The organism is Stenotrophomonas sp. (assembly GCF_032056425.1).
Taxonomy (GTDB): Bacteria; Pseudomonadota; Gammaproteobacteria; order Xanthomonadales; family Xanthomonadaceae; genus Stenotrophomonas.
On record NZ_DAMBCN010000011.1, the window covers coordinates 37,743 to 94,387 of the forward strand.

Sequence of the window (56,645 nt, forward strand, 5' to 3'; positions counted from 1 at the left end):
ATCCGGTAGGTGCCAACCTTGGTTGGCACGTTGGGAACGTCCACCAAGGTGGACGGCTACCGCGACTTGCCGCGCCGCGAACCGGTAGGTCCCAGTCTTGCTTGGCACGCCGCCATGATCCGGTAGGTGCCAACCTTGGTTGGCACGTTGGGAACGTCCACCAAGGTGGACGACTACCGGTGCAATGCCCGCCGGTTGAGGATGTGGGCGGTGGCCAGCAGCGCGCCGCCGCAAGCGGTCGCCACGCCGTGCCAGACAAGCGATTCCTTCAACGGCATGTACAGCGACGACGCCAGCAGCGCGACCGCACCGCAGGCCGCCAGCCGCAGCGGCCGCCACTGCTGGTGGCGCCGCCAGCCTGACGCTGTGCTGGCCATGGCTACGGTCGAAGCCACCACGGCGAACACCCATTCCCAGCGCGACATCACCAGCAGCGCGGTCATCGCGCCGTGGGCCGGGTGCTGGAACGACCGCAGGGCCATCATCGCCGCCGGCACGAAGGCCAGCAGCAGGGGCAGGGTGATGCAGTGCGCGGCGCAGGCCAGGGACAGCCAGGCGCCGGCGAGGTCGAGACGGGGGTGCCAGCGTGCCGAAGCTGGCGGGTGGGGCAGTGCCCTTGCGGGCGGCGTGGGGATGTGGTCCATAATGTTACATAGTAACAATTATGGAGTCCCCCATGAAGCGTTCCGTTTTGCTGTTCCTGTTGTTTGCCGCTCCCGCCGTGCACGCACACGACCTGCGCCAGCTCGGCGCCCACGTGCACGGCCAGGCCACGGTCGACCTGGCCGTGGACCAGGGCACCCTTGAACTGGCCCTGCAGGCGCCGGGTATCGGCATCATCGATTTCGAACGGCCGCCAGCCAATGCCACCGAACAGGCGGCGCTGGACGCGGCACTGGCCACGCTCAAGCGCGGCGACTGGTTGACCCTGCCCACCGCAGCGCAGTGCACACCCCTGAAACGTGACGCGCGCGCCGAGGGCTTCGCTGCCGCCGCGTCGGCGAGTGCGAGCACACCGGCCAAACATACGCATGCCGGCCTCAACGCCGAGCTGCGCTACCAGTGCGCCAACCCGGCCGCGCTGCGCGTGCTGGTGCTTGCCCTGCCGAAGGCCTTCCCGAACCTGCACGAGGTCATCGTCAACAGCGCGACGGCGGGCGGCCAGAGCCGCACCGTGCTGACCGCGGACAACCTGCGCGTGGTGCTGGCTCCATGAGCACCGCCGCGGTGATCGCGCTGGAGCAGGTGCGTTTCAGCTATGGCGGGCGCACCGTGCTGGACATTCCGCAGCTTCGCATCGCCGCAGGCAGCAGCGTGCTGCTGCGCGGCACCAGCGGGTCGGGCAAGAGCACCCTGCTGGGCCTGCTGGCGGGCGTGCTGCGGCCCGAACAGGGCGAGGTGGTGGTGGCCGGCACGGCCGTGCACGCGTTGAAGCCTACCGCGCGCGATCGCTTCCGCGCCGATCATCTCGGCGTGATCTTCCAGCAGTTCAACCTGCTGCCCTTCCTCAGTGTGCGCGACAACATTGCGCTGGGCCTGCGCTTCGCGCCCGCGCGCAGCGCACGGGTCGGGCGGGTCGGGCGGGCGCTGGAGGATGAAATCCTCCGCCTGCTGCAGGCCCTGCACCTGGACCCGGACCTGCTGCAGCGCCGGGCCGGCACCCTCAGCGTCGGCCAGCAGCAGCGCGTAGCGGCAGCGCGCGCGTTGATCGGTGGCCCCGCCGTGCTGCTCGCCGATGAGCCAACCTCGGCACTGGATCGCGAAGCGGTTACCGCCTTCCTGCAGCTGATGGCTGCGCAATGTGCCGCGGCCGGTACCACCGTGGTGGTGGTCAGCCATGACGACAGCCTGCAACCGCTCTTCGACCGCGTCGTGCAGCTGCAGGACATCAACCACGCTGGAGCCGCCCATGTTTGAACTTGCCTGGGCCAGCCTGCGCAGCCGTGCGCTGAGCGTGTCCCTGACCGTCCTGGTCATCACCCTCAGCGTGACCCTGCTGCTGGGCGTGGAGCGCGTGCGCGTGCAGGCCCACGAGGGTTTCGCCAGCACCGTTTCGGGCACCGACCTGATCGTCGGCGCGCGCTCGGGGCCGGTGAACCTGCTGCTGTACTCGGTGTTCCATATCGGCGACCCGACCAACAACGTGTCCTGGCAGTCCTACCAGGAGCTGTCGACGCTGCCGCAGGTGAAGTGGGCGGTGCCGCTGTCGCTGGGTGATTCCTGGCGCGGTTACCGGGTGATCGGCACCACCGGCGGCTACTTCGAACACTACCGCTACGGTGCCGGGCACACGTTGGCCTTCGCCGAGGGCACGCCCTTCGATGATCTGTACGACGCGGTGGTCGGTGCCGACGTGGCCCGCGCGCAGGGCGTGCAGGTGGGCGATGAAATGGTGCTCGCCCATGGCACTGCCGCGGTGACCCTGGCCACGCATGCCGACAAACCCTTCCGCATCAGCGGCGTGCTGCAGCGGACCGGCACGCCGGTGGATTCGTCGGTGCTGGTGTCGTTGCCGGCGATCGAGGCCATCCACGTGGACTGGCGCTCGGGCGTGCAGCTGCGCGGGCACAAGGTCGGCGCCGAACAGGCGCGGCACCTGGACCTGACCCCGACCAGCATCACCGCCTTCATGCTCGGCCTGAACTCGCGCATCGCCACGTTCTCGGTGCAGCGCACCATCAATGACTACCCCGACGAGGCACTGCTGGCGATCCTGCCCGGCGTGACCCTGCAGCAGCTGTGGCAGTCGCTGGGCTCGGCCGAGCGGGCGCTGCAGCTGATCAGTGCGATGGTGGTGCTGCTGGGCCTGGTCTCGCTGGTGGCGCTGCTGGTGTCGACCCTGCAGGAGCGCCGTCGCGAGATGGCAGTGCTGCGCGCCACGGGTGCGCGGCCGCGCTACATCGCCAGCCTGCTGGTGCTGGAAGCGGTTGCGACCAGCGGCATGGCCTGCGTGCTGGCGCTGGTGATACTGGTGGTCGCCAGCCTGGCCGGGCGTGGCTGGGCGCTGGCGAATTTCGGTCTGTCGATCACCCATGTCTGGCCGGATCTGCGCGAGCTGGCGTGGGTGGGCGGGGTGCTGGTGCTGAGTGCCGTGGCTGGTCTGGTGCCGGCCTTGCTGGCCTATCGGCGCACCCTGGCCGATGGCCTGTCGGCGGGAGCCTGAGCGATGGGCGCGTGGCTTTCCCTTGCCGTGATCCTGCTGCTGGCCGGCTGCGAACGTCCGGTGAATACCGGTGTGCAGGCCCTGCCGCCGACGCCTGTGCAGGACGGCGCGACAACCCAAGCGGCTGCCGAGCTAGAACTGGACTGGCTGCAGATGATGCCCGCCGACGAACTGGCCGCCCTGGAGCGGGGTGACGGGCCGGAAGTGAAGCACAACGGCAACCGGCGCATGGCCCAGTTCGGCACCTTCCGCACGGTGGATACGGTACTGGACCGCGCCGTGCGCCTGCCCGGTTTCGTGGTGCCGCTGGCCAATGCCAGCGATGGCCGCCTGACCGAGTTCCTGTTCGTGCCGTACTACGGCGCCTGCATCCACGTGCCGCCGCCACCCCCGAACCAGATCGTGCACGTGCGGCTGTCGCGGCCGATCGACATGCCGGACATGTACTCGCCGTTCTTGCTCGCCGGCACGCTGCGCGCCGAGCGCGTGGACGACGATCTGGCCGGTTCGGCCTACACCATGGCAGACCCCGAGTTGAGGCCCTATGAACCGTAACGTCTGTATCCTGGTGCTGATGGTGTTGGCCGGTTGCAGCCGGCCCGGCGGTGATGTGCCCGACGTGGCGGCCGAACCAGCTGCCGCCGCGGCCACGTCCGATGCGGTGAGCATGCCGGACAAGGCCGCGCTGGCCGAGGGCGCGATCACCGCCTGGAACGCGTTGATGCCGGAGGAGGACGCCTTCCTGCGCCCGCCGCCGCAGATCGGCATCGACCGCAGCGGCGGCATGGGTGCGATGTCCGGTGTCGGTGGGCTGATCGATGACACGGGTTCGGGCACGCCGCCAGGCGCGGCCATCGATCACTCCAGACCCGACCGCGCGCAGCAGTTCGGCTCAGCCGCCGTGGTCGACGACGTGGACGGTCGCGAGGTCGAGCTGGACGGCTACGTGGTGCCGTTGGGCATGGATGATGCCGGTGCGGTGAACGAACTGCTGTTCGTGCCGTTCTACGGCGCCTGCATCCACGTGCCACCGCCGCCACCGAACCAGATCATCCATGTGACCTTGGCCAAGCCGATTGCACTGGGCAATCTGTGGGATGCCTATCGGCTGTCGGGCCATCTGCGGATCAGGCGCTTCGAGGCCGACATCGCCAGCGCGTCCTACGATGCGGATGCGGCCACGCTGACGGCGATCGGCAGCTGATGCGGCGCGCGCACTGGCTGGGGGTCGGCGCGGTGGCGCTGCTGGGCGGTGCCGCGCTGCTGGCGTGGCAGCGCTGGGCACCGCAGGTGCGTCCGCCGTCCGTCGCGCTCCCCGCACCGGTGCCCGCGCTGCAGGCCGACATCGAGCGGCACCTGCACGAGGATCGTGCGTTCCGTGATGACGTGGTTTTCCTGCTGGCGGCCACCGTGCGTGGATCGCTGCGTCCCCGCCGAGGCTGGTGTGCTGGCACGGATGGCCAACCGCGCCGCGTTGCCGGTGCTGGGTGGGGTCAGTGCGGTGACCGCGCAGGATCGTCGGCTTGATCGGCCGATCTACCAGTTCGTCCAGCACCGTGCCGACAGCACGGAATGCGGTGCACCGCTGCAGTTGCCCGCCTCGGGGACAGAGCCGCTGCAGGTGAACGTCGAGCAGTACGCGCGCAGCTTCCCCGACAGCTCACGATCCTGCGCACAGCAACGTGCCGCGCGACTTCGGCGGTCGCAGCTTGGTCGAGCGCGCAGGCGATGCCTGCAACAGCGAGGTCTATTCGGTGCTGCCGCTGGGCCCGGGGGACTGGCGCTGCAGCGTGCTGCGGGCCAACGCGCGCGGCCGCGTGCGCGGTGCCTGCGAGAGTGAGCTGCAACGCCAGCGCGGCAGTACCGGCGGCGAGCTGGACATGGCTGTAGGGCAGGGGATGCAGGGGGCGGTCGTCGAGGCCATCGCCGCCTTGCCGGAAGGCTGCCGGTAACCGCTGTCTGCCTTTTGTAGAGTCGAGCCATGCTCGACTGTTGTTTCCAGAGACAGTTGAGCATGGCTCGACGCTGCATAAGCGAAAGTCGAGCAAGCTCGACTCTACCGGGTCAGAGCTGCGTCGAGTTTCCGCTCTGCTGCATCCGCATACTCACCGCAGGTCTTTGCCTTGGCGCCGGCCGCTGCACCCGCCGCGTAGTCCCAGCCACTGCCATCAGGGTGCGGGGTCAGCAGCACGTCGCAGGGCAGCGCGCGCACGGTGGCGAAACTGCGGCGGTAGTCCTCAACCAGGTGTGGGTAGCGCGGGTTGTCCTTCAGGGTGTAGCCCGGTGCGCTGAGGCTGTCGGCGTAGGCAATCTGCACCGGCTTGCCGTCGCGGGTGTCGGTCCAGGTCCAGGCCGTGCTGCCCGGGGTGTGGCCCGGCACGAAATGCGCGGTAAATCGCATGACACCCACGTCGACGGTTTCGCCATCCATGATGATGCGATCAACGTGGGCCGGCGGGAAGGCGAAACGATCGCCGAAGTGCAGGTCATCACTGCCACCGCGGGCCAGCAGCACCGCCGTTTCGGCATTGGCCAGTATGCGCGCGCCAGTGCGGCGCTTGAGTTCGGCTACCGACCCGGCGTGGTCGGCATGGGCGTGGCTGAGCAGGATCACGCGCAGGTCGGCCGGGGCCACGCCGCGCAGCTGCAGGTTGTGCAGCAGGTGATCGGCCATCTGTGGCATGCCGCCATCCAGCAGCACCGCGCCCTGCGGGGTCTGCACCAGCAGCGAGGTGAGGTTGGCGGTACCGATCTGCCATGTGTGGTCGGCAATCTGCAGCGGGGCGATCGGCTGCAGCCAGGAAGGATCAACGGTATAGGCCTTCAGCTGCGGCAGCACCGGTTCGCCGGCAAGGGCGGCCAGCGGCAGGCAGGTGGCAAAGGCGAGGGCAGGAGGCAGCAGGCGCATGCGGAAAGGTCGCGGGTGAAGGTGCAACGACGCTACCACGGCCACTTCTTTTCCCGTTTCGCGTATTGCTCATGGCTTCGATAAGCAAAACCAGTCGAGCACGGCTCGACTCTACAGAAGGCAAGAGCAGTCGAGTATTGCGCGGTAGATGCTCGTGTCATGGCGCAGCGGCCTGCAGGCGGTCGTACATGCGCACCAGGTCGACCAGGGTGCGCGCCTCCATCTTGCGCATCACCTGCGCGCGCCGGACCTTCACCGTGATCTCGCTGACGCCGAGGTCGGCGGCGATCTGCTTGTTCAGGCGGCCGCGCACCACGCCGTCGACCACCTCGCGTTCGCCAGCGCTGAGGGTGTGCCAGCGTGCCTGCAGCTCGCCCAGCGCCTCGCCTTCGCGGCGGCGCTCGCGGTCCAGCGTGATGCCCTTGTGGATGGCGTCGAGCAGCTCCTGGTCGCGGAAGGGTTTGGTCAGGAACTCGATGGCGCCGGCCTTGATCGCGTTGACGCCCATGGCGATGTCGCCGTGGCCGGTGATGAACACCACCGGCAGCTGCAGGCCCAGGTCCGCCATGCTGCGGTGGAAGTCCAGGCCGCTCTGCCCGGGCATGCGCACGTCCAGCACCAGGCAGGCCGGGGCATCGTCGCGCGGGTGGTCGAGGAAGGCCTGGGTAGATGCGAAGGCGCGCACCTGCAACCCCATCGAGGCCAGCAGGTCCTCCAGCGCCGCGCGCACGGACGCGTCGTCGTCGACGACATAGACGATGGGGGCCAGCTCTGTCGGCGGTGTCAGTGGCTTACGCATGGTCATCCTTGCCGGCGGCCGGCAGCTCGAACACGAAACAGGCGCCGCCGCCGGCCGGACGCTCCGCGCGGATCTGGCCACCATTGGCCTCGATCATCGAACGGCTCAGGCTGAGGCCCAGGCCGAGGCCATGGTCCTTGGTGGTCCAGAATGCATCGAAGACGCGGTCCGGCTGCTCGCTGGGCAGGCCGACGCCACGGTCGCGCACGCTCAGGCTGACCTGGCCGCGGCCATCGCGCGCCGTCGCCAGCGCAACACGGCGCTCGGCAGGCGGCAACTGGGCCATCGCATCGACCGCGTTCAACAGCAGGTTGCCGATCACCTGCTGCACCTGTACGGGATCGGCGAAGACCGGCGGCAGGTCGGCATCAAGCAGCAGCGCCACATCCACCTGGTGCTGGTCCAGTTCATTGCGTGACAGGGCCAGCATGTCCTGCACGGCAAGGTTCAAATCGAAGGCGCGGCGTTCGGGCGCGGCGCCCTGGGTCAGGCCGCGGATCCGGGCAATCACGTCACTTGCGCGGTGCGCATCGGACAGGATGCGGGCGATGGCCTGCAGCGCCTTGTCGACATTGGGGGGCGATTGCGCCAACCAGCGCTGGCTGGCCTCGGCGCTGCTGGCGATGGCGGCCAGTGGCTGGTTCACTTCATGGGCGATCGAGGTGGTCAGTTCGCCCACCGTGGAGGCGCGGGCCACCCGCAGCAGGCGCGCCTGGGCCTCCTGCACGGCCGCCTTGGCCGCTTCCATCTTCAGCACCAGCCAGGTGGTGATGCCGATGACCAGCATGCCAATGGTCGAGTTGACCAGGCCGATACGGTAGGTGCCGAAACGGGTGAGAAAGAAGCTCAGGCCGGTGAGTGCGATGCAGGCGGCCGCCAGGATGAGCAGGCCGCGCGGCGCCATCAGGCGCGAGGCGGCGAGGATGACCGCCGCGTAGAAGCAGGCAGCGGCCACGGCATAGTCGGTGACGGTGTCGAGCAGGAAGATCGCCGCCATCACCACGATCAGGGCGAGCAGCGCCAGCGGGCGGCGGGGCGACAGCGACGGCATCGGGGACAGCTCCCTGGCGGGTGGTTGGGGGATGATAAGCGGCGGTGCGGGGAGATGCCCACCGTGGTGGAGCAGGTGGCGGCGCTGAGCGCTCGCCGGGCATGGCCCGGCGCTACCGGGGTGGGTCATTCCTCGAGGCTGGCATTCCAGAACCCCTGCAACACGCCCGGGGTGCCGGCCAGGTTCTCCAGCACCGCATCCAGTTCTGTGGCGTCGACCGAGGTGGCATACAGCACCGCCTCGATCTCCACGTCACGTTCGCCGAACGGCCGCTGGTCCACCGCACGTACCGGGTACTGCGCCTGCTCGAGCAGCAACAGCAGCCGGTCCAGCACCTCGGCCTGCTGCTCGCGCTGGCAGACCACGTTGATCGCGTACGTCGCCTCGCTGAAACCCTGCGCCAGCGGCTGCCGCTGGATGCGGTTGACCACCGGCCGCAGCAGGGTGTTGGCGGCCAGCACTAACACCGCCGCCATCACCGCTTCCGGCAGCAGCTTGACGCCGGCACAGGCGCCGACCGCCGCCGAGCCCCACAGCGTGGCCGCGGTGTTCAGGCCCGAGACCTGCGCACCGTCCTTCATGATCGCGCCGGCGCCGAGGAAGCCGACGCCGGAGATCACGTAGGCGACCACGTGCAGCGGCGAGGGCGGGCCGCCGTACAGATCGTGGAAGCGCACCGCCAGATCGACGAACACCGCCGCGCCGACCGCCACCAGCGTATTGGTGCGCAGTCCGGCGGTGCGCTGGCGCAGCTGCCGTTCCAGCCCGATCGCTGCGCCGAGTACGAAGGCCACGGTCAGGCTCAGCAGCGAGCCGAGCGTGGCACCGGCGTCGAACGGCGGCAGGTTCACCTGCAGGCCCAGCATCACTGCCACCCGTAGCGGCGGATGTAGAGCCGCTTCATCGCCGTGGTCAGCACCGCGTAGCCGAACAGGATCGCCACCAGGAACGGCCAGTAACCCAGCGGCAGGGCCTGCAGCTTGAAGTAGCCGGCAAGCGGGCTCATCGGCAGCAGTACGCCGATGACCATGATCGCCGCAGTCATCAGCAGCAGCGCCGGCGCGGCGATGCTCTGCAGGAACGGCACCTTGGGCGTGCGGATCATGTGCACGATCAGGGTCTGGGTGAGCAGGCCGACCACGAACCAGCCGGACTGGAACAGGCTCTGGTCGGCTGCCGTGCGTGCGTCGAACACATGCCACATCAGCGCGAAACAGCAGAGGTCGAAGATCGAGCTGATCGGCCCGAAGAACACCATGAAGCGCCCGATGTCGGCCGGGTTCCACTTCAACGGCTGGCGTACCAGTTCCTCGTCCACGTTGTCGAACGGGATGGCGATCTGCGAGATGTCATACAACAGGTTCTGCACCAGCAGCTGCAGCGGCAGCATCGGCAGGAAGGGCAGGAACGCCGAAGCGACCAGCACCGAGAACACGTTGCCGAAGTTGGAGCTGGCGGTCATGCGGATGTACTTGAGCATGTTGCAGAACGTGCGCCGGCCCTGGATGACGCCGTCCTCCAGCACCATCAGGCTCTTTTCCAGCAGGATGATGTCGGCTGCTTCCTTGGCGATGTCCACCGCGCTGTCCACGCTGATGCCGATGTCGGCCGCGCGCAGGGCGGGGGCATCGTTGATGCCGTCGCCGAGGAAGCCGACCACCTTGCCCTGCGCACGCAGGTTGCGCACCAGGCGTTCCTTGTGCAGCGGCGTCAGGCGGGCGAACACGCGGTGCTGCTGCAGGGCATGCGCCAGCGAGGCATCGTCCATGCGTTCGATCTGCGGCCCGGTCACGATGGCAGCGACCTCCAGCCCGACCTGGGCGCAGACACGCGCGGTGACCAGTTCGTTGTCACCGGTGAAGACCTTGACCTCTACGCCATGCGCGGCCAGTGCCTGCAGTGCCTGTGCGGTCGACTCCTTGGGTGGGTCGAGGAAGGCTACGTAGCCGACCAGGGTCAGGCCGCACTCGTCGGCCTGCGAATACACCGACTGGCTGGCGGCGGTTTCCTTCATCGCCACGGCCACCACGCGCAGGCCCTGTTCGTTCAGTTCCTCGGTGGTCTGCCGCACCCGCGCCAGCCGCGCAGCGTCCAAGGGCTGGTCGATGTCGCCCTCGCGCACGGTGCTGCACACCGCCAGCATCTCCTCCACTGCGCCCTTGCAGATCAGTTCGTGGTGGTCCTCGCGCTCGGCCACCACCACCGACATGCGGCGGCGCTGGAAGTCGAACGGAATCTCGTCGACCTTGCGGTAGTCCTGCGACAGGCGCAGCGAGCTCTGCAGCTCCACGTGCTCGAGCACGGCACGGTCGAGCAGGTTGATCAGCCCGGTCTGGAAGTGGCTGTTGAGGTAGGCGAACTTCAGCACGTCCTCCGAGTCCTGGCCGAACACATCGGTGTGGCGCTCCAGCGCGATGCGGTCCTGGGTGAGGGTGCCGGTCTTGTCGGTGCACAGCACCTCCATCGCACCGAAGTTCTGGATCGCATCCAGGCGCTTGACGATCACCCGCTGCCGCGACAGCAGCACCGCGCCCTTGGCCAGCGTAGAGGTGACGATCATCGGCAGCATCTCAGGGGTCAGACCGACCGCCACCGACAGCGCGAACAGGAAGGCTTCGGTCCAGTCGCCCTTGCTCCAGCCGTTGATGAGCAGCACGAACGGCACCATCACCAGGGCGAAGCGGATCAGCAGCCAGCTGACACTGTTGACGCCGGCCTGGAACGCGGTCGGCGCACGCTCGGTGGCGGTGCTGCGCTGGGCCAGCGTGCCGAAGTAGGTGTGGTTGCCGGTGGCCAGCACGATCGCCGTGGCCGTGCCGGACACCACGTTCGTGCCCATGAACAGAAGGTTGGCCTGTTCCATCAGGCCGGCCTCGGCGTCACCCGGGCTGGCGAATTTCTCCACCGGCAGCGACTCGCCGGTCATCGCAGCCTGGGCGACGAACAGGTCCTTGGCACTCAGCACGCGGCAGTCGGTCGGGATCATGTCGCCGGCAGAGAGCACGACGTGGTCGCCCGGTACCAGCGAACGGATCGGCAGGTCGAGCAGGCGCGAGGGACGACGGCTGTGCAGCTGCGCGCCGAAGTACTGGTCGGCCAGCTCCGCAGCCTCGGTGCCCGCGCTGCGGCGCAGGACCCGCGAGGTGTTGCCGACCAGCGCCTTCAGCCGTTCGGCGGCACGGTTGGATCGACCTTCCTGCACGAAACGGATGAGCGTGGAGAGCACCACCATCGCCGCGATCACCACCGTGGCTTTGGCGTCCTCGGTCAACCAGGACACCGCCGCCAGCACGCTCAGCAGCAGGTTGAACGGATTGCGGTAGCACTGCCACAGGTGGCGCCACCACGGCAGCGGCTTCTCGTGATCGACTTCATTGGGGCCGAGGCGGGCCAGGCGCTCAGCGGCTTCCTGCGGGCTGAGGCCATCGTTGTGAGAATCCAGTGCGGCCAGCAGGCGGGCATCGTCGAGCCGGGCCAGGGCCAGCAGGCCATCGGTGAGCGCGGAGGGCGCGGCATCTGCCGCACCACGGCCAAAGCCGGCCTCGGGCAGGGCGCGGCGGCGGAAAAGGCTGCCCGCGCGGCGGCTGCGCAGGAAGGCGTTGAACCAGGCGTTGAGCAGGCTCATGGGGTCATCCTCGGAAGTGCCGACCCGGGCGTGCCGGATCGCGGAGTGGCATGGGTCAGGCGCGACGCAGGGCCAGCAGGCACGGCGACCACGGCTGCAGGTGCAGGCGCTGGCTGCCGCCGATGCACAGCGGCTTCATGGCGTCGCGCAGGGGGTGGGGGAGGTGGCGCAGCACGGTGATGCGCTCGCTGATCGGCAGCAGCGACAGCGCGTCGGCGACGACCCGCGGCGAACCGAGCGCCAGCGCATGGGCGAACAGCACCGGGCCGTGCTGCAGCAGGCGGCTGCGCAGGCCGGCGACATCGCGCTCACCGATCAGGCGGCGCAGGCTGATGTAGAGGATCTTGTAGGACATGGGGATGCTCCGGGCAGGCGACGCCCGGGGCCCCCATCACGCGTGCGGACAGGGACCGGCGATGGGCGCCAGCAGAAAACAGGCGGCGGTAGTCGGGGGCGCGGTGCGCCCGGCAGGGTCGGGGTCCATCAGCGTCTCCATCGGTGGGGCCCGTGTGGGCCAGTGGTGCTATTGTCCGCGCGTGGCCGCGCCGGGCCTAGATGCCCGTGGGTAAGCGCGGATATACGTTGGTATAGGGGCGCGCGCGACGTGCGGCCAACGGCATCCACGCGTGGCGTGGATCTACAAACCATCCGCGAACGTATCGGTCGCGCGGATCAGGGCATCGGTGGTGGCCGCTTCGGTTGCGCTGTGGCCGGACAGCACCATCTCCAGGCGCGCTTCCGGCCACGCCTGGGCGAGATCCCAGGCACTGCGGGCAGGGCAGATGATGTCGTAGCGCCCCTGCACGATCACCCCAGGCAGATGGCGAATTCGATCGACGTGGTGCAGCAGCTGCCCGTGTTCCAGGAACGCGTTGTGTCTGAAGTAGTGCGCCTCGATGCGGGCCTTGGCCAGGGTCCGCTGCGGGTCTTCAGCGGAGACGGCCTCGACATCGTGCAGCAGGGTGGCCGCATTGTCCTCCCAGCCCAGCCACGCCTGCGCCGCAGCGATGCGGATCTCCGGGTCGGGGCTGTCCAGCCGCTTCCAGTAGGCGCCGATCATGTCGCCGCGCTCGTTTTCCGGAATGAAGGCTTGGTAGCGGGCCCAGCGTTCCGGGAAGATCCAGCGCGCCCCGCCGTCGGCCTCGGCGAACCAGCGGTTCTCTTCGGCGCGGCCCAGGTAGACGCCGCGCACAATGACCCCGGTGGCCCGTTGCGGATGTGCCTGCGCATAGGCCAGCGCCAGCGTGGACCCCCACGAGCCGCCGAACACCAGCCAGCGCTCGATGCCCAGGTGTACGCGCACCTGCTCGATGTCAGACACCAGATGCGCGGTGGTGTTGTCGCGCAGTTCGCCGAAGGGCGTGGAGCGGCCACACCCTCTCTGGTCGATCAGCACGATGCGGTAGCGGGCGGGATCGAAGAAGCGACGGTGCACCGGTGATACCCCGGCACCGGGTCCGCCGTGCAGGAACACCACCGGCTGCCCCTGCGGGTTGCCGCATTCCTCGATATGCAGGGTATGCAGGGCATCCACCGCAAGCCTGTGCTCGTGGTAGGGTTCGATGGGCGGATAGAGAGTGCGCATGGCGGTACCTCACGTGCAGGACGCACAAGGATAGCCAGCCGTGGCACTATTTTGCGGCGCAACCCGGACCCACGTGCCGATGCAGGACGCTGCAGCTTCCCCGACCACGGTTCCCTACGCGTTGCCCAGCGGCACGCGCGAGGCGTTGAAGTGGCTGGCGCTGCTGTTCATGACCGGCGACCACGTAGCCAAGGTCGTCCATGGTGGCTACGTGCCGGTCGTGACCGAGCTGGGGCGAATTGCCTTTCCGCTGTTTGCACTGGTGATGGCGTGCAACCTGGCCCAGCCCGGCGCTGACCTGCGCAAGTCGATGCGCCGGTTGATCCTGTGGGGAGTGCTGGCGCAACCGCTGCACGCCTGGGCGGTCGGCGCCTGGCTGCCGGTGAACATCCTGCTGACGTTCGCCCTGGCGGCCGTTGCCATCCAGGCGCTGGCGCAGGACCGACCGTGGTGGCTGCTGCTGGCGGCCGGGGTTCTGCCGTTCTTCGTCGATTACCGCTGGGCCGGGGTGGGGCTGATAGTGCTGTGCTGGATCGCGTTCCGCCATCGGGTGTGGTGGTTGCCGCTGCCGGGCCTGGCAGCGGTATGCGCAATCAACGGCAACGGCTGGGCGCTGCTGGCGGTGCCGCTGGCAGGCGTGATGGCGCGCTGGCCCGTGCCGATTCCGCGTGCGCGGTGGTGGTTCTATGTGTACTACCTGGGGCATCTGGGGGTGCTTGCGGCATACGCGCAGCTGTTGCGTTGACCCGCTAACGTGCGTGGCTGTCCGGCAGATCGCTGCTGTACTGCAGCACCTTGTCCTGCTGCTGCAGCGGCAGCAGCGCCACCGGAAGGCCACCCAGCACGAGGGTCAGCCGCTGGATTGCCTCGTCGGCGTGCTGCAGCTCGGCCGGTGGCAGCGACAACTGCACAGCACCATCGCTTTGCTGGTGCACGACAAATCGAGACAGCGGCAAGGGTGCCAAGGCATGGGTCAGGTCGATGTTGTTGATCCAGCCGCCGAGCGCGGTGCGGAAGCGCACGGGGCGGCGGCCCTGCAGCTCGACGATCATCGGGGTGTCGCCGGCCATGGCCAGGGCGCCGCGGTCACCGGTGCGGTAGCGCAGCAGCGGCAGGCAGAAGTTGAAACCGCCGGTGAGCGTGATCTCACCCTCCTGCCCGGGCGGCAGGGGCCTGCCGTCGGCATCCAGGATCTCCACGAACATGCCCGGCTGCAGCAGTACGTGGCCGCCGGCATCGGCATCGAACACGGCCAGCGGGCCGGCTTCGTTCATGGAATACAGATCCAGCACCGGGCAGCGGAAGTGTTCGCCCAGCTGCTGGCGCAGCCCGCTGGACAGGGCCATGGACACCGACAGCAGGGCGCGTGGGCGGTGCTGCAATGGCAACTGCAGCAGCGCCGCGAATGAGATGGGATCGCCGGCGATCACCTCCGGCTGCATCTGGTCGATATAGCGGGTGCGATCGTCGGGATGGCGCCAGTCGTCAGGGTGCAGGTTGATCTTGGCCAGACCGGATTCGCCCATGGTCGGCGTGACCGACACGTAGGTGAAGCAGCGTTGCTGCATGCCCAGCAGCATTACCCCCATCTGCCCGGCGCCGTGCTGCAGGGTGATGCCGAAGCGGTGCAGTGCGCGCTTGTGGTAGGCCAGGTAGCGCGCGGCCACCACCGGGTGCGAGGGCAGCACCAGCGGATGTCCGGTGGTTCCGGTGGTGCGGAAGTTGATCATCCGCTGCAGCGGCACCGGATCGGGGACGAACTGGGCCACATCGGCGGCAAGATCGCCGCGGTGTACGCTGGCGATGGCATCGAAACGGGCAGGCCTGGACTGAGCCCGGTAGTGCGGCACCTGAGCGAAGGTGTTGGCCACGAATGCGTCGAGCCACGGTGGCTGCACGCCGGGCTGCCATTCGAAACGGGCCTGGCCGATGTCGCGTTCGTAGTCGTGCAGGGCAGCCACTTCCGCAGCCTGCAGGCGATTGCCGCTGGCGTTGCGGAACAGCGGCGCGGCGGGGTGCTCGCGCATGTGGCGCAGCATCGCCCGCCCACGGTCACTCAGGGTCGGGTAGCGGTCGGCGTCGCTGGGTTCGGCGCTCATGGCAACGGGCTCATTCCCGTGTCCACTTGTCGGCCGATTCTTCGGCGGCCTTGCGCGCCAGCGCTTCACGGATCGCCCGCGCGCGTGCTTCGCTGGCGCGGCTGGCATCGAGCAGGCGCTGCCGTTCCACGCCGCTGACTCGGGCCAGACGGTCGGCGGCCTGGGCGGCGGTTTCTCCGTCCGGCAGCAGACCCAGGCGGGCGATCGCGGTGCGGGCCAGCTCTTCGCGGCGCTCGGGTTCGAACACGAACTGCTCTGCCGCGGCGCTGGCGGCCAGCCCCGGCAACGCCTCGGCAAACAGGCCGGGCCAGTGCTCAGCCTGCAGCGGCACCTGCTGCCAGTGCGGATCGGCCAGCAGCCAGGCGGCCACGGCCGCCACGCTGAGCTGGTTGGCACTCACCCCCGGCAGCTCGCCGGACAGCGTCGCGCGCAGCGCAGGGGGCAGCGGCAGGCCACGCGCGGCGAAGACATCGCCGACCACGGCGGCGACGTGCACGCTGCCACTGCCTGCGCGCCGTGGTGGCGCAAGGAAATCCGGCGGGGTTTCCAGCAGGCGCCGCAGCAGCGTGTCCAGGGTGGGGCCAGCAGTCATGGTCATGTTCCGAATTTTGCAAACACCTGGGTGGAAGGACAATCGCTGCAGACCGTGGCCGGTCGCTCTCGTCGCTGCTGGCGCAGCCGCTCGCGCAGCGTACCGATGTCTTCGACCTGGCGCAGGTCGCTGCTGGCAATGGCATGGGTGTCCACGGTGAAGCTGCAGGCGCCGATGCGGCCCTGTTCGTCGATGAACAGGGTGGGTCGGCGTGCCTCGCATTCGGCCATTGGCAGTGCAATGCCCTGCGCGCTGGCCTGGAAGCGGTGCAGGTAGGCGTCGTGCGCATGCAGGCGCACGCCACGTCCGGCCAACCGCGGTACCAGCGCGGGCAGCTGCAGGCGCAGCTGCGCCACATCGGCAACGGTCAACGCTTGCTGGCGGTGGAACAGGGGCCGGTCGCGGCCGCCCAGCTGGTTGAAGGTGATCTCATCCACGCCCCACTTGGCCAGCTGCAGGCACAGCGCGGGAAAATGTTCGACCGTGGCATGCATCAGCACGACGTTGGCACGCAGGCGGGGGGCGGCCCGCGCACCACGCTGGCGGGCCAGGGCGCGGATGGCGCGCTCCAGCTTCAGCGCGCCGCCGGGCCAGCCACGCAGCGCGTCGTGCAACGCGCCGGGGGCGTCGATGCTGAAGGTGATCTCGTCGAAGGCATCGGCCAGCGCCGGCGCGGCCCCGTCCTGCCACGCACGGGTGCCGTTGCTGGTCATGCTGATGCGCAGGCCCTGTTGCCGAAGACGCTGTGACAGCGGCAGCAGGCCGGGCCAGAGCAGGGGCTCGCCACCCAGCCAACTGAGCAGCACCGGGTAACCGGTGCGCTGGTGATAGTCAGCGAACAGCCCGGCAACACGCTGCACTTCGTCGGCGGGCATGTGCACACGGGGTTGCGGGACCGTGCGGTCATAGGCGCAGAACCCACAGGCCAGGTTGCACAGTGTGGTCAGCCGCCAGAGGATGATCACCGCGGCGCACCCATGGCGCCAGGCGCATAGTGGCGCTGGGCGAAGGTGCGCGCGAACTGCAGCAGGTCGGCCATGTCGCGCACCACGTGGATATCCCAGCCTTCGCGCTGCGCGCGCAGCAGGTCCGCGGTCCAACCGGTGGCGGCGGCGGCCAGCTGCGCTGGCAGCGGGCTGTACAGATTCAGCGCCATGGTGCCGCCGCCGCGTGCGGCCTGCAGCGCATGGCGGGCGATGTCCCAGCCGCTGCCACCGCGTTCGTCCTGGCCGAACATCGTGGTGATGCCGTCGTCGGAGATATGCAGGATGTGCACGGCCCGATCGCGCGGCGTGCGCGCCGCGTAGGTATCGCGCAGGCGATGGATGGGAAAGGCGGTGCCACCGCCGAAGTAGCCGGTCAGCACGTGCAGGATGGCGTCTTCGCTGCGCACGAAGCCGTCGGTATGCAGGTGCTGGCGGGTGCCACTCCACAGGGTGGCCTGCACGCGCGCGCCGGCGCGCAGTGCCGACAGGGCGATGATGGCACCGGCCAGGGTCAGGAACGAGGTGTGCTGTTGCGGGTTGGGCATGGACCCGGAACTGTCCACGTACAGATCCAGGTCGACCGGTTCGTAGCTTGGCTCACGGCCGGGGGCCGGACCGTGCACGCGTTGCACCGTGGTGACGCCGGGAATGACGTGCGGCGATTGCAGTACCGATTGCAGCCAGTCCACCGCATCCAGTGCGTCGCCAGGCTCCCACGGTTCCAGGCCTTCGGGCAGCGCTTCCAGTGCCTGCGGCTGTGCTGCACTGGGGTAACGGATCAGATGGGGCAGGGCGCGCTCACGGTAGTAACGCACCGCAATCTGCTGGTCATCCAGGTCCAGGCCGGCCGCGCGCAGGATCTGCCCGTACTCGAACGGTTCCCGCATCTGCCCGCCCGTTGTGCCTGCGGCGGCGTCCTGCGGCCCTGCGGCAGTGCCGGAGTCGGCAGGTTCTTGGCTACCGCCGGTGATGCGCGGGTCATGCGCCGGGTGCAGGATCGGCGCCCGTTCGTCGTCCTCCAGGTGGCCCAGCCCAGCGGGCTGGCTGCCCTTGCCGGCATGTTGGGTGTCCATCAGCGCGTCCAGGCGTGCATCGGTCTGCGCCTGCAGCAGCCACGGCAGCAGCAGCGTGGCGAAGCGTGACGCACCGGCCATCCAGTCGCTGGCGTAGACGCGCACCACCCGCGCGCCCAGCCACGCGTCGGCATGTACCGCCGCATCGTCGGTCGAGCCGCCCAGTGCGCCGCGCGGCTGCTGCCACAGTTCCTCGTAGATGCCCATGTACAACTGCCAGACGGTGCTGGCCGGCGTCGTGGCGGCCTGCGCCAGACGGCGATAGATCGCATCCATGCGCAGCCCGTTCTGGCGCTGCAGGCGGTCGTTGATCAGCAGATCGGTGTAGAGGTTGGCCACCATCGGCGCGTGCGCTTCCAGCGTGGGCAGCGCGCGGCGGATGCGCGCCAGCAGGCGTGCGTGATCGCTGGCGGTGGCCGGGGCCAGTACGTGGTGGCCGATTTCGTGTGCCAGGATTTCCAGCGCGTAGGGGTGCAGGCCCAGCTGCTGCACCTGCTCAAGATCAATCACGATGCGTTGGTCGGCCAGGCGGATGGCGGCGAAGCTGCCGGTCAGCCCCTCTGCCGCTGCCTGCACGCGTGAATCGCACAGGCGTGGGTCCTGCAGCCGGGTGAAACGACTCCACGTGGCCAGCGCCTGCGGCCAGGCGTCCTGCCACACCTGCAGCGCATCAGGTAGCGGCGGCGGGTTCATTGCGGGGGCAGCACGTGCAGGCCGTGCGACCAGGCCGAGAACAGCACGATGCCTGCCTCACCGGCGCTGGCCTGCATTTCGTGGCGCACCGCTGTGACCGGCAGATGCCGTTGGGCCAGGGTTGCCGCGCTTGCCGCCGGCAGCGCCTGCGCCCGCGCAGCAGCGAACTCGTCTGCATGGGCCGGTAGCAGGGCCGCGCCGAACGCATCGGCCAGCAGCAGGAAATGCTGCTCGCCGCTGCGCACGACGAAGCCCTGCGCCGTGGCCCGCACCTGCGGCGGCGTGGGGAACGGACCGCCAAAACCACTGAACGCGCCCAGGCTGTGGCCGGCCGGGGTGCCGGGCTGTGGGTGGTACCAGCGGTCGGCGCGCAGTCGTTCGGGCAGCGCGTCTGCGCTGTCGGCCGCCGCTCCCAGCACGCCTGCGGCCAGCGCGGCCGGCAGGGCGTCGAGTGCGTGCAGGGCGGGCTCGCGCATCTGCGCCATGCCGGCGCGCCAGGCCGCCACCACGCCAAGCGTGCGCAGCTGCTGCACGCTGGCGCAGTGGGCGCCGTGGCGGGCCAGATTGTCGATCCATGCCTGCAGGTCCACGCCGGGTTGTTCTGCCATGCGCAGTACGGCATTGGCCACGGTGCCCAGCACGGCCTGCGGTTCGCGCCGCAACAGCGGGGCCAGGGTCGGCGCCAGGGTGCGCCAGGCGGTGTCCACCCACGGTTGGCGGGCGCGCGGCCCGGCCTGGCCGTGCGCCACCAGCTGCAGGCCCAGCTCGAAGGCGACCTCGCAGACGGCGCCGGTCGCGGCCGGGTCGTCGCCATCCACGGCCAGGCACAGCGGATCCAGTGTGTCGCGCACGAACTGGCTGAACGCACCCATGTCCAGGCTCGGCCAGCGGTGGCGTGCATCGGCCACCGATTGGTTGAACAACGCGCGCCGCGATGCCAGCAGTGAGGCCAGGGTCGGCGACACCATCTCAGCGTGCCCGCAGCCAGTGCAGGTAATTGGTGTAGCGCTGGTGCAGGTACTTCAGCTTCAACAGGTCGTCGTACAGGTGCCCGTACAGCTTGCGGCCCTTCACCCGTTCTTCCACCAGCCGTTCGATGCGGGTCAGGCGCTTGCGGGTTTCCCCTTCACTCAGACCGTCCAGCCCCTGCTCGAACTGGACAGACAGATCACCGACCGGGTCATCACGGTCCAGATCCAGCCGGTCGTATTCGGCGGTGGCGGCATCGAACAGCCAGCGCAGCCAGCTGAGGTGGTCAGCGCGGTAGGCCGCATTTTCCGGCAGGGCAAAGAACGGGGCGTCCGGGTCCGGCTGCAGCTTGTCGTTCAGCACGAACGGCAGTACCTGGCGCACGTCATCCAGTGTCACCGCGGTGTTGCCGCGGAAGTAGGCCATCGCCTTGGCGTACATCATCAGGGTCATCAGGTTGCGCACCGACAGGCCGTTGCGGGTCTGGCAGCCCAGGTCCTTCATGCGGTCACGCCCGCTGTCGGCGGCGGTCAACTGTGCCCAGTCCGCGCCGGCCAGCCGGGCGGTGTCCTTGGTCATGTATTCGAACTGTGCACCCGCGGTTTCCATCAGCTCGAACTGGCTGCAGAAGAACTCGATGCGGCGGCGGACATCCTGCGGGACCTCCACCGCGCGGATGTCCTGCAGCAGCTGGTCGCCCTCGGCTTCGGTGAAGATGATGTCGCGCGGCACGACCTCTTCCGGACGGATGTCCTGTTCGATGCGCAGCAGCATCTCTTCCAGGAAGCGCGGATTGAAGGCCAGCGCCTGCACCACCACGTCGATGCGGTCGCGCAGGGCTTCGATCACCTGGTACGTGCCGCCGCCGCGGTCGTCGTTGGCGGTCAGGTACCAGGCCGATTCCGGGCACTCGTACACGTGGTTGAGGATCTCGGCGTAGTTGTCGCCCATCACCGTCAGCAGCGCGCTCTGGGTGCGGGTGGGAATGCGGTTGTATTCGTCGATGATCTTCACCCGCATGCTCAGCCAACTGCGCCAGGCAATGCGGATCTGGCTCATGTCCTGGGCGGCCACCAGATCGGCCGGCAGGGGATTGCCGAGCAGATCGGCGATGGTCATCTGCGGGTGCCCATGCTGCATGGCGCGGCGCACTTCGCGCACCGGGTAGCCGGCCAGTACGCCCATCAGGATGGCGCTGGCGGTCTTGCCGCGGCCGGGCCCGCCCACGAACAGGCACTTGCGCCGTGTGGCAAAGGTCAGCAATGGCAGCAGCACGTAACTGGAATAGCTCTGCGCCGACGGCAGCGTGAGTGCACGGCGGCTGTCGCCCACCGCGAAGCGGGCCGACGGCCCGTCGTGGTATTCGATGTCGTAGTGCGGGCTGATGATCGCGTTGTTCACGATCCAGAAGTAGGCCTGGCGCAGTTTCTCATCCAGCGCCAGCGGCGCGGCGTCGGCGTCGCCGGGAAGTGCCACCGGGCCGGCGTACAGGTCGGCCACATCGAAACTGCGTGGTGCCGGTTCGGCGCGCGGATTGGTCGGCGCCTGCGACAGGCGCTGGAACAGATTGAACGGGGGCACGCAGATCCTTGGGTGACGGCCTGCCCGGATTGTAGAACGGCTGCGCGGCACACCACCACGCCGCGTGGCTGCGGCTCTAGAATGTGGCATGGCTCTGTCGCCCACGCTGGAACAGCTGCGCCGCTATGCGGTGGCGCGCACCCTCTTCACGCCTACCACCTTGATGGGGGCGATCCGGCGGCTGGGCTTCGTGCAGGCCGATCCGATCCGGGCGCCGGCGCGGGCGCAGGACCTGACCCTGCGGCACCGGGTAAAGGACTACCGCGCCGGCGATCTGGAGCGGCGCTACGCGCGCTTGCCCGTCGAGGAGGATTGCCTGGTGAACTACGGCTTCCTGCCGCGCGAGCATCTGGCCCTGATGCACCCGCGCGTGCCCAGGCGCGCCTGGGATCCGGCCACGCGGCGCCGCGCCGAACAGGTGCTGGCGTTCGTGCACGAACACGGCACGGTGCACCCGCGGCAGGTGGACCAGGCGTTCGCGCACGGCCGGGTCACCAATTACTGGGGCGGCACCAGCAATGCCAGCACGCAGCTGCTGGATGGCATGCATTACCGGGGTCTGCTGCGGGTGCAGCGGCGTGACAGCGGCACGCGGATCTACGCGCCGGCGGTGCACGCGCTGTCGGAAGCCGATGGCCCGACCGCGCAGCAGCGTGCCGAGGCATTGCTTGCCCTGGTCGTGCGCAAGTACGCGCCGCTGCCCGCGGCCAGCCTGACCTATCTGGTGCGGCTGCTGGGCTATGGCGCGCCGCACCTCGCTGCGCCGCTGAAGCAGGCCCTGCGCGATGCGCGTTCGCAACTGGGCAGCTGCACGCTGGACGGCACGGTCTGGTACTGGCCGGCCGACGAGAACCCGCGCGCGCGGCGGCATGCGGTGGATGAGGCCGTGCGGCTGCTGGCGCCGTTCGATCCGGTGGTGTGGGACCGGCGCCGGTTCGAGCAGCTGTGGGGGTGGGTCTACCGGTTCGAGGCCTACACGCCTGCGCCCAGACGGCGCTTCGGCTATTACGCCCTGCCCGTGTTGTGGCACGAGCAGGTGATCGGCTGGGCCAATGTCAGCGTGGCCGACGGCCAGCTGCTGCCACAGTTCGGCTACGTCAGCGGCGCCGCGCCGCGCGGGGCGGCCTTCGCCAATGCGCTGGACGACGAGCTGCAGCTCATGACCCGTTTCCTGCTGGATTAGCGCGGGCCGTCGCCATCGCGAGGGGCGCGTCGTACCCGTGCGCGCGCACGGTACAGGTGGTCGTCGGCACGATGGATGGTATCGGCCACGCTTTCACCCGGCACGTGCTGGGCCGCGCCCATCGAGAATGCGCACGGGGAATCGCTGGCATGGTCGCTGTAAAAGCGCTCCAGTTCCTGCAGTCGTGCCGGATCTGCGTTGGCGGAGACCACCAGGAATTCATCGCCACCCAGCCGCACCACGGCTTCTTCCTTGCCCAGCGGGGTGCGCAGGAAGGTGGCGAAGCCCACCAGGATTGCATCGCCGCGGCGGTGGCCTTCGCTGTCGTTGATCTGCTTGAAGTGGTCCAGGTCGAACACCAGGCAGGCCCACGCTTGGCCGGTCTGTGCTTCCAGGGTGTGCAGGAAGCGCCGGTTGTTGCACTGGGTGAGCGGGTCCTTGAAGGACAGGTCGCGCAGCTGCTGTTCCTGGGTGCGCAGGGCGGTGACGTCCTGCGCGTGGCCCAGCACGTACGGCGGCTGCGCTTCCGAATCGAGCACGTTGTGGTAGGCCCAGTAACGCCGGGTGCCATCGGCGGCGATCAGTTCGATCACGCCCGAATCGGTGTGGTTGGCGGTGATGCGGCGCAGATAGGCGGCGAAGTGGTCCTGCTTGTCCCCGGGCATGAACTCGCCCAGGCTGCGGCCGACCACGTGCGCTTCGTCGTAGCCCAGCGACTGCATGGCCGCTGGGTTCACCGAGGTCAGCGTGCCATCCAGGGTGTGGGTGCAGATCAGCCCCAGGCTGTAGTGGAACAGGCGGCGGTAGCGCACCTCGCTGGCTTCCAGCGCGTCGCGGGTGCCGCGTTCTTCGGTGATGTCCTGGATGGCACCGACCAGGCGCTGGTGGCCTTCGACAATCTGCCGGTTGCCGACTACCCGCACCCAGATGTCGCGGCCATCGGCAGTGGTCATGGGCAGCTGCAGTTCGTAGGGCGTGCCTTCGTCCACGCAGCGCTTCACCGCAGTCTGGATGATGCCGCGTGTGTCGGGCCGGTAGAACGACAATGCGGTCTCCAGCGTGGGCTCGTGGCTGGATCGCACGCCATGGATCTGTTTGGTTTCGCGTGTCCAGCGCACCTCGCCGGTGCCCAGCTCCAGCTCCCAGCCGCCCACCCGCGCGGCGGTATTGGTGCGCTCCAGGAAGTCTTCGCTGCGTTTCAGTTCCCGGTGCAGCACGCGGGCCTGTTCCACCTGTGCCAGCAGCGCGCTGCGCTGTTCCAGCACCTGGGTGGTGACGCGGCCCAGGTGCACCATCAGCTCGCGCTGCGAGGGCGAGAGCACGCCGGGCAGGGTGTCGAGCAGGCACAGCGTGCCGATCTGCGCGCCCTGCGCGGTTTGCAGCGGAATGCCGGCATAGTGACGGATGCGCGGGCCGCCCAGCACCAGCGGGTTCTGCTGGAAGCGCGGGTCCTGGCGTGCATCGGGCACTTCCATCAAGCCCTGCTGTTCGACGGCGTGGGTGCAGAAGGAGATGTTGCGCGGGGTTTCGCAGGTGCCTTCCAGACCGATGTTGGCCTTGAACCACTGTCGGTCCCGCGCTACCAGCGAGATCAGGCCGGTTGGCATGCCGGTGGCGGCGCGCGCGGCGGCCACGATGGCATCAAATACGGGTTCCGGGGCGGTATCGAGCACACCCAGGCGATTGAGCTCTTCAAGTCGGGCGACTTCATCCATGGCAAGCGCGTGCTGTGAAGGAAAGTGTGGTACTGCGACCTGCGGTCCGATCCTGACGATGGGCGGGTTATGCTGGTGCGTAAAACCGTGAAGCGTGCGTCAATGCCTGCATACGGCGCATTGACGCAGTTCACGAAGCGCGGCAGCCGCACGCGCTCGGTTGCGTTGCGGTTTTCAACGGCTCGACGGTGCAGTGGCGATGCATGCCGCGCATGACGCCCTGAGGGCTGTCGTAGGCAGCGCGCGGCGCGTGGCATCAGCGCGATCGCTGGGGGTTGAGGTAGAGGCGACCATCATCGGCCAACCGGCGGCCTGACCAACGGCCGCTGCCACTCTGACGGAAGCGCGCGATCACCGTGTTGTTGGTGTCGGTCAGCAGCAGATCGTTGCCAGAAAGCAGCCAGCGGTTCACCGAGAACACGCCATCGGGGCAACCCGCCGGCACCCAGGCACGGTAGCCCCCGAACCAGGTGCTGTCCTTCAGTACGATGGTGCAGCTGTTGCCGCCTTCCTGGCCCAGCGTCCACTGCCCGAACAGATCGCGTTCGTCCACATCGTCGCGCCGATGGCGTGCGGCATGCCCCCAGTCATCACCGCGGTTGTCAGCCCAGCCGTCGTCACCGGCGGCGTCGATGCCGATGTCCAGCTCGCTGCTGGTCGTGCGTGACTGCCTGGTTTCGCTGGAGGTGGTCGTGGTCGTGCGGGTCTGTTCGCCCTGCGCGGGCGGGGCCTGCTGCGCGGCGACGGCCAATGGGCCGGCCAGGGCCAGGATGGACGACATCAGCAGCAGCATGGGACGGGTGCGGATCACCATGTTCGGTGCCTTGTTGGGAGCGGCGGAAGGGCGCACGCGCCCAGCGTGGTCCCGGCCCTGCATCGGTGGTGTGAACTAGCCGGTCTGCGCCAGCGCAACCCGTACACGGGTGGCCAGTTCATCGATGGTGAAGGGCTTGCCGATCAGCTGCACCCGCGCGTCCAGCACGCCGTCGTCCACCAGCGCATTGCGGCTGTTGCCAGTGGCATACAGCACCTTCAGCTGCGGGTGCCGGGCCAGCGCCTGCTCGGCCAACTGGCGACCGTTGACCTCCGGCATCACCACGTCGGTGAACAGCAAGGCGATGGACGGATGGGCATCGAGCAGGGGCAGGGCACTGGCAGCGCCGTCGGCCGATAACACCTCGTAGCCCAGTTCGGTGAGCGCATCGACCGAGAAGCGGCGCACCGCCTCATCGTCGTCCACCACCAGGATGCGTTCGGCCGCGCCGCTGGGGGGCGCGGCCTGGCTGCGCGCGGGCGGGCGCACCGACGGTGTCGCCTCGCCCAGCAGGCGCGGCAGGTAGACGCGCACGCAGGTGCCGTTGCCGGGGCTGGAATCGAGCGCCACGTGGCCCGCCGACTGCTGGACGAAACCATACACCTGTGACAGCCCCAGCCCGGTGCCCTGGCCCACGTCCTTGGTGGTGAAGAACGGATCGAAGGCGCGCGCCTGCACGTCCGGCGCCATGCCGGTGCCGGTGTCGCTGACCGCGATCAGCACGTAATCGCCGGCCGGAATGCCGGGATGGGAGGCCGCATTGCCGATGTCGATGCGGCAGTTGCCGGTCTCGACCTTCAGGCGGCCACCGCCAGGCATGGCGTCGCGGGCATTCACGGCCAGGTTGAGGATCACGTTTTCCAGCTGGTTGGCGTCGGCATGGGTCCACCACAGATCGCGGCCCAGTACCGTTTCCAGGCGGATGCTGCTGCCCAGCGAATGCACCAGCAGGTCGCTCATGCCGGCCAGCAGGTGGTTGCTGTCGAGCGCCACCGGCTGCAGCGGCTGCTGCCGCGAGAACGCCAGCAGGCGCTGGGTCAGCTGCGCGGCGCGCTGCGCGCCATCCAGTGCCATGTCGATGTAGCGGTGGGCGCGGCTGTCGCCGCGGTCGATGCGCAGTGCCAGCAGGTCCAGCGGGCCGATGACGGTGGCCAGCATGTTGTTGAAGTCATGGGCAATGCCCCCGCTGAGCTGGCCGACCGCTTCCATCTTGCGGCTCTGGCGCAGGGCATCTTCCACCCGCAGGCGTTCGGCCACTTCGGCGTGCACGCGCGCTTCCAGCTGTTCGTTCAGTTCCTGCAGACGCGCGTCGGCGGCTTTGCGGCGGGTGATGTCGATGGCCACGCCCAGTATGCGCACGCACTGCCCGTGCTCGAACATGCCGCGGCCCTTGGCCGCCACCCAGCGCACGATGCCGTCTTCCTTGCCGACGGTGCGGTACTCCACATCGTAGCTGGCACGGCGGGCCGGATCGGCGGCGGCCGCCAGCGCGGCCAGGGTGGCGTCGCGGTCGTCGGGGTGCAGGCCGGCGCGGAAGTCGTCCATCGTTACGTGTGCGCCGGCGGAGATGCCGAACATGGCCTTGGTACGGGCCGGCCAGATCAGCAGGTCGCGCACCAGGTCCACATCCCAGAAGCCTTGTTCACTGGCCTCGGTGGCCAGGCGCAGGCGCTCTTCGCTGTCGGCCAGCGCCGCTTCGGCGGCCTTGCGCGCGGACAGGTCCAGCATGGCGCCGATCATGCGCAGGGGCTGGCCCTGTGCATCGCGCAGCACGGCGCCGCGGTCCAGGACGTCGGCGTAGCTGCCATCAGCGCGGCGGAAGCGGTACTCGTCCGTCCAGGCGCTGCCTTCTCCTTCGATCACGGCGTGGATGCTGGCATCCACCCGCGCGCGGTCGTCAGGATGGATATGGTCCAGCCACCATTGCGCGGTGGAGGACTTCACCGCGTGGCCGAACAAGGTGCTGACCGCTTCGTTCCAGATCACATGGCCATCGACGATGCGCCAGTCCCAGATGGCATCGTTGGTGGCCTGCGCGGCCAGCCGGTAGCGTTCCTCGATATCCAGGCGCTCGGCCTCGGCCGCCTTGCGGTCGGTGATGTCCAGCGAGGTGCCGACCAGCCCGATGACGGTGCCATCGGCATCGCGCAGCGGCGCCTTGGTGGACAGCCACCAGGCTTGCCGGCCATCGGCGAAACTGATCTTTTCTTCCAGCTGTTCTGTGCGGCCACTGGCCATGATGCGTTCGTCGGTGGCCATCACCGCCGCGGCCTGCGCGGGGTCGCCCAGCAGTTCGGCGTCGGTGCGGCCCACGTACTGCTGCGGGGGCAGGCCGATCAGTTCGGTGGCGCCGTGGTTGCCCATCAGCAGCCGGCCCTGGCGGTCTTTGGCGTACATCACACCGGGCGCGGCTTCCATGAACGAGCGCAGCAGCGCCTGTGCCTGGTCGCGCTCGGCCTGCACGCGCAGGCGCTCGTCAATGTCGATCAGCACGCCAGGGAAACCGGTCGCGCGACCGCTGGCATCGCGCTCGATCCGGCCGATGCCTTCCAGCCAGTGGTACTGCCCATCTTCACCACGCGCCCGGTAGGGGTGGGCGAAGCGGTCGCCATGGCGCACGGCGGCGTCGATGGCGGCGGTCAGCCCGGGCAGGTCGTCGGGGTGGATGGCGCCCAGCACGTCGTGCAGCTGCAGCTTCTGCCCGGCCAGTGCCGGGTCCAGGCCAAAAGCGCGGGCCAGGTAGGCGTCCACGGTCAGCTGGTCGTTGGTTACGTCCCAGAACCAGGTGCCGACGATGGCGCCGGCAGCCAATGCCATGTTCACGCTGGCAGCGGCGCGTGCCGCAGGGGAATCATTCAGGGGCGCAGCGTTCAAGGGTGTCTCGGCGGAAACGAAAGGGCCCCGGCCAGGCGTGGCCGGGGCGCCAGTCTAGAGCAGCGCGGTGTCGTCAGGGCGTGGTGCCCGGTGGCCCGTTGCGCTCGGGATCGGGCGCGACCCGTGCCACCCGTTTGCGGTACTCGTGCACGTTGTCACCGCGCACGCGCCGCTCCTGGGTGCCGGTGATGCTGTCCACCCGCCGGTCCGAGCCGGTAACCGGCTTGGCGTCGATCTCGGTTTCGTGCTCGAACCCGTGCGACTTGTCGGTGTTGCGGTAGTAGCGGTACAGCGCCCAGTACAGCGCCGTGGCGCCTGCCGGGCCTGCAGCCAGCAACCAGAGACCAGCGTCATCACTCATGTCGTTGCCACCAGGAAGGCGATTGCGAGGGCTTCGATGATCGTGCCGGTGGTGAGCGCGGCCAGCAGCAGTTTCCACTGCTGCACCGGCACGCTGCCCATGGTTTCACCGGTGCGGCCGTTCACCGCGATGTAGTGCAGCATGCCGCCGTTGCGGCCGGGCTGGTGGTACGAATACAGCCAGACCGGCAGGTACATCGCCACCCAGCGGGTGCCATGCACCTGCAGCTGTTCCTGTTCCCAGCGCACGCCACGGTCATAGCGGTTCACGCTGCGCTCCACCTGCGCGCGGGCGATCGACAACAGCTGGTCTTCCAGCCGCGGCCGCAGCTTTTCCACGTCCAGGTCGCGCTTTTCCGAGGTGAAGCCGGCCAGGTAGGAGGCGTTCCACTTCACCGCGTTCTTGGTATCGAACGGCAGGATGGTGTTGATGATGTTGTTGGTGTTGGCGCGGGTGTCCAGGTTGCCGCGGTCGGCCGAGGATTCCAGCGGCAGATCATCCACGGTGAAATCCACCTGGCGTTCCACCTGATAGATGTCGGCGTCGTAGTAGGTCTGTTTGTTCTTTTCCGTGCCGCGGGTGTATTCGCGGGTCTTGATCTCACCCTTGCCGGCCACTGCCGCGCTCACATTGCCGTCCACGATCATGTAGGGCAGGTACACGCCCACCACGTTTTCCGGGGTGAACTGGTCCTTGAACGCCTTCAGCGCGAACATGCGCCGCTTGTCCACGAACTGGCGGATACGGGCGACGGCGTCGTCCTTGCTGATATGGAACGGCAGCACGGCGTCAGGCACCGCGCCGTTGGCAACCTGCTCGTTTACCCCGAACACGTGCCGGCACCAGTGGCAGCGGGCGGTCATGGTGCTTTCGGTATTGACCGTCACTTCGGCGCCGCAGCCGGTGCACTTGAAGGTCATCAGTGCCGACAGGTCGGCATCGATGTCGCGCGCGCCGCTGGCGATCACCGTGCCGCGAAGCTCGCCGATGGCCTCGCCCAGGCCGAAGGCTTCCTCCACGCGGGCGCCGTGCCATTCGTGACGGCAGAACTGGCAGACCAGGATGTCGGTGCCCAGCCGTGGCCGGATGTCGGTGGCGCCACACTTGGGGCAGCGGTTCAGGCCGTCCTTCAGTTCGCTGGCCGAGGTGTCGATGGCCAGCGGGTCGGGCGCCTCGATCTCATCGCGGATCGCCTGCGGAAGCTTCGAGGTGTCCAGCGGGAAGCTGCTGGGTGGCGGCGGGACATTCTGCGGCGAGCCGGGGCCATCCAGCGGCGCCCCTGGCAGGGGCGGCGGCGTGGGTGCGGCGGGCGGCACGGGGGGCAGGGGCGGCGGGGGCGGCGGGCTGTTGCGTGGATCGGACATGGTGATGGTCGGTCCTGCCGCTTACAGCCCCAGCGCCTTGGCCTTCAACGCGTCGTAGTCGCTCTGCGTGATCAGGCCCAGGTCCAGCATTTCCTTGGCCTTCTTCAGCTTGGCCACCGGGTCTTCCGCCGCTGGTGCGGTGGGCTGCTGCAGGTTGCCGGCACCGAACATGCCCGAGGCCATGCCCACGCCCACCAGCCCGGCCGCACCGCCGTTCTCGCCGGCCGACTGGATGCCCTGGGCCACGCTGGCCTGCAGGTTGGAATTGCCGCGCGCACCGGACAGCGCATCAGCGCGCTGCACGGTCTTCAGCAGTTCGCGGGTGTTGGCGTCGTACTCGATGGAGACGATGGCCGTCTTGACGATGGCCAGGCCGCGATCGCTCTGCCACTGGTAGGCCTGTTCCACCGCGGCCGACAGGCTCTGCGCGAAGCCGATCGAATCCTGCTGCAGCCTGGTGATGCGGTTGCCCTTGGCCGGGTCGTTGCTGTACAGGCTGAAGGCCGGCGCCAGCGAACCCACCACTTCATTGAACAGCTGGGTGGCGGCGGCATTGTCCATGTCGGTGAAGTCGAACACCTGGCCCGGCTGCAGGTAGCTGGCCGGCACGAAGTTCTTTACGAACAGGATCGGGTCGACGATCTTCAGCGTGTACGAGCCACGGGTGACCGCACCGACCTGGGTATTGAGGAAGGCATCGTCCCAGTAGATCTCCGACTGGGTGCCGAAACGGTTGTCCGGCAGTTCCTTCAGTGAAACGAAGAACGCCGCCTGCTGCGAACCGGGCTGGCCGCCGAACTTGAAGCGTTCCCAGCTCTGCTTGATGAAGGTGCTGACCAGCCCATCGCCGGCGAAGATCGACTGCGAGTTCAGGTCGTCCGAGCGCCATTCATAGCCACCGGGTTCGGCGACGAACGCGGTGATGGCACCGTCCTGGAACAGCAGCAGGCCGTAGCCTTCGGGCACGACGATCTTCGAGCCGTTGCTGATGATGTTGGACGAACCGCTGGTGTTGGATCCGCGCCCGGCATTGGTGCCACGCGGTACGGCCGCGAACAGCGCCGCCGTGGACGGCAGGCCCGTCGGCACGGTGTAGAAATCCTTCCACTGGTCGGCCAGAACACCGCCTACCGCACCCTTCACCGCCTGTACCAGACCCATGACCTGCTCCGTGTGGTTGTCTGGGCAGACTATATATCAGCGCGGGCAGGCCGCGTTGGGGGTGGAAACCACCCCCGGTACGGCGGTTACATCAGGGCCCGGTTGATCAGGCCCCAGCCGATCAGCACCACCAGCAGGGCCGGCAGGGTCACGAACGAGGCGATCATCCAGCGCAGGGCCTTGCGCGAGGTGACGGCGGCCGGACCCATCTGCCCGGTGGCCTTCAGCGACGAGGTCTTGTTCGCGTAGATGGTAGCTACGATGCCGAAGGGCCAGAAGCCGCAGAAGATGCTCAGGATGGCGGCGAACAGGTAGTCCTTGGGCGGATTGGCGGGTGCTGCATTCTCCATGAAAACGTTTCCTCCATTTTGGAGGCGCGATTATGGTGCAGCCCATTGGCCTTGGGAACGGCACTTCGCGTTCCTAGCGCACGGATTGAGGCACCCGTCGCAACTTGCTGATGTCATAGCCCATTGCCTGTATGCGGGCGACCGCCTGCTGGTACTGGGCCTCGCTGACCTGCGGGGTGCGGGCCATGTACCACACGTAGTCACGCTTGCTGCGGCCAACGATGGTCTGCCGGTAGTCTCCATCCACCCAGGCGATGATGTATTCGGCCTGGATCGGCCACACGAACTGCATGCCCCAGACCGCGCCGGCACCTTCTTTCTCCACCCGGCCGATCGGGTGCATGGTCTTCTGCGGCGCCTGGAAACTGCCTTTGCGGTAGGTGAAAGTGGTCTGGATGCGGCCATCGGGGCGCGGTGCGTAGCTTTCCACGGCATCGAATGCCTCGCGCTCGGGCCACGAGGGAATGTGAGCGATCACATACCAGTCACCCATGAAACGCGGTACATCCACCGACGCCGGGCGCGGCAGGGGGCGGGTGTCCTGGCTGCTGCAGCCGGTACCGAACAGGGCCACGGCCAACAGCGAAAACAGCGGGGGCATGCGCATGGTGGGCCTCGCTCAGCGGGGGCGGAACAGATAGTGGGCGACCAGCCACTGCTGGCCATCGTCGTAGCCGAACAGCTCGGCACATGCCATCCAGAACATGCGCCAGCGCTGCCACCACACGCGCGCGGCGGCGTCACTGCCATAGGTCTGGGCCAGCAACGGCAGCAGTTGCTCGCGCGCTGCGTCCTGGTTGGCCAGCCAATGGTTGGCGGTGCGCTGGTAGTGGGTGCCGTCCAGCAGCCAACGCTGCTGCAGCTGCAGGTGCTGCTGGAAATGCAGCAGGGTGTCGGCCGCCGGCATCAGGCCGCCGGTGAAGAAATGCCGGCCCATCCAGTTGTCATCGCCTTCGGTCTCGAACGGGTACATCAGCGTACGGTGCGCGAAGATGTGCACGAACAGCGCGCCGTCCGGGCGCAGCCAGCCTGCGATGCGGCCCAGCAGCTGCGCGTAGTTGCGCACGTGCTCGAACATTTCCACCGACACGCAGCGGTCGAAGGCCTGCGCGGGCAGCTCCAGCAGGTTCACGTCACGGGTCAGCACCTGCACATTGCGCAGCCCGCGCGCTTCGCACTGGGCCAGGATGTGCGCGCGCTGGCTGTGCGAATTGGAAACGGCCGTGATGCGCGCAGCGGGGAAACGCTCGGCCATCCACAGGGTCAGCGAGCCCCAGCCGCAGCCCAGTTCCAGGATGTCCTGGCCGTCGGCCAGGCCTGCGCGTTCGCCGTACAGCGCCAGCATTGCATCCTCGGCCTGGTCCAGGGTTTCGTGACCGGTGCGGTAATAGCAGCTGCTGTACTTCAGGCGGTGGCCCAGGCACGCCTGGAAGAACGCGGCCGGCACTTCGTAGTGCTGGCGGTTGGCCGCATCCACGTGCAATGCCAGCGGGCTGCTGGACAATTCCTGCAGGCGCCGCTGGAAGCGCTGTGATTGCGCGTGCAGGCCGCCGTCCTGTTCTTCGGCAAGCCGCTGCGCACACAGGCGGCGGATGCCCAGGCGCAGCACGGCATCGGGCAGCAAGCCGCGTTCGGCCCAGCCGGTCAGGCCGGTTTCAACCAAGGTGGGTGGGGTGAGCGAGGTGACCGCATTCATGGCGAGGGATCCTTGGGCGAGCGGGGGAACCACGGGAAGAACATCGGGGTGCTGCGCTGGTACTGGCGGTAGTCTTCGCCGCGGCTGCGCAGCGCCTGCTTTTCAGTGAACGGAACACCGCTCAGGTAGCGAAGGAACAGGTACATCAGCACGGGGCCGGAGCAGGCCAGCCACCACAGCGGTGAACCCACCGCCAGCAGCACGTAGGCAAACCAGTGCAGCCATTCGAAGAAGTAGTTGGGATGCCGCGAGTAGCGCCAGAGGCCATCGCGGCAGGTGCGGCCCTTGTTGGCAGGGTTGCTGCGGAAGCGGGCCAGCTGTCGGTCGGCCAGGCTTTCACCGCCCACGCTGAGCAGCCAGACCGCCACCGCCGCGATGATCCAGCCACCCATGTGCGTGCTCGGATTGGCGGCCACCGCAACGAAGGGCAGGGCGAACAGCACCACCAGCAGAGCCTGCGCCATGAAGAAGCCGAAGATCTTGCCCTGGTGGCCGTGCCAGTGCTGCCGCAGGTAGCGGTAGCGGCCATCCTCGTCTTCGTGGCGCACGCGCCGCCACAGATGCAGGGCCAGACGCGCGCCCCATGCACCGCCCAGTGCGGCCAGGGCGATACGCGGTGCCGCAGCGCCATCGCCCAGCCATGCCAGCAGCACGGCGCCAGCGGCCACGCTCTTGGCCCACAGCACATCGACCACGCCGATGTTGTCATTGCGGCGCTGCCAGGCCCAGCCCCAGCTCATCACCAGCGCGGCATACAGCAGCACCCACAGCAGCGCGGTCATGGCCGCGCCCTCTGCAGCAACGGCGGGCATTGCACGCGGGCACCGTGGCGGGCGACCCCGACCAGTACCGGCAGTGCCACCGCCCAGCCCAGGCCCAGCATCATCACGCCCTGCCAGAGCGGTTCCGTGAACGCGACCGCATGGAAGCCGCGCGCGGCCGACAGGTAGGCCAGCGGTGCCAGCAGCAGGCCGAACAGGATCGGCAGCAGCCAATGCCGCTGCAGGAAGGCCATCGATGCAGTCAGGGTCATGGCGAACGCGGCCCACAGCGCACAGATCCACGGCGGCGGCGCCCAGCCGAACGGTGCGGCGGCATAGCGCACGCTGCCGGTGGCAGCCACCACGCCGTCCACCAGCCACGCGCAGGCCAGGGAAAGTGCCAGCAGTTTCAGGTCCAGCCGTGGCTGCGGCGCGGTCATCAGCTGGCTGCCGATGTAGAGCGTGGCGGCCAACAGGGCCGGCCACTGCCAGCCCCGCGCGGCACCGGCGACCGAGCACAACCAGACCGCCTGGTTGCCGAGCAGATTGATCCAGGTGCGGCGCATCTCACGCCGCCTGGCCGGCATTGCCGGCGGGACGGTAGCCGGGGCGCGCCAGCAGCAGGTGCGAGACACCGATCGAGCGCTCCAGGAAGCCGCCCTCGCAGTAGGCCAGGTAGAACTCCCACAGGCGGCAGAAGCGTTCGTCGAACCCTTGCGCCTGCACGGCGGCGCGCTGGGCCAGGAAACGTTGCCGCCAGGCGCGCAGGGTCAGCGCGTAGGAATGGCCGAAATCATGCTGGGCCACCAGCTGCAGGTCGCTGCTGCGGGTCTTGGCCGCAAGGATGGCATTGAGGGACGGGATGAAACTGCCGGGAAACACGAAGCGCTTGATGTAATCCACGCTGCGCCGTGCCTGCTCGTAGCGGTGGTCCTCAATGGTGATCGCCTGCAGCAGGGCCACGCCATCGGGCTTCAGCAGGCGTTGCAGCGTGGACAGGTACGTGTCCAGGTACTCGGCGCCGACCGCTTCGATCATCTCGATCGACACCAGCTTGTCGAAGGGGCCCTGCAGGTCGCGGTAGTCCTGGGTGAGCAGGGTGATGCGGTCCTGCAGGCCGGCCTCGCGCACCCGCTGCTGCGCCAGCGCATGCTGTTCGGCGGAAATGGTGGTGGTGGTCACATGGCAGCCGTAGTGCTGCGCGGCATGCAGGGCGAAGCCGCCCCAGCCGGTGCCGATCTCCACCACGCGGTCACCCGGCTGCAACCGCAGCTGCTGGCAGATGCGGTCCAGCTTGCGCTGTGATGCCGCTTCAAGTGTTTCCTGAGCGTTGGCGAACAGCGCCGAGGAGTACATCAGGTCCGGCGACAGGAACAGGCTGAAGAAATCGTTGCCCAGATCGTAATGGGCGGCGATGTTGCGGCGGCTGCCGGCGCGGCTGTTGCGGCGCAGGCGGTTCCACCCGCGCAGCAGCCAGCCGCCCACGCGCGCCGGGCCGCGCTCCATGCCGTCCAGCAGGTCGCGGTTGCGTACCAGCAGCTGCACCAGCGCCACCAGATCGTCGCAGCGCCAATCACCGTCGATATAGCTCTCGCCGGCGCCCACGCTGCCCTGCGCGGCCACCTTGCGGTAGAAGGCGGGGTCTTCGATGGTCACCGTGGCGTGCAGGTCACCGCTGGGCTGGCCCAACCGTTGTTCGCCGAAAGCATCGCGCACCAGCAGGCTGCCCTCGCGCAGCGGTGCCAGCTGGTCCAGCAGCCTGCGGCGCAGGAACGCGTCCAGCGCGCCGGGCGGGGCCATGGCCACCGAAGGAGTCAGTTCGTTCATCGCGGTTTCTCGGCAAGGGAAGGGTGGTCATGCACCGGGTTGCGCTTCAGCCACAGGCGCAGCGCCTGCCAATGAATGGCGGCGACCACCTGCACGGTCATCAAGGGGTAGGCGGCCAGCACCCGGGCCAGACCTGGTCCATCCAGTGGCCGGCGCTGCATGCTCTGGGTGGCGTCGAACTGGCGCACGCCGTCGCGCCACACCTGCATGTGCACGCGCAGCTGTTCGCCCGGCACGTTGAAGCGCCAGTCGTAGTGGCAATCCATGGCCATGAACGGCGATACGTGGAAGACCTTGTCGAACTGCCAGCGCAGGGCGTGGTCGCCATGCAGGGCGCGCGCAACGGGCAGCACGTAGGCGTGGCGCTCCTTCCAGGGCGTATTGGTGATCTCGGCCACGATGCAGTCCAGCGTCTGGCCATCGGCGCGGTAGCAGTAGTAGAAGCTGACCGGATTGAATACATGGCCGCCAAAGCGCAGGTGGGTGAGCAGCCGCACCGGGCCCTGCGGGCGATAGCCCAGTTCGCGTGCGGCGTGGTCACGTACCGCGTCGGCCAGCGGCCGTGCGGGATCGCCGAAGTAGTCGCTGCGGCGGAACTCGGCCAGGTTGCGGCGGTTCACCGACCACAGCCAGCGCCCGGCGAACACGCTGTCCAGTTCGTCCAGGTCCAGCAGCAGCTGGGCGATCGGGTAACGGAATGCGTGCGCATGCGGCTCGTGGCGGCGATGCAGCACGTGGCCGAAATAGAGCGCGCTGCCGCTCATGCCGGCACTTCCACGTCGAAGGTGCTGCTGGCCTGCGCGGTACGTTCGCGCAGCGCATCGACCACCCGGCGGGCGCTGCGGATGCCATCCTCGTGGAACCCCCAGCCCCAGTACGCGCCGGCAAACCAGGTGTGGTGGCGGCCCTGCACTTCACCCCAGCGCTGCTGCGCGCGCACGGCGGCGTGGTCGTGCACCGGATGCGAGTAGTGCAGGCGGCGCAGCACCTTGTCCGGAGCGATGGCATCGCTGCGGTTCAGCGTGACCACCAGTGGCGTATCGCTGGGCAGGCCCTGTAGCAGGTTCATGCAGTAGCTGACCGTGCAGGCCGCGTCCGTTGCGCGCGGTACATGCGCGTTCCATGCCGCCCAGGCCTTGCGGTTTCGCGGCAACAGGGTGGCATCGGTGTGCAGCACCGCTTCGTTGGGCTGGTAGCGGATCGCGCCCAGTACCGCGCGTTCCACCGGGTCCACCTGCTGCAGCAAGGCAAGCGCCTGGTCGCTGTGGCAGGCCAGGATGACCTCGTCGAAGCTCTCCACACCGGCTGCGCTGTGGATGCGTACGCCCCAGGGCAGGCGCTCCACCGCGTGCACCGGGCATTCCAATCGTTCGCGCACCTGCCAGCGTGCACGCAGCGCGTCCACGTAGCGGGCCGAGCCGCCGCTGACTACCCGCCACGGCGCGCGGCCGGTCATCTGCAGCATCTGGTGGTTGGCCATGAACTGCACCAGGTAGCGCGCGGGGAAGTCGAGCACGGTAGCGGTGGGTGACGACCACAGCGCGGAGGCCATCGGCAGCAGGTGCTCGTCAACGAAGGCCTGGCCGTAGCCGTGCTGCTGCAGGTACTGGCCCAGGGTGGGGCCGCGTTCTTCCTGAAGCAGGGCAGGTGCCTGGCGATAGAAGCGGCGCAGGTCGGCCAGCATGCCCCAGAAGCGCGGCGACACCAGATTGCGGCGCTGGCAGAACAAGCCATCAAGCGAGGTAGCGTTGTACTCCACGCCGCTGCGCTCGCTGTGCATGGAAAAGCTCATGGTGGTGGGCTGCGAGGCCACGCCCAGTTCGTTGAACAGGCCAGTGAGCAGGGGATAGTGCAGCTCGTTGAAGACGATGAAGCCGGTATCGACGGCAAGCCGGCGGCCATCCACGGTGACATCATGGGTATGGGTATGCCCGCCCAGGTAATCGTTGGCCTCGAACAGGGTGACCTCGTGCTCGCCGTCCAGCCACCAGGCGCTGGCCAGTCCGGCAATGCCCGATCCGATGATTGCGATGCGCATGTCAGTGCCTCGCCTTGGCCAGCACCCAGTCGGGTATGGGTTTGAGTCCCTTCACCAGACCGACCGCCGCCATCGCGCGCAGGCCGTACCAGGTCAGGTCGATTTCCCACCAGCGGAAGCCTTGGCGCACCGTGCCGGGGAAGAAGTGATGATTGTTGTGCCAGCCCTCGCCGAAGGTGAGCAGGGCCAGCCACAGGTTGTTGCGGCTGTCATCGCGTGTGTCGTAGCGGCGGCTGCCGAAGCGATGGGCCAGCGAATTGATGGTGACGGTAGCGTGGAACAGCACCACGGTGGAAATGAAGAAGCCCCACACCAGCAGTTGCGGGCCGCTGGTGTCCAGGCCCGGTGCGGTGTGCTGCAGCAGCTCGCCCAGCCCGAACAGGGCCGCCGCCAGCAGCACCGGCACGGCGATATCGAAACGATCCAGCCAGCGCAGCTCCGGGTAACGCGCCAGGTCCGGCACCCGGCTCAAGTCCGTGGCGAAGGCCTCGCGGGTCAGGAACCAGCCCATATGGCTGCGCCAGAAGCCGACTTCGTTCGGTGAGTGCGGATCCTGCGGCTGGTCCGCATGACGATGGTGATGGCGGTGATGCGCGGCCCACCACAGCGGCCCGCGCTGCACGCTGGCGGCGCCGATCACCGCGAAGGCGAACTGCACCGGTCGCGAGGTCTGGAAGGTGCGGTGTGAGAAGTAACGATGGTAGAAGCCGGTGATGGCGAACATGCGCACGGCGTACAGAGAGACCGCCACTGCAACGGCGGTCCAGGATACGCCCGCCCAGACCACCCCCAGGCAGGCCACATGCAGCAGCACGAAGGGCACCGCACGCAGCCAGTCGATGCGCCCGGGCTGCGCCGCCGACACCTCGGTGGCGTTGCTGCCGGTATCGAACCAGCGGCGCACCGTGCGCAACAGGCGGGTGCGTCGATGGGGCAGGGGCGCAGCTGCAGACATGTTCGGCTTCCGGAAGGCGCGTGTGTAAGTGCCTACGTTGCAGCGGGGCGATTGGATGCAGCCCATTCGCATCCGTGAAGCACTTCACCTGGCCGTAACACCACACGCGCTGACCAGTGGCGCATCCTGTTCGCGCTGCCACTGGCTGCGACTGGCGGGCAGGGGCGGTTTCTGGAAGGCGACGCGGACCTGCGGGTAGCGCCCGTGGGCGTCACGCAGGTTGCTGGTGCCGTTGAACTCCAGCAGGCGACGGTCGGCGTCGGCGTAGACCAGGCTCAGGCCGGGTGCGACGGCGCCGTACCACGCATCCAGGCGCACTGCGAAGGCCTGCGCGGGTTGCCCCTGCCATTGCTGCGCGCCACGGTGCTGCACCTTCAGCGGGTAGAAGCGCTGCCGCCCCGGCACCAGGAAGGAGAGCGTGACTGGCTCGCCGCGCAGCAGGGTGCCCCAATGCTGGCGCACGGCGGCATCGAAGCCGGCGTCGATCACCGCGTCCTCCGGTAGCGCAAGCCGGGCCTTTACCGGCGCCGCGTCGGCCGCTTCGCGCCACTGCAGCTGCACCGCCGACGTAGAAACGTCCAGTTCGGCGGTCTGCCCGCTGCGCCGGTCCTGCAGGCGGTAGCCCCGCGCTGCAGGTCGGCGTGTGGCCGGCAGCTGCTTGCGGGCGAAGGGCTGGCCCGATCCACAGCGGTATTCGACCCAGCGTTCCGCCCCGTCCTGCGGTCCCTGCTGCCAGTGCACCTCGCGGTAGGCCACACGCCCGTCCGCAGTGGTCGCCACACCTTCGCTGCGCAGCAGCGTGGGTTCGGCGTGGGCGGCCCAGGCGGGCAACAGCAGCAGGCAGGCGTAGGCGCGCATGGGGCGATTTCCGGCAGGGTCTGCAACCACTACGCGGCGCGGCGGCCGCTGGATGCACCCGGCCGTGCATCCAACTGGCCCCGGCCTGCGTAGAGGCACAGGAATCACCTTCACCTGATCGCCGCCCCCGCTCATGTACGTTGAACGCCGTCCGCCCCGAAGCCCCTTCGACGCCGCCCGTCTCGTGTCCAGTGCCCAGCAGCCCAGCAGTGAGCCGACCAACTGGACCGGGGACATGGACGGTGTGGCCCGGCTGCGCGACCGCGACTGCTTCCTGCGCATCTACGACCACTTCATGCCACGTCTGTGCGTCTACCTGCGCGGCTTGGGGGCACCGCCCGCCGTGGCCGAAGAGCTGGCACAGGAGGCCTTGCTGCGACTGTGGCTGCGGGCGGCCGATTTCGATGCCGCGCAGGGCGCGCTGAGTACGTGGCTGTTCCGCATTGCGCGCAACCTGCATATCGACCGCGTGCGCCATGAGCGTGGCTGGCTGCAGGCGCAGGCGGCGGTGGCCGACGCCGCCAGCTTCGATGTGGTCGAGCACAGCAGCGCCGAGCAATACGCTGACCAGGTGCGCCTGCGCCAGCGCATCAACGAACTGCCGGCGGTGCAGGCGCGGCTGGTGCGCATGTCCTACTTCGAAGCACGAAGCCACGGCGAGATTGCCGCCGCGCTGGGCATGCCGCTGGGCACGGTGAAGTCGCACCTGCGCCGGGCCTTCCTGCAGTTGCAGTCGAAGGTGGGAGGTGGCCTGTGAGCCCGCGCCACCATCTGCACGAATCGACGTTGATGAGTTACGCATCCGGTGGTTTGCCGACCGCGTTGAGCGTGGTGGCCGCCGCACACCTGGAACAGTGCCCGGTCTGTCGCCAGCGCCTGCGCGATGCCGAAGCGATTGGCGCGGTGCTGCTGGAACAGACCCAGCCGGCCGTGGACGAGGCGCGCCACGCGCAGCTGCGCATGGCCATGCTTGCACAGATGGACCAGGCCGACGGTGGGATGGCTGCCGCGTGCGTGGCACCGCGAGCGCTGCCCAGTGAACGCCCGCAAGCCAACCCGGATCACCTGCCTGCCGCCCTGCATCCGTATTTCGGTGCATCGCTGTCGGGGCTGCGTTGGCGCTGGATCGCGCCGGGGGTGTACTGCATCCGGGCGGCCCAGATGCCTTCATTGATCATGCTGAAGATTGCGCCGGGCAAGTGCCTGCCCATGCACAGCCATGGCCAGAGTGAGCTGACCCAGATCCTGCGGGGCAGCTACAACGATGCGCTGGGCCTGTTTGCGCCGGGTGACGTGGCCGATCTGGACGAGGATGTGGAGCACCAGCCGGTTACTGCGCCGGGCGCGCCGTGCATCTGCGTCTCCGCGCTGGATGCGCCGCTGGTGTTCAGCGGCCGGCTGGCGCGCAAGATCCAGCGTTTTGTGAAACTCTAGCGCGCCGCAGGAGGTGTGCATGAGCGCTGACAACACGAAATCATTGAGGATTCTGCTGGTCGGCAGCGGCGGTCTGGTCGGGCAGGGCGTTGCGCAGGCGTGCGCGGCGTCTGCCCAGGTGGCGCAGGTCACCGCGCTGGTGCGTCGCGAAGGCACGGCCCCTGCGGGGTTCGAGGAAATGGTGCTGCCCGACTTCCTGCAGGCCGCGCACGCCGATCTGCCGTGGGCGGGATTCGATGCGTGTTTCTATTGCGCAGGTGCGCCGCCACTGGGCACGCCCGAGGCCGAGTACCGGCAGGTGACGGTGGACGCCACGTTGGCCGTTGCCCGCGCGTGGGCCGCCGCCAATCCGCAGGGCTGCTTCCTGTATGTATCCGGCGCACACGCCAACCCGGCCAGCCGCATCATGCCGCTGCGGGTGAAAGGTGAGATCGAGCAGGCGCTGTCGCGACTGCCGGTACGCACAGTGATGTTGCGGCCGGCAGGTGTGCAGCCGGTGGCGGGTACCGGGACCCGGCACACCCTGATGAAGCCGTTCTACTGGGTGGCCGCGCCGTTGATGGGTGTGGTCGGACGCGTGCTGCCTTCGTTGTCGGTCAGCAACCGGGCGATCGGCGAGGCCATGATCGTGCTTGCCGGCATGGCGCAGCCACCGGGCGTGGTGGAGTGCGCGCAGATCCACCGCTTCGCGGAGGCGAAGAACCGGTAGCGGCAAACCCTGGTTTGCCCGCCTTTCGTGCCGACCAGGGTCGGCACCTGCCAACGCTCGGAATTCCGCATTGGCGCCGGGCCACGCCGGGACACTGCGCAGTGTCCTGCTGTCCTGCAGGGTGACACGCACCCGGCGCGCTGTCTTTCTGTGACTGCCTGCGCACAAGCACTGTCGCAATGCGCGGTGCGCGCACACGATGCGCGCCGCGCGTTGAGCATGGCCCCGCGCCCGACGTGGGCGCGTAACGTCCGGACCTGCCCATGAATGTTCCGTTTCGTTCTTCGTTGCTGCCGCTGGCCCTGACGGCGGCGGTCCTGCTGCTGGCGGCCCCGGCCCAGGCGCAGTCAGACCGCAGTCGCGAAACCGCCAGCACCGGCTGGGCCACCCAGAACGGCGGCACCCGCGGCGGCTCGGCGGCGGCGGCCACCGCGGTGTTCACGGTGTCCACCGCGGCGGCACTGAAGACGGCCCTGAAGGCCAGTGTCGGCAGCGGCGGCCGCATCATCCGCATCAGCGGGGTGATCGACATGAGCGACGGGCAGCCCTACAGCACCTCGGCCGACATGAAGTCGCGCGCCCGTGTTGAGATTCCCACGCAGACCACGCTGATCGGTGTGGGCAGCAACGCAGAACTGCGCGAGGCCTACCTGATGGTGAAGGCCAACGATGTGATCATCCGCAACCTCACCATCGAGAACCCGTGGGACCCGCAACCGGTGTGGGACCCGGACGATGGCAGTGCAGGCAACTGGAATTCCGAGTTCGACGGCCTGACCGTGGACGGCGCCAGCAATGTCTGGGTCGACCATGTGACCTTCACCGATGGCCGCCGTACCGACGACCAGAACGGAACCGCCAACGGTCGACCCAGGCAGCACCACGATGGCGCCATGGACGTGAAGAATGGCGCGAACTACGTGACTGTGTCCTATTCGGTGTTCCGCCTGCACGACAAGAACAACCTGATCGGCTCCAGTGACAGTGCCAGCAGCAAGGACAGCGGCAAGCTCAAGGTCACCATCCACAACACGCTGTTCGAGAACATCGGCTCGCGAGGGCCGCGCGTGCGCTTCGGCCAGGTGCATCTGTACAACAACTACCACCTAGGCAGCACCAGCCACGCGGTGTATCCCTTCAGCCATGCGCACGGGGTGGGCAAGGAGTCGAAGATCCGCTCGGAATCGAACGTGTTCCAGATTGCCGGTGTCAGTGGCTGCGACAAGATCGCCGCCAGCTACGGCGGCAGCGTCTATCGTGACGACGGCTCGATCCTCAATGGCGCCAGCCTGGTCTGCAGCTGGGACCGCAACGTGGGCTGGACGCCGCCGTACAGCTACATTCCCTTGAACGCGACGCAGGTGGCGGCCGATGTGCTGGCCAAGGCCGGCGCCGGCAAGCTGTAGGTCAACACCTGCGCGCCCGGTCGATGCTTGGGCCGGGCGCGTGGGGCCGATCAGGGGCTCAGGGCGCTGCGCACCGATTCGGCCAGGTCGCTGCGGGTGAATGGCTTGGACAGCAGCGGTGCGCCGCGCCCGGGGCTGCCCACGGTGTCGTGGTCACGCGGGTAGCCCGAGGTGAACAGGACGGCCACCGAGGGCCAGCGCTCGCGCACCTGCCGGCCCAGTTCCCAGCCGGACATGCCGGGCATCACGATGTCCGAGAACAACAGATCGATCTGGGTGTCGGGCCGCTCCAGCAGGCGCAGGGCGGAGGGGCCATCGTGGGCTTCCAGCACGCGGTAGCCCAGCTGTCGCAACGCATCGACGGTGTAGGCGCGCACGTCGTCGTTGTCCTCGGCCACCAGGATGGATTCCTCGCGTGCCTCGTAGCTGGCCCAGCCGGTCTGTGTCGGCGCCGCCTGGCTGGGCAGGGGCAGGGTCGAGCGCGGGAACATCATGGTGATGCTGGTGCCATCGCCGGGCACTGAATCGACCAGCACGTGGCCGCCGGACTGCTTCACGAAGCCATGCACCATCGACAGCCCCAGGCCGGTGCCGCGGCCGACCTGCTTGGTGGTAAAGAACGGTTCGAACACCTTGGCCAGCGTTTCTGCCGACATGCCATGGCCGTTATCGCGCACGCGCAGCATCACATACTCGCCCGGCGTTGCATCCGGGAACAGGGCGGCATAGTCGTGATCCAGGTGACTGTTGTCGATCTCGATCACCAGCTGGCCGCCGTGGTCCATGGCATCGCGTGCATTCACGGCCAGGTTCAACACCGAGACTTCCAGCTGGCTGACATCCAGCTCCACGCACCAGATGTCGTCCGCGCTGCGGATCTCCAGCTGCACCAGCTCGCCCAGGGCACGCTGCAGCATGTCCTGCATGCCATGCACGGCATCATTGAGATTGACCGCCTGGCTGTGCAGGGGTTGCCGGCGGGCAAAGGCCAGCAGGCGCTGGGTCAGGCTTGCCGCGCGGTTGACGCCCTTCAGGGCGTTGTCCAGCGCCCGCGCGGTCATGCCGGCCGGTTCTCCCTTGCGTTCATTCAGCAGCAGCGCGTGTTCCACGTTGCCGGCGATGACGGTCAGGATGTTGTTGAAGTCGTGCGCGATACCACCGGTCAGCTGGCCAACGGCCTCGATCTTCTGCGACTGGCGCAGCGCATGCTCTGCCTGCAGTCGGGCGGTGGTTTCCACCGCTTCGCAGACCACCGCCGCCACCTCGCCATCGGGGCCCTGCAGCGGCCGCAGCGAAAAATCAAAACTGCGCTTGCCAGTGGGCAGTTCCAGCTCGAACGCATGCAGTGACGGGGTGCCAGCGGCCGCGTTGTGCACGGCCTGCGCCACGATCTGCGCGGCTGCGGGGGTCGCTGCGAACCACGGGGTGTGGGCAAACTGGGCGCCGACAACGTCGGCCTTTCCTGCCATCACCGCTGCCAGCGACGCCACGTTGGCGTCGAGCACCCGGCCGTCCAGACCCAGCAGGACCTGGTGCTGGAAACTGGATTCAAAGATCGCCTGCAGGCGCCGCTTGCTGGCCTGCAGTTCGGCCGTGCGCGCCTGCACCTGCTGTTCCAGTGACTGGTTGTCCTCGCGCAACGCCAGCTCGGCGCGCTTCAGGCCGGACACATCACTGCCCAGGCAGGTGTAGCCGGTCACCGTGCCGTCGGCCGCAAACTCGGGCACACAGTCCATCTGCACGAAACGTGCTTCGCCACTGCGGTGGGTCAGGGTGATCTGGAAGCTGGCACGCTCGCCGGCCAGCACCCGTTCCAGGCTGGGCAGGGCCTGCTGGAACGAGGCGCCGTTGCCGATATCCGCCGGCTGCTTGCCCAGCAGGTCGTCCAGGGCAATGCCATGCCAGTCCAGGAACGCCTTGTTGGCGAAGCGGTAGCGGTGGTCACTTCCCAGGTGTGCGATCAGCGCGGGAATGGCATCGGTGATCTGCTGGAGCTGTGCCTGGCTGTGCTCCAGCGCCGTCCGCGCCTGGGCCAGCTGGTTGCGCTCGCGGGCCTCATCGCGGGCACGGCGGATGGCGTCCGGCAGCCGCTGCAGCCGCTGCTTGACTACGTAGTCGCGCGCGCCACGGGTCAGGGCCTGCACCGCCAGCTCTTCGGTCAGCGTGCCCGAGACGAAGATGAACGGAATCTGCGGCGCATGTTCGCGCGCCAGCGCCAGTGCGGTATCGCCGTCGAACCCCGGCAGCACGTGGTCGGCCAGGATCACGTCGAACTGCGCCGAGGTGATCGCGGCCAGGAACGTGTCGTGCGCCCACACCCGGTGGGCGTCAAAGCGCAGGCCGGAGCGCTGCAGCTGGGCCGTGATCAGTTCGGCATCCAGCGCGCTGTCTTCCAGCATCAGGATCTGCAGGCGGGTGCCTGCAGGCGCGGGGTCATTCATGGGTAGGCGTTTTCCCGTTGCCGCCGCGGTGCGGGGGTGGCTGGTTGGTGATGCCCCAGAACATGCCAAGGCCCTGGATGGCGTCGAAGAATTCCTTGAAGTCCACCGGCTTTACGACAAATGCATTGACGCCCAGCTGGTAGCTGCGCACCAGGTCCTGCTCTTCGCGCGAGGAGGTGAGCATGACCACCGGGGTGCTGCTCAGTTCCGGGTCCTCGCGCACCTGCTGCAGTACTTCCAGGCCGTTGATCTTGGGCAGTTTCAGGTCCAGCAGCACCACCACCGGGCCGCCGTGGAAGGTGCCGGCGAAATTGCCCTGGCTGCGCAGGTAGTCCAACGCTTGGGCGCCATCGCGCACGTGCACCACCTCGTTGAGCAGCTGGCAGCGCGCAAGCGCGGCCAGGGTCAGTTCGGCGTCCTTGGGGCTGTCCTCGACCAGGAGGATCGGCCGCAGATCCCTCATGGGTGTTCTCCGGTAGAAAGGGGAAGGGTGAAATAGAGCGTGGCACCTTCACCCAGCGTGCCTTCGGCCCAGGTGCGGCCGCCATGGCGGCCGATGATGCGGCGCACATTGGCCAGGCCGATACCGGTGCCTTCGAATTCGTCTTCGTGGTGCAGGCGCTGGAAGACGCCGAACAGCTTGTCCACGTAGCGCATGTCAAAGCCGCAGCCGTTGTCGCGCACATGGAAGATGTCTTCGCTGGCGCTGCGCTGGTGGCCCACCTCAATCACTGCGTCGGGCACGTCGCGGGTGAACTTCACTGCGTTGGACAGCAGGTTCTGCCAGACCAGCCGCAGCATGGTTGGATCGGCCTCGACCACCGGCAGCGGCCCGATGCGCCATTCAATCGAGCGCCCGGCATAGTCGAAGGCCAGGGTGCGGCGCACATCCTGGGCCAATGCGCCCATGTCGATGTGCATGCGGCCCAGGGTTGAACGACCCATCTGCGAGAAACTCAGCAGGTCATCGACCAGCGTTCCGGCAGACTTGGCCGATTCAACGATGGTGTCGAGGAAGCGGCGCTCGTTCTCGCTCAGGCGCTCGGCCGCAGAGCTGCCCAGCAGTTCGGAATAGCCGACGATGTGGCGGAACGGTGCGCGCAGGTCGTGGCTGACCGAATACGAGAAGGCCTCCAGTTCCTTGTTGCTGCGCAGCAGCTGCTCGTTCAGCTCGGCCATTTCTTCGGCCTTGCGCAGCACGATGTCGACGATGGCGGTGCGCATTTCGTGCGCGGCATCAGCGTCGGCGTCGCTCCAGGGCAGGCTCCGTTGCTGCACGGTCTCCTTCCATGCCTCGAAGGAATGGCGGGGCGACAACGCGGTGCCAGGATCACTCGACTTGCGCGGGTCACCGCCCCAGCGCACGGTGCGTACCACTTCGGGCCGGAACCACATCAGGTAGCTGTCGTGAAGCTGCGAGATGGACACCGCCAGCACGCCGCTGGCCACGTCGCTCAAGCGTGCGGCCGACGGCCACGCACCGGCCAGATGGTCGGTGTGGAAGACCTCTTCGCCCGGGTGTTCGGCGGCCACCCAGTGGGCCAGGCGCAGGATGTCCTCGCGGGCCGGGCATTGCCCCACGCGCATGCACTCGCCCTTGTGCACGATGGCGGCGCCGGCGGCTTCGGTCAGCGCCAGCAGGTTGGTGTGGTCCTGGCGCAGCGCCGCCATGAAATCCTCATCGCCGGCCATGCGTGCAAGCAGCTTGACCAGCAGCGAGCGGCGGATCACCCGTTCTTCCACCACGCGCCCGCGCTCTTTCACGGCAATCTGCAGCGACAGGATCTGGCCCATGAACTCACAGGCGGTGCGCACGGGGTAGGGCAGGCGACGCGCGTTGGCGGTATGGCAGGACACCAGGCCCCACAGGCGGCCCTCGTGGATAAGCGAGACCGACATGGAGGCGCCCGTGCCCATGTTGCGCATGTATTGCAGGTGCACCGGGGAAACGCTGCGCAGCACCGCCAGGCTGAGATCGGTCGCCGGCGCGCCGGCAGACGCGGCATCACGCACCAGCGGCACGGCTGTGTAATCGGAATCGGCGATCAGCCGTACCCGGTTGCGCCGGTACAGTTCACGTGCCTGTGCCGGAATGTCCGATTCGGGGAAACGCAAGTCCAGGTAGGACGGCAGCACGCCATTGCCATCCTCGGCCACCACGGTGCCATTCCAGGCGCTGTCGAACTGGTAGACCAGGGTGCGGTCGAAGCCGGTCAGGGCACGCATGTGCTGGGCGGCCAGCTGGCACAGATCGGCCACCGTCGCGGCCGATTCGATTTCCGACATCAGGCGGCGGATGGCCGGATAGAGCTCTTCCAGCGAACTGGGCTGGCCGGGCACCGGGCTTTCCAGTTCCACCAGCAGGTCGTGCTGCGAACGGTGCACCAGCAGCTGGTGGCGGCCATGACCGTCCAGGTGCACCGCGCCCACATGCACGCTGCTGTCGACCGCGGTGCGGCGCAGCTGCGGCAGGAAGGGCGCCAGCACGCCGCCCAGGACCGTCTCCAGTGATTGGCCCAGTGGCTCACCGAACTGCTGCAGCAGGGACGCCTGGCTGATCGCGCGCTCACGGACCCGCAGCGTGTCGGGGTCTGCGATCAGCAGAACGCCGTAGGGTTGGATGGCGCCGGGGGTGTGGATCGGCTCGCGGGCACAGGCGGACAGCGCCAGATCGTTCACGGCGTCAGTGGCGTTTGACATGAAGACAGGAACCCGGAAATGGTGAGGCGGCGCAGGCGCGCGCCCGGAACAGGGGAAGCGACAGGCATCGCTCTACTATCGCATTGCTGTCAACGGCTGGCTCAGGCATTTCTGAACGCTTCATCCACGCGCCGCCCAACGAACTCAAACGCCGCGCAGGCGGCCGCGGCGGCCTGTGCGCGGTGCGCGTCGGTCAGCACGATCGCATCCATCGCGGCGCGAACGCTGCGCCAATGCGCGGCCACCCCGGCTGCCGCCGGCGCCAGATGGCGTGCGCCGAAGCCAACATGCAGGCCCAGGCGCGCGGCATGCTGCAGCAGAACGGCCGCCCCCATACTGGAGCCTTCGGCCACGTACCACCAGCCCAGCGCCACGGACAGGGGCGCTGCGGCAAGCGACGGCGCATCGGCCATCGGCACCGCAGCGTGCGCGCCCAGATCCGCCAGATCGGCAAGAACCTTCGCATGCCGGCAGGGTTCTGCTGCCGCCAGTGACAGGTCGTGCCGCAGGTACAGTGGGGCCACCGCGCCATGGAACTGCGCCTGCACCTGCAGGAAGCGCAGGTAATCGCGGCGATCATCAAAGATGCCCAACGCCATCAGGCGCTGGTCGAGGCGCTCGTGGGTGCTGCGCGTGGCCGCCTTCAGCGTCGCGCTGAGCGGCTCGCCGGGGGCAGGAACAAAGGCAGCGCGCTGCGCGCAGGGGGCGGGAACGGACATTGGCGCTACGCTAGCAGAAGCAGTGTCAACGCTGTGAAGAAAATTCGCCTGGACTGCACCGGCAGTGAACACCGGCTGCACGCCTGCAGCGCTACCGTAGGCTTCGACTTCTCCGCTGGCCATCCCGTGAACCTGCAGCCCGTATCAGCACGTCTCTCTTTCCCGCACACGCTGCCCGACACGTGCCAGTTCGATCTGTTGCAGATCGATGCGCTTAAAGATCCCGGCAGCGGCCGCATCGTTCATCTGTACGCGCTGGTGGCGCGCTGCCACGGCTGCGCGCAGGTGTTCACCGCGCACGAAGGCGCCGGCTTCATCAGTATGTCAGGGGCGCGCATCCTGCGTTGCCCGGAGGGCTGTGGCGAGCACGCGCTGAAGCCGCGCGTGCTGCGCGACTGGCAACCGGCCGCCGCCTGAGCCCCGTCGGCGCGGTCAGGGCGCCGGCGCCAACAAGGCGGGGCGGCCCTCGAACCAATCCCGTGCACCGGCCAGGTGCCACTGCCGGCGATCACCATCCAGCTCGATGCCCGCACCCAGTATGCCCCAACGCAGGTAGAGATCACCCCGGCGGCGCTGTTGCAGCAGATCCAGGCGTGCACGCAGAGCGAACCGATCATTCTCGGCCTGCAGATCGTCCAGCACCAGGTGTCCCGGCTGCCAGCGCAGTGCGGTCTTCGCCTCCACCTGCCCTGAATCAAGCAGCTTCAGCACCCAGCCCGGGTAATCACCGCGTTCGGCAAACACCGCCAGCAACGGGCCCGCATCGCTCATCGCCACCCGCGCCCGCGCATCCACCTGGAACGGGGCCTGGCCGTCGATTCGGCCCTGGTCCACGTCCAGGCGGCCCTGCCAGCCCTGCGTCCCGTCGCGCCCATCAATCTGCACATTGCGCAGTTCAACGGCGCTGCCGGTCAGGTCGAACCAGCGCTGGCGGAAGTCCCCGCGCTGCAGCCTGCCGTCCACGCGGGTGTCGGCGCGCAGGTCCAGCCCCGCCAGTTGCAGGCGCGCGCCCTGGCCGACAAGACGTGCAGTGCCCTTGCCGATGCGCCCGTCGGTGTCCAGCCCGACATCACCACTCAGGCGCGCCGCGCCCGACACCAATCGGACCTGGCCGTTGCCGAGGAAGCGGTTGTAGGCCGCCAGATCGGGAATGTCCGCATCGTTGAAGCGCAGCCGGGCGCGCACGCCGCGGCGCAGCTCACGCAGGCGGCCGTCACCGCTCAGCTGCAGTGACAGGTCGCGCCCCTCGAACAGGGTGGCCGCATCCTTACCCTGGGTGCGTGCGGAGAAACGCGGCAGCCGCACATCCAGTTCGGCACGGGTGGGCGTGCCCGGCTTCAGTTCGCCATGCGCACTGGCGACGCCGGTCATGCGCACACCGGCCACTTCGGCCACCGCCTGTGCTTCGGGCAGGTCCACGGTGCTGCCGGCCACCAGTTCACCGTCGTGCACGCGCAGGTCGGCCTTCAGCACACCACCGCCATCCAGCTGCAACCACGGTTTGCGCACGAACAGCGCGGGTATCCAGTTGAGCGAGGTGAACGTCCACTCGCCCTGCACCTGTCCGGAGGTGCGCTCCAGCAGGCTGGCCGGATCGTCGAAGGGAATATCGTGGCCGCGGATATGCAGGTCGGCATCCAGTGCCGCGCCGCGCTCGGCGCGTGGTGGCAGCCGCGCCTGCAACCGCATGTCCTGCGCCACATCCAGCTGCAGGGCCAGCACGCCGCGGTCGGGGGCGCCGTCGCCCAGCTGCAGCGGCACCCGCCAGATCGCACGGGTACCTGGCATCAGCGCGCCGCGCTGCAGATCTACGTGCGCCTGCAGCTGGCCGGCCAGCGGTGAACTGGCGATGGCCACCTGCTGGGCGTCGGTATTCATGCGCACGCCCTGGCTGCGCGCGGTGATGTCCAGCGTGCCTTCCACCAGGGTGAACTTGCGGATGCCCGGCGCCTGGTCGCGGTAGTGCCGCGGGTAGCGGAAGGTGGATTTCAACTGCATGCCCGACAGCAGTTGTACGCCGTCGTAGCTGGCGAAGGCATCGTTGAATTCAACCCGCGAATCCAGCAGTTGCGACGGACCGCCACGCAGCTGCTTGACGAAGCCGAGGGTGCCGCTGCCGCCGCCCTGCAGCAGCAGCTTGCCGAAACGTGCGCTGCGGATACTGTCGCTGTGGATCGCGTCGAAGCGCAGCGTCCAGCCCTGGTCGCCGCGCGGCGGCGAGGGTACGACGTCCTCCACGCGTTCGATCTCGGCCGACACACCGGTCGCCTGCAGGTGCGGCACGCGCACCTCGCGGCGGAACAGCGGCAGCACCGCCAGCCGTGCACTGGCGCGGTCGGCGTGCAGCACATACACGGTGTGGTTCACATGGCCGCGCATGTGCACGTTCCAGGCAATCACATGGCCGGGCAGCAGGGTAATGGCCGGCCCGGTGGACATCACGAACTTGTGCGCCTTGCGATTGGTGACCGCATCGAACAGCGGCGTATTCAGGAATACGTTGCCGGCCAGCAGATACAGCGCCTGCAGGCCGAGCAGTGACCAGGTCAGCCATCGCACGCCGCGCGGCCAGGTTGAAAAGCGCGAAATGCGGCGGAACATGCAGGCCTTCTCGATGGGACGTAGTTCACTATCTCGAACACTGCAGCGGTGCGGCGTGAACGCGCACGTACGCGGACTGCCATAATCCGGCGGTCTACGTTCAAGGAGCCCACGGCATGAATGCCACCACCCGCACGGAAGGCGCACCCGCCCAGGCTGCTCACGCGGCCAACGCCAGCGCGGCGTTCGATCCCACGTATGTCTCCAGCAACGGCGAGGCGCAGTTGAAAGGCGCCGGCCATGCCGTGACCGTGAATGGTGAAGACCAGTCGATGAAGCTGGCGCAGGAAAAGAAGGTGTCAGGCACCGGTCCCAGCACGCAGTTCCGCGGCGCATCGCTGGCCGCCGCGGCCACGCCCACCCGCGACGGCATGGATTATCTGGTGACGGTCGACCACGTAGTGGGCAACCGCATGAAGGCTGGCGGATTCACCCAGGAAGACACTACCGGCGCGCGTGGTCGCTACCGTGTCAGCCTGCCGCACGACGCACTGGGCACGGATCCGACGACGGTCAATCCCTTCGATCCGCAGACCATTCCCCGCGGCGGCAGTGTCACCCTGGACGGCCAGCACTTTACCGGCACCGCGCTGGAAGGACGGTTCCGCAACATCGCCATCCAGAGCCAGGTCACCGAAGCGCAGGGCGCCAGCTACCGGGTGGATCACCTGCAGGATGGGCGCGTGCGGGTCACCACCGGGCCCAACCAGGCCGTGGAAGCGTTCAACGGCGTGGGCTTTGCCGCAGGCAAGCTGGCCGCCGTGGCCGGGCGCCAGGATGCATTGGGGCAATCGACGGTGCGCAGCGCCACCTTCGATCTGGACCAGGTGGATGGACGCGCGGCCTACCAGCACTTCATCGATACCGGGGTGATGGATGCGCAGACGCCGGGCGTGCAGGATCTGGCGACCGTTGAACGGCTGGGCATGAGTTCGCAGACCCGCCTGAAGGTGGGCGTGGGCGATGCGTTCGCCGTGGATCTGGCTGGCCAGCGCAATGCAGGCGATGTGGTGCGGGTGCGCCACGAGGATGGCAGCTTCACCGAACAACGCACGGTGGAATACAGCGGCAACGTGCCGGTGAGCCGGTTCAGTGCCCATGGCGCTGACGGCCAGGAGGACATCAGCCAGCGGCGCTACCAGTTCCAGATCGACCTGCGCGACCACGAACACGGCGAACAGATTGCCGGCATGGTGAATGCCGCGCTGACCGGCAACGCGGCCGGTGATCGAGGCCCCCTGCATGCAGGCGTGGAAAACACGCTTGTGCTGGACGAGCCGCAGATGCGCGCCCTGATGGAGCGCACCCAGGCGATGGTGAAGGACAACCCGATGCTCGGCCCGAACTGGCGCCTGCTGAGCGAAGACGGTCAGGGAAAGCCGCAGCAGGACGTGGATGCCTTTGCCGTGGGCCTGGCGCGTAACCAGGGGCATTCGGCGTACGGCCTGGGTGAGCGCCTGTTCCGCGTGGCGTCGGCCCAAGGCGGTCAACTGCAGCCGATCGCGGCCAGCGCGCAGTCGCAGGCCTTGCGCGACCTGCCGCCGCCTTCACCGTTGCTGCCGCAGCACGACCCGCGCAATGAAGCCAGCCCGCGCCACGGCCTGTGGCTGCAGACCCAGGGCGCGGTGAACAGCCTGGACCAGGCCATGGGGCGCCAGCCCGACCAGGCCAGCGAACGGCTTGGCATGGCGCTGCTGGTGGCGGCCACCCACAAGGGCATGGACCGGGTGGACCAGGCGGTGTTGAGTGACGACGGCCGCTACGCATTCGCCGTGCAGGGCGAACCGCATGCCGCCGACCGGCAGATTGCCCGCGCCGACACCGCACAGGCCGTCGCCACGCCGGTGGCCGAGCACGTGCGCGAACTGCAACAGGTGCCCGAGCGTGCGGCAGCAGACGTGCAGGTCACGCAGCAGCGTGAGCAGGAGCAGGAGCAGGTCCAGGTGCAGCAGCAGGAAGCGGTGCGCAGTCTGGCGCGCTGAACCCTGTGCGCTCACCACGCGGTAGCGCCGGGCCAGGCCCGGCGCTCCCTGCGAAGCCTCAGCCCGGCAGCTCGCACTGCATCTTGCCGTCCACGTAGTACGGCTTGGGCACGTTCGGATTCTCGCTGGTCTTTTCGAACACCACTTCGAACGTGTCCGTGGCGGGCGTGCCCTTGCGCTCGGTGCAGGCGTCCTGCAGCTTTTTCTTGACGGCCGTGATGCCTGCATCGCGGTTGGCGCCGTCGGCGCTGTTGGTCAGGTTCACCGTTTCGGCCCAGGCCAGGGGGCTCAGGGCCAGCAGGGCGGCCGTGGCGGCCAGGGTGTGCAGCTTGCTCATCCAATGTCCTCGTTGCGTTCCATGGGTGCAGCCCGGCGCGAGCGCCCGGCGCTGGCCCAGTATCGAAAAGCGCGGTTAACACGGTGTCGGCGCGGCCTACGCCCTGCCAGCACGCCACCTGAACCACGGACGTTAGTGCGAACCATTCGCATTTGATATGATTTCATGCGTCCTTAACAGTGCCGCGGCCTGCCGCTGGCGCCCCTTCCTGGCAGGTTCCCCCATGAATTCCTCCGCATTTCCCGTCCGCTCGCCGCTCAGCACGGCGCTGACCGTGGCCCTGGCCCTGTGCGCGCCGCTGGCCGCCCAGGCGCAGTCGCAGACTCCGGATGGCAGCAGCCCCACCGACCTGGATGCGGTGCACGTCAACGCCTACCGCACGCTCACCCACACCTCTGGCGCCACCAAGACCGACACCCCGGTTGCCGAGATGGCCAAGTCGGTGTCGGTGATCGCCCGCGAGGAACTGGATGCGCGCGGCGTGCAGACCTTGAACGAGGCCATGCGCTACGTCGCCGGTGTGTCGCTGGAAAGCAGTGGCATCGACAACCGCGTGGATGATTTCCGTATCCGTGGTTTCGACGCGGGCAGCTGGAGCAACAACGTGACCATCGACGGCATGCGCGCGCCGCAGGGCGGGCAGTGGAACCGCACCATGGTGGACAGCTGGAACCTGGACCGGGTGGAAGTGCTGAAGGGGCCGTCGGCGGTAATGTACGGCCAGGTGGCTCCGGGTGGCATGGTGAACCAGGTCAGCAAGACCCCGACGCCGGACCAGCAGCAGATCGTGCAGCTGGGCGTGGATGGCAACGGCCAGTACAGCACGGCCTTCGACGTGGGCGCGGCATCGGCGGACAAGCAGCACCTGGGCCGCCTGGTGGGTCTGTACCGTGATGGCGATACGCAGATCAAGCACACCGACCAGCAACACTGGTTCCTGGCGCCCAGCTACACCTTCCAGATGGCCGAGCGCACGCGCCTGACCCTGCTGGGCCTGTACCAGCGCGACGATGGTGGCTCGACCTACCAGTTCCTGCCCATGGCCGGAACGCTCAACGCCACGCCCTATGGCGACATGAAGAACAGCACCTTCATCGGCGAGCCGACCTGGAACACCTATGACCGTACCATCTGGTCGGCTGGCTGGATGTTCGAACACGCCTTCAATGAAAACTGGACGCTGAGCCAGAGCGCACGGCGCTTGAACGTGGACTCGACCTTCCGCACGGTGGTGACCAATGGTGCGCTGAACGCCGACGGCCGCACCCAGAAGCGCCGCGCCACCTGGGGCGAGGGCGATTCGCGCGGCGACACCGCCGATACCCGCCTGACCGGCAAGTTCAGTACCGGTGCGGCACAACACACCCTGCTGGTGGGCGTGGACTGGCAGAAGGCCGATTGGGATGCGGCGCGCGGTGCAATGGGCACGGCCACCGATACCCCCAACGCGATCGACATCTTCAATCCGGTCTACACCGGCTACATTCCGGCCACGACCTCGATCAGCTACTCCGGCGGCATCAACCGCCAGACCGGCGTCTACTTGCAGGACCAGATCGCGCTGGACAAGTGGCGCTTCACCGTGGGCGGCCGCTACGACTGGACCAAGGATGACACCTGGACGCAGTCGTACACCGTGGCCAACAACCGCTTCGGCGCACGCACCCCCAGCCAGATCAAGAACGAGGCCTTCAGCGGCAATGCCGGCATTCTGTTCGTGGCCGACAATGGTCTGACCCCATACCTGAGCTATGCCGAATCGTTCCAGCCCGCGGGCAGCACGGCCACCCAGTCGTTCGACCGCACGCCGTTCGATCCGATCACCGGCAAGCAGTGGGAGGCCGGCGTGAAGTACCAGCCCGCCAGCTTCGACGGCCTGGTGACCCTGTCGGCCTACGATCTGCGCCAGCAGAACGTGCTGACCGATGATCCGGACACCGGCCACAACACCTGCGGCACCACCGGTACCAGCCAGTGCCAGGTGCAGGACGGCGAGGGCCGCGTGCGCGGTGTCGAGCTGGAAGGCCGGGTGACCCCGCTGGCGGGCTTCAGCGTGATCGGCGCCGCGTCCTGGATGGATTCGGAAGTGACCCGCAGCAACAACGGCTATCGGGGCAAGCAGCTGGCCATGGTGCCGGACTGGACCGCTTCGCTGTGGGGCGACTACACCTTCCAGGGCGGTGCGCTGGAAGGCCTGAGCCTGGCGGCCGGCGCGCGTTACAACGGCAAGAGCTACGGGGACAGCGCCAACCTGTACCTCATTCCGTCGTACACGCTGTGGGATGCCGCCATCCGTTACGACATCGGCCAGTACGGCAACGTCGGCACGCAGCTGTCGTTGAATGTCAGCAACCTGGCCGACAAGCGTTTCGTGTCGACCTGCACCGGCGTGTCGTCGTGCTACTACGGCACCGGCCGCACGGTGACGGCAACCGCGCGCTTTACCTGGTGACCCGCGCGGGTTGATGTCGTGGCAGCGCCGCTCTCGCAGGAGGGCGGCGCTGGCAATCAGGCCGCCGTGTTGCCGGTATACGCGGCCAGCACCGCCGGCAGGTCCTGCATGGATTCGAAGATGACATGCGCACCGGCCGCACGCAGCGCCTCGGGGGTGCTGTGGTACTGGCCACCCGGGCTGTAGCCGAACACGGTGGCACCGGCGGCCACGCCTGCGGTGGCACCGGTCACGGTGTCTTCGATGACCGCGCAGCGCGCCGGGTCCACGCCCAGTGCCGCGGCGGCGGCGAGATACACATCGGGATAAGGCTTGGTGCGCGGCTGGTCCTGACCGCTGAAGATCTGCCCGCCGAAGGCATCCAGAATGCCGATCTTTTCCAGCTGCAGGCGAACCTTGAGCAGATCGGCACCGGACGCGCAGGCGATCCGGCCCTGGGTGAGGGTCTGCAGCGAACGTACGGCGGCGGGTGCGCCGGGAATACCGGTCAGGTCACGCTGCAACGCCACGTTGCGCTGCTGGCGGAATTCTTCCAGCCACGCCTCGGTGAAGGGTTTGCCGGTGCGTTCTTCGATCAGGCCGGCCAGGCTGGACCGACTTGCCCAGGAACACCTCGGCGGCCTGCTGCTGGGTAAGTGGCCAGCCGCGTTCGGTCAGCATTTCCGAGAGCACACGCGCGACCAGCGGCTCGGAATCGACGAGGACGCCGTCGCAGTCGAACAGCACGGCATCGAAGGGGAAGGGGGCCATGGGGGGCGCTCCGGGTAGAACAAAGTGCGTAAT

50 protein-coding genes and 2 pseudogenes are annotated in these 56,645 nt (G+C 68.2%); 15 read left to right on the plus strand and 37 right to left on the minus strand.

Going from position 1 to position 56,645, the window contains the following annotated elements:
* Positions 1-173: 173 nt before the first annotated feature.
* Complete coding sequence (locus RTY46_RS09275; RefSeq protein WP_312707965.1) at positions 174-644, minus strand: MerC domain-containing protein; 471 nt, start codon at positions 642-644, stop codon at positions 174-176.
* A 32-nt stretch (positions 645-676) separates the two neighbouring features.
* On the opposite strand from RTY46_RS09275, the gene RTY46_RS09280 reads away from it, so the two are divergent.
* From RTY46_RS09280 to RTY46_RS09305, 6 genes and pseudogenes are all read left to right on the plus strand, one after another.
* A complete protein-coding gene (locus tag RTY46_RS09280; protein ID WP_312707966.1) occupies positions 677-1,216 on the plus strand; it encodes a DUF2796 domain-containing protein in 540 nt (179 codons plus the stop codon).
* On the plus strand, positions 1,213-1,917 hold the full coding sequence (locus tag RTY46_RS09285) for an ABC transporter ATP-binding protein (protein ID WP_312707968.1): 705 nt from the start codon (positions 1,213-1,215) through the stop codon (positions 1,915-1,917). The genes RTY46_RS09280 and RTY46_RS09285 overlap by 4 nt, the downstream gene beginning before the upstream one ends.
* Positions 1,910-3,163, plus strand: a complete 1,254-nt coding sequence (locus RTY46_RS09290; protein ID WP_312707969.1) for an ABC transporter permease — start codon at positions 1,910-1,912, stop codon at positions 3,161-3,163. Before RTY46_RS09285 ends, RTY46_RS09290 begins: the two co-directional genes overlap by 8 nt.
* A gap of 3 nt (positions 3,164-3,166) precedes the next feature.
* Positions 3,167-3,718 (plus strand): DUF3299 domain-containing protein, encoded by a 552-nt coding sequence (locus tag RTY46_RS09295; RefSeq protein ID WP_312707970.1) that lies wholly within the window; start codon positions 3,167-3,169, stop codon positions 3,716-3,718.
* The gene (locus RTY46_RS09300) at positions 3,708-4,367 is read left to right on the plus strand and encodes a DUF3299 domain-containing protein (protein WP_312707971.1); all 660 of its coding nucleotides are present in this window, start codon (positions 3,708-3,710) and stop codon (positions 4,365-4,367) included. Before RTY46_RS09295 ends, RTY46_RS09300 begins: the two co-directional genes overlap by 11 nt.
* Positions 4,367-5,115: pseudogene (locus tag RTY46_RS09305) on the plus strand (hypothetical protein). The gene RTY46_RS09300 and the pseudogene RTY46_RS09305 overlap by 1 nt, the downstream one beginning before the upstream one ends.
* A 104-nt stretch (positions 5,116-5,219) precedes the next feature.
* Here RTY46_RS09305 and bla read toward each other — a convergent pair.
* The 7 genes from bla to pip all read right to left on the minus strand — a co-directional run bounded on the left by bla (position 5,220) and on the right by pip (position 13,131).
* Positions 5,220-6,071: a subclass B3 metallo-beta-lactamase gene (gene bla / locus RTY46_RS09310; RefSeq protein WP_312707972.1), complete on the minus strand. Its 852-nt coding sequence runs from the start codon at positions 6,069-6,071 to the stop codon at positions 5,220-5,222.
* Between the two features lie 157 nt (positions 6,072-6,228).
* Entirely contained in the window at positions 6,229-6,870 is a 642-nt protein-coding gene (locus RTY46_RS09315) for a response regulator transcription factor (protein ID WP_312707973.1), read from the minus strand.
* A complete protein-coding gene (locus tag RTY46_RS09320) occupies positions 6,863-7,921 on the minus strand; it encodes an ATP-binding protein (protein ID WP_312707974.1) in 1,059 nt (352 codons plus the stop codon). Before RTY46_RS09320 ends, RTY46_RS09315 begins: the two co-directional genes overlap by 8 nt.
* Before the next feature lie 125 nt (positions 7,922-8,046).
* Positions 8,047-8,784 (minus strand): MgtC/SapB family protein, encoded by a 738-nt coding sequence (locus tag RTY46_RS09325; RefSeq protein ID WP_312708052.1) that lies wholly within the window; start codon positions 8,782-8,784, stop codon positions 8,047-8,049.
* A gap of 2 nt (positions 8,785-8,786) precedes the next feature.
* Positions 8,787-11,546, minus strand: coding sequence for a magnesium-translocating P-type ATPase (mgtA, locus tag RTY46_RS09330; RefSeq protein ID WP_312707975.1), 2,760 nt, complete (start codon positions 11,544-11,546; stop codon positions 8,787-8,789).
* A gap of 55 nt (positions 11,547-11,601) precedes the next feature.
* Positions 11,602-11,901 carry a hypothetical protein gene (locus tag RTY46_RS09335; RefSeq protein WP_312707977.1) on the minus strand — a complete coding sequence of 100 codons (300 nt, stop codon included), beginning with the start codon at positions 11,899-11,901 and terminating at the stop codon, positions 11,602-11,604.
* Between the two features lie 282 nt (positions 11,902-12,183).
* A complete protein-coding gene (gene pip, locus RTY46_RS09340; RefSeq protein ID WP_312707978.1) occupies positions 12,184-13,131 on the minus strand; it encodes a prolyl aminopeptidase in 948 nt (315 codons plus the stop codon).
* Positions 13,132-13,210: 79 nt separating this feature from the next.
* Between pip and RTY46_RS09345 the strand changes: the two genes are divergently transcribed.
* Positions 13,211-13,876, plus strand: a complete 666-nt coding sequence (locus tag RTY46_RS09345) for a TraX family protein (RefSeq protein WP_312707979.1) — start codon at positions 13,211-13,213, stop codon at positions 13,874-13,876.
* 4 nt (positions 13,877-13,880) lie between these two features.
* Here RTY46_RS09345 and RTY46_RS09350 read toward each other — a convergent pair whose 3' ends face one another.
* From RTY46_RS09350 to RTY46_RS09375, 6 genes are read right to left on the minus strand one after another with little or no spacing between them, the layout of a single operon-like run.
* Entirely contained in the window at positions 13,881-15,230 is a 1,350-nt protein-coding gene (locus RTY46_RS09350) for an AMP-binding protein (RefSeq protein ID WP_312707980.1), read from the minus strand.
* Positions 15,231-15,240: 10 nt separating this feature from the next.
* The gene (locus RTY46_RS09355) at positions 15,241-15,822 is read right to left on the minus strand and encodes a hypothetical protein (protein WP_312707981.1); all 582 of its coding nucleotides are present in this window, start codon (positions 15,820-15,822) and stop codon (positions 15,241-15,243) included.
* Between the two features lie 2 nt (positions 15,823-15,824).
* Positions 15,825-16,787, minus strand: coding sequence for a radical SAM protein (locus RTY46_RS09360; RefSeq protein ID WP_312707982.1), 963 nt, complete (start codon positions 16,785-16,787; stop codon positions 15,825-15,827).
* Positions 16,784-18,574: a hypothetical protein gene (locus tag RTY46_RS09365; protein ID WP_312707983.1), complete on the minus strand. Its 1,791-nt coding sequence runs from the start codon at positions 18,572-18,574 to the stop codon at positions 16,784-16,786. Before RTY46_RS09365 ends, RTY46_RS09360 begins: the two co-directional genes overlap by 4 nt.
* Complete coding sequence (locus RTY46_RS09370; RefSeq protein ID WP_312707984.1) at positions 18,571-19,542, minus strand: hypothetical protein; 972 nt, start codon at positions 19,540-19,542, stop codon at positions 18,571-18,573. The genes RTY46_RS09365 and RTY46_RS09370 overlap by 4 nt, the downstream gene beginning before the upstream one ends.
* A 1-nt stretch (position 19,543) precedes the next feature.
* Entirely contained in the window at positions 19,544-21,124 is a 1,581-nt protein-coding gene (locus RTY46_RS09375) for an AAA family ATPase (protein WP_312707985.1), read from the minus strand.
* An 88-nt stretch (positions 21,125-21,212) separates the two neighbouring features.
* On the opposite strand from RTY46_RS09375, the gene RTY46_RS09380 reads away from it, so the two are divergent.
* Entirely contained in the window at positions 21,213-22,307 is a 1,095-nt protein-coding gene (locus RTY46_RS09380; protein WP_312707986.1) for a crosslink repair DNA glycosylase YcaQ family protein, read from the plus strand.
* On the opposite strand, the gene RTY46_RS09385 is transcribed toward RTY46_RS09380, so the two are convergent.
* From RTY46_RS09385 to RTY46_RS09460, 16 genes are all read right to left on the minus strand, one after another.
* Positions 22,304-24,022 carry a PAS domain S-box protein gene (locus RTY46_RS09385; protein ID WP_312707987.1) on the minus strand — a complete coding sequence of 573 codons (1,719 nt, stop codon included), beginning with the start codon at positions 24,020-24,022 and terminating at the stop codon, positions 22,304-22,306. The genes RTY46_RS09380 and RTY46_RS09385 overlap by 4 nt on opposite strands.
* A 256-nt stretch (positions 24,023-24,278) precedes the next feature.
* Positions 24,279-24,836, minus strand: coding sequence for an AprI/Inh family metalloprotease inhibitor (locus RTY46_RS09390; RefSeq protein ID WP_312707988.1), 558 nt, complete (start codon positions 24,834-24,836; stop codon positions 24,279-24,281).
* Positions 24,837-24,911: 75 nt separating this feature from the next.
* Complete coding sequence (locus tag RTY46_RS09395; protein WP_312707989.1) at positions 24,912-27,710, minus strand: PAS domain-containing protein; 2,799 nt, start codon at positions 27,708-27,710, stop codon at positions 24,912-24,914.
* A 73-nt stretch (positions 27,711-27,783) separates the two neighbouring features.
* Positions 27,784-28,071 carry a hypothetical protein gene (locus tag RTY46_RS09400; RefSeq protein WP_312707990.1) on the minus strand — a complete coding sequence of 96 codons (288 nt, stop codon included), beginning with the start codon at positions 28,069-28,071 and terminating at the stop codon, positions 27,784-27,786.
* Entirely contained in the window at positions 28,068-29,435 is a 1,368-nt protein-coding gene (locus tag RTY46_RS09405) for a TFIIB-type zinc ribbon-containing protein (RefSeq protein ID WP_312707991.1), read from the minus strand. Before RTY46_RS09405 ends, RTY46_RS09400 begins: the two co-directional genes overlap by 4 nt.
* 21 nt (positions 29,436-29,456) lie before the next feature.
* Positions 29,457-30,596, minus strand: coding sequence for an SPFH domain-containing protein (locus RTY46_RS09410; protein ID WP_312707992.1), 1,140 nt, complete (start codon positions 30,594-30,596; stop codon positions 29,457-29,459).
* A gap of 86 nt (positions 30,597-30,682) precedes the next feature.
* Positions 30,683-30,946, minus strand: a complete 264-nt coding sequence (locus RTY46_RS09415) for a CD225/dispanin family protein (protein ID WP_312707994.1) — start codon at positions 30,944-30,946, stop codon at positions 30,683-30,685.
* A 73-nt stretch (positions 30,947-31,019) separates the two neighbouring features.
* Positions 31,020-31,553: a lipocalin family protein gene (locus RTY46_RS09420; RefSeq protein WP_312707995.1), complete on the minus strand. Its 534-nt coding sequence runs from the start codon at positions 31,551-31,553 to the stop codon at positions 31,020-31,022.
* A gap of 12 nt (positions 31,554-31,565) precedes the next feature.
* Complete coding sequence (locus RTY46_RS09425; RefSeq protein ID WP_312707996.1) at positions 31,566-32,642, minus strand: class I SAM-dependent methyltransferase; 1,077 nt, start codon at positions 32,640-32,642, stop codon at positions 31,566-31,568.
* On the minus strand, positions 32,639-33,424 hold the full coding sequence (locus tag RTY46_RS09430) for a DUF1295 domain-containing protein (protein WP_312708053.1): 786 nt from the start codon (positions 33,422-33,424) through the stop codon (positions 32,639-32,641). Before RTY46_RS09430 ends, RTY46_RS09425 begins: the two co-directional genes overlap by 4 nt.
* A complete protein-coding gene (locus RTY46_RS09435; RefSeq protein ID WP_312707997.1) occupies positions 33,421-33,969 on the minus strand; it encodes a DUF2878 domain-containing protein in 549 nt (182 codons plus the stop codon). Before RTY46_RS09435 ends, RTY46_RS09430 begins: the two co-directional genes overlap by 4 nt.
* 1 nt (position 33,970) lies before the next feature.
* A complete protein-coding gene (locus RTY46_RS09440) occupies positions 33,971-35,230 on the minus strand; it encodes a cyclopropane-fatty-acyl-phospholipid synthase family protein (protein WP_312707999.1) in 1,260 nt (419 codons plus the stop codon).
* The gene (locus RTY46_RS09445) at positions 35,227-35,994 is read right to left on the minus strand and encodes a DUF1365 domain-containing protein (RefSeq protein ID WP_312708001.1); all 768 of its coding nucleotides are present in this window, start codon (positions 35,992-35,994) and stop codon (positions 35,227-35,229) included. The genes RTY46_RS09440 and RTY46_RS09445 overlap by 4 nt, the downstream gene beginning before the upstream one ends.
* Positions 35,991-37,268 carry an FAD-dependent oxidoreductase gene (locus RTY46_RS09450; RefSeq protein ID WP_312708002.1) on the minus strand — a complete coding sequence of 426 codons (1,278 nt, stop codon included), beginning with the start codon at positions 37,266-37,268 and terminating at the stop codon, positions 35,991-35,993. The genes RTY46_RS09445 and RTY46_RS09450 overlap by 4 nt, the downstream gene beginning before the upstream one ends.
* Position 37,269: 1 nt before the next feature.
* Positions 37,270-38,223: an acyl-CoA desaturase gene (locus RTY46_RS09455; protein ID WP_312708003.1), complete on the minus strand. Its 954-nt coding sequence runs from the start codon at positions 38,221-38,223 to the stop codon at positions 37,270-37,272.
* A gap of 84 nt (positions 38,224-38,307) precedes the next feature.
* Positions 38,308-39,081 (minus strand): hypothetical protein, encoded by a 774-nt coding sequence (locus RTY46_RS09460; protein WP_312708004.1) that lies wholly within the window; start codon positions 39,079-39,081, stop codon positions 38,308-38,310.
* Positions 39,082-39,214: 133 nt separating this feature from the next.
* Between RTY46_RS09460 and RTY46_RS09465 the strand changes: the two genes are divergently transcribed.
* The 4 genes from RTY46_RS09465 to RTY46_RS09480 all read left to right on the plus strand — a co-directional run bounded on the left by RTY46_RS09465 (position 39,215) and on the right by RTY46_RS09480 (position 42,630).
* Entirely contained in the window at positions 39,215-39,838 is a 624-nt protein-coding gene (locus tag RTY46_RS09465; protein WP_312708005.1) for a sigma-70 family RNA polymerase sigma factor, read from the plus strand.
* Positions 39,835-40,515, plus strand: a complete 681-nt coding sequence (locus RTY46_RS09470) for a ChrR family anti-sigma-E factor (protein WP_312708006.1) — start codon at positions 39,835-39,837, stop codon at positions 40,513-40,515. The genes RTY46_RS09465 and RTY46_RS09470 overlap by 4 nt, the downstream gene beginning before the upstream one ends.
* Positions 40,516-40,534: 19 nt before the next feature.
* Complete coding sequence (locus RTY46_RS09475) at positions 40,535-41,224, plus strand: oxidoreductase (protein WP_312708007.1); 690 nt, start codon at positions 40,535-40,537, stop codon at positions 41,222-41,224.
* A gap of 263 nt (positions 41,225-41,487) precedes the next feature.
* Positions 41,488-42,630, plus strand: a complete 1,143-nt coding sequence (locus RTY46_RS09480) for a pectate lyase (RefSeq protein ID WP_312708008.1) — start codon at positions 41,488-41,490, stop codon at positions 42,628-42,630.
* A 50-nt stretch (positions 42,631-42,680) separates the two neighbouring features.
* On the opposite strand, the gene RTY46_RS09485 is transcribed toward RTY46_RS09480, so the two are convergent.
* From RTY46_RS09485 to RTY46_RS09500, 4 genes are all read right to left on the minus strand, one after another.
* Entirely contained in the window at positions 42,681-45,071 is a 2,391-nt protein-coding gene (locus RTY46_RS09485) for a response regulator (RefSeq protein WP_312708009.1), read from the minus strand.
* Positions 45,064-45,534, minus strand: a complete 471-nt coding sequence (locus RTY46_RS09490) for a response regulator (protein WP_312708011.1) — start codon at positions 45,532-45,534, stop codon at positions 45,064-45,066. Before RTY46_RS09490 ends, RTY46_RS09485 begins: the two co-directional genes overlap by 8 nt.
* Positions 45,531-47,771: an ATP-binding protein gene (locus RTY46_RS09495; protein ID WP_312708013.1), complete on the minus strand. Its 2,241-nt coding sequence runs from the start codon at positions 47,769-47,771 to the stop codon at positions 45,531-45,533. The genes RTY46_RS09490 and RTY46_RS09495 overlap by 4 nt, the downstream gene beginning before the upstream one ends.
* A gap of 101 nt (positions 47,772-47,872) precedes the next feature.
* The gene (locus tag RTY46_RS09500; RefSeq protein ID WP_312708015.1) at positions 47,873-48,490 is read right to left on the minus strand and encodes a biliverdin-producing heme oxygenase; all 618 of its coding nucleotides are present in this window, start codon (positions 48,488-48,490) and stop codon (positions 47,873-47,875) included.
* A gap of 33 nt (positions 48,491-48,523) precedes the next feature.
* Here RTY46_RS09500 and RTY46_RS09505 point away from each other — a divergent pair, with 33 nt between their 5' ends.
* Positions 48,524-48,907, plus strand: a complete 384-nt coding sequence (locus tag RTY46_RS09505) for a hypothetical protein (protein ID WP_312708016.1) — start codon at positions 48,524-48,526, stop codon at positions 48,905-48,907.
* A 15-nt stretch (positions 48,908-48,922) separates the two neighbouring features.
* Here RTY46_RS09505 and RTY46_RS09510 read toward each other — a convergent pair whose 3' ends face one another.
* Positions 48,923-51,091 carry a hypothetical protein gene (locus RTY46_RS09510; RefSeq protein ID WP_312708018.1) on the minus strand — a complete coding sequence of 723 codons (2,169 nt, stop codon included), beginning with the start codon at positions 51,089-51,091 and terminating at the stop codon, positions 48,923-48,925.
* 116 nt (positions 51,092-51,207) lie between these two features.
* Between RTY46_RS09510 and RTY46_RS09515 the strand changes: the two genes are divergently transcribed.
* Complete coding sequence (locus RTY46_RS09515; protein ID WP_312708019.1) at positions 51,208-53,073, plus strand: XVIPCD domain-containing protein; 1,866 nt, start codon at positions 51,208-51,210, stop codon at positions 53,071-53,073.
* A 58-nt stretch (positions 53,074-53,131) separates the two neighbouring features.
* Here the strand turns inward: RTY46_RS09515 and RTY46_RS09520 are convergent, their stop codons facing one another.
* Positions 53,132-53,410, minus strand: a complete 279-nt coding sequence (locus RTY46_RS09520) for a hypothetical protein (RefSeq protein WP_108753175.1) — start codon at positions 53,408-53,410, stop codon at positions 53,132-53,134.
* A 223-nt stretch (positions 53,411-53,633) separates the two neighbouring features.
* On the opposite strand from RTY46_RS09520, the gene RTY46_RS09525 reads away from it, so the two are divergent.
* On the plus strand, positions 53,634-55,862 hold the full coding sequence (locus RTY46_RS09525; RefSeq protein ID WP_312708021.1) for a TonB-dependent siderophore receptor: 2,229 nt from the start codon (positions 53,634-53,636) through the stop codon (positions 55,860-55,862).
* Between the two features lie 56 nt (positions 55,863-55,918).
* Here RTY46_RS09525 and RTY46_RS09530 read toward each other — a convergent pair.
* A pseudogene (locus tag RTY46_RS09530) lies at positions 55,919-56,612 on the minus strand (HAD family phosphatase).
* Positions 56,613-56,645: the final 33 nt, after the last annotated feature.

Bases quoted from the DNA above. Each gene is read 5' to 3' on its own strand.
- RTY46_RS09275 (WP_312707965.1), bottom strand. From the start codon at position 644: ATGGACCACATCCCCACGCCGCCCGCAAGGGCACTGCCCCACCCGCCA.
- RTY46_RS09280 (WP_312707966.1), top strand. From the start codon at position 677: ATGAAGCGTTCCGTTTTGCTGTTCCTGTTGTTTGCCGCTCCCGCCGTG.
- RTY46_RS09285 (WP_312707968.1), top strand. From the start codon at position 1,213: ATGAGCACCGCCGCGGTGATCGCGCTGGAGCAGGTGCGTTTCAGCTAT.
- RTY46_RS09290 (WP_312707969.1), top strand. From the start codon at position 1,910: ATGTTTGAACTTGCCTGGGCCAGCCTGCGCAGCCGTGCGCTGAGCGTG.
- RTY46_RS09295 (WP_312707970.1), top strand. From the start codon at position 3,167: ATGGGCGCGTGGCTTTCCCTTGCCGTGATCCTGCTGCTGGCCGGCTGC.
- RTY46_RS09300 (WP_312707971.1), top strand. From the start codon at position 3,708: ATGAACCGTAACGTCTGTATCCTGGTGCTGATGGTGTTGGCCGGTTGC.
- bla (WP_312707972.1), bottom strand. From the start codon at position 6,071: ATGCGCCTGCTGCCTCCTGCCCTCGCCTTTGCCACCTGCCTGCCGCTG.
- RTY46_RS09315 (WP_312707973.1), bottom strand. From the start codon at position 6,870: ATGCGTAAGCCACTGACACCGCCGACAGAGCTGGCCCCCATCGTCTAT.
- RTY46_RS09320 (WP_312707974.1), bottom strand. From the start codon at position 7,921: ATGCCGTCGCTGTCGCCCCGCCGCCCGCTGGCGCTGCTCGCCCTGATC.
- mgtA (WP_312707975.1), bottom strand. From the start codon at position 11,546: ATGAGCCTGCTCAACGCCTGGTTCAACGCCTTCCTGCGCAGCCGCCGC.
- RTY46_RS09335 (WP_312707977.1), bottom strand. From the start codon at position 11,901: ATGTCCTACAAGATCCTCTACATCAGCCTGCGCCGCCTGATCGGTGAG.
- pip (WP_312707978.1), bottom strand. From the start codon at position 13,131: ATGCGCACTCTCTATCCGCCCATCGAACCCTACCACGAGCACAGGCTT.
- RTY46_RS09345 (WP_312707979.1), top strand. From the start codon at position 13,211: ATGCAGGACGCTGCAGCTTCCCCGACCACGGTTCCCTACGCGTTGCCC.
- RTY46_RS09350 (WP_312707980.1), bottom strand. From the start codon at position 15,230: ATGAGCGCCGAACCCAGCGACGCCGACCGCTACCCGACCCTGAGTGAC.
- RTY46_RS09355 (WP_312707981.1), bottom strand. From the start codon at position 15,822: ATGACTGCTGGCCCCACCCTGGACACGCTGCTGCGGCGCCTGCTGGAA.
- RTY46_RS09365 (WP_312707983.1), bottom strand. From the start codon at position 18,574: ATGAACCCGCCGCCGCTACCTGATGCGCTGCAGGTGTGGCAGGACGCC.
- RTY46_RS09370 (WP_312707984.1), bottom strand. From the start codon at position 19,542: ATGGTGTCGCCGACCCTGGCCTCACTGCTGGCATCGCGGCGCGCGTTG.
- RTY46_RS09380 (WP_312707986.1), top strand. From the start codon at position 21,213: ATGGCTCTGTCGCCCACGCTGGAACAGCTGCGCCGCTATGCGGTGGCG.
- RTY46_RS09385 (WP_312707987.1), bottom strand. From the start codon at position 24,022: ATGGATGAAGTCGCCCGACTTGAAGAGCTCAATCGCCTGGGTGTGCTC.
- RTY46_RS09390 (WP_312707988.1), bottom strand. From the start codon at position 24,836: ATGGTGATCCGCACCCGTCCCATGCTGCTGCTGATGTCGTCCATCCTG.
- RTY46_RS09400 (WP_312707990.1), bottom strand. From the start codon at position 28,071: ATGAGTGATGACGCTGGTCTCTGGTTGCTGGCTGCAGGCCCGGCAGGC.
- RTY46_RS09405 (WP_312707991.1), bottom strand. From the start codon at position 29,435: ATGTCCGATCCACGCAACAGCCCGCCGCCCCCGCCGCCCCTGCCCCCC.
- RTY46_RS09410 (WP_312707992.1), bottom strand. From the start codon at position 30,596: ATGGGTCTGGTACAGGCGGTGAAGGGTGCGGTAGGCGGTGTTCTGGCC.
- RTY46_RS09415 (WP_312707994.1), bottom strand. From the start codon at position 30,946: ATGGAGAATGCAGCACCCGCCAATCCGCCCAAGGACTACCTGTTCGCC.
- RTY46_RS09420 (WP_312707995.1), bottom strand. From the start codon at position 31,553: ATGCGCATGCCCCCGCTGTTTTCGCTGTTGGCCGTGGCCCTGTTCGGT.
- RTY46_RS09425 (WP_312707996.1), bottom strand. From the start codon at position 32,642: ATGAATGCGGTCACCTCGCTCACCCCACCCACCTTGGTTGAAACCGGC.
- RTY46_RS09430 (WP_312708053.1), bottom strand. From the start codon at position 33,424: ATGACCGCGCTGCTGTGGGTGCTGCTGTATGCCGCGCTGGTGATGAGC.
- RTY46_RS09435 (WP_312707997.1), bottom strand. From the start codon at position 33,969: ATGCGCCGCACCTGGATCAATCTGCTCGGCAACCAGGCGGTCTGGTTG.
- RTY46_RS09440 (WP_312707999.1), bottom strand. From the start codon at position 35,230: ATGAACGAACTGACTCCTTCGGTGGCCATGGCCCCGCCCGGCGCGCTG.
- RTY46_RS09445 (WP_312708001.1), bottom strand. From the start codon at position 35,994: ATGAGCGGCAGCGCGCTCTATTTCGGCCACGTGCTGCATCGCCGCCAC.
- RTY46_RS09450 (WP_312708002.1), bottom strand. From the start codon at position 37,268: ATGCGCATCGCAATCATCGGATCGGGCATTGCCGGACTGGCCAGCGCC.
- RTY46_RS09455 (WP_312708003.1), bottom strand. From the start codon at position 38,223: ATGTCTGCAGCTGCGCCCCTGCCCCATCGACGCACCCGCCTGTTGCGC.
- RTY46_RS09460 (WP_312708004.1), bottom strand. From the start codon at position 39,081: ATGCGCGCCTACGCCTGCCTGCTGCTGTTGCCCGCCTGGGCCGCCCAC.
- RTY46_RS09465 (WP_312708005.1), top strand. From the start codon at position 39,215: ATGTACGTTGAACGCCGTCCGCCCCGAAGCCCCTTCGACGCCGCCCGT.
- RTY46_RS09475 (WP_312708007.1), top strand. From the start codon at position 40,535: ATGAGCGCTGACAACACGAAATCATTGAGGATTCTGCTGGTCGGCAGC.
- RTY46_RS09480 (WP_312708008.1), top strand. From the start codon at position 41,488: ATGAATGTTCCGTTTCGTTCTTCGTTGCTGCCGCTGGCCCTGACGGCG.
- RTY46_RS09485 (WP_312708009.1), bottom strand. From the start codon at position 45,071: ATGAATGACCCCGCGCCTGCAGGCACCCGCCTGCAGATCCTGATGCTG.
- RTY46_RS09490 (WP_312708011.1), bottom strand. From the start codon at position 45,534: ATGAGGGATCTGCGGCCGATCCTCCTGGTCGAGGACAGCCCCAAGGAC.
- RTY46_RS09495 (WP_312708013.1), bottom strand. From the start codon at position 47,771: ATGTCAAACGCCACTGACGCCGTGAACGATCTGGCGCTGTCCGCCTGT.
- RTY46_RS09500 (WP_312708015.1), bottom strand. From the start codon at position 48,490: ATGTCCGTTCCCGCCCCCTGCGCGCAGCGCGCTGCCTTTGTTCCTGCC.
- RTY46_RS09510 (WP_312708018.1), bottom strand. From the start codon at position 51,091: ATGTTCCGCCGCATTTCGCGCTTTTCAACCTGGCCGCGCGGCGTGCGA.
- RTY46_RS09515 (WP_312708019.1), top strand. From the start codon at position 51,208: ATGAATGCCACCACCCGCACGGAAGGCGCACCCGCCCAGGCTGCTCAC.
- RTY46_RS09520 (WP_108753175.1), bottom strand. From the start codon at position 53,410: ATGAGCAAGCTGCACACCCTGGCCGCCACGGCCGCCCTGCTGGCCCTG.
- RTY46_RS09525 (WP_312708021.1), top strand. From the start codon at position 53,634: ATGAATTCCTCCGCATTTCCCGTCCGCTCGCCGCTCAGCACGGCGCTG.